Here is a 42759-nt window from a genome sequence, read left to right on the forward strand (position 1 = left end):
TGAGCGCCTTAGGACCCGGCCGCGGCGTCATGGTTCCTGTGCCTGCCGGAGCCCGGCCCCGCGCACCAGGTGTGTGTCGTCCCGGCTGAAAAAACCCAGCCCTGGACGGCAGGGGAGACGGCAACGCCACGGCTTGGACCATGGGAAACTCACCCGTTGCGCTGTCCCCACTGTGGGCCGGTGGAGACCGGAGGATGAATCTCAAAGCGGTCCACATTGGGGCGGCTTGTGAAAAAGTAAAATATCCAACGCTAGGGTTTTGCCGGGCGGCCAGGATTCGTTCCCGCGGCTTGGCCACTGGCGCGACTACGCCGAAGCGATCGAGGACTCGGAGATCTGCCGGCTCGGTGCCGAGGAGCAGGTCGTACGGCTCGAGGAACGGCTGGCCGATCTGGCGCTGCTCCCCTTGGCCGCCCGCGTGGCCTCCACCCTGCTCGGCCTCGCCGGGACCGCACAGACCGGCAGGTTCGGGCAGAACCGGCCGGTCCGGCGAACAAATCGTCGGGCTTCTGGACGCCACCGCGAAGCGACCAGCAAGACCCTCACCGACTTCTCATCTCAAGGCATCGTCCGCCAAGGCCGGGGCAGGATCACGATCCAGGACGTTGCCGCGCTGCGGTTGATGGCCCGGCGCGCAGCTGCGCGCCGAAGCCTGGGCCGAACCGGGACGTGAAGCCGACGACACTGGCGCCCTTGCCGCGGGGCCAGCTTGATGAGGTCGGCGCCCTGCGCCAGGATCTTGATGGCGGCCGCTGGTGCTTGATCCTGACGATCGCAGGGACGTTTGACAGCAACAAAGCACAGCCACGCTTCCACGGTGCGGCGCTGCGGTCGGTTGATCAGTGGCCGGGTTCCGTCGTGCCAGGCTACGAGATGTTCCCGGGCCGACTGGCCCTGTCCGTGTCTGCCGTGGCCTCGTCTGGGGTTGGTGGGCAGCAGTCGGTTTCCTTGACCGGTTCGGGGATTGCTTTCGTTGGCGGGTCTCCCTGCTTGATTCGGAGTCGCCGGTTTAGGGCTGCCAGTGCTGATGCGAGCACGGCGGCTGCCGCGAGAGCTGCGATCAAGGTGGTGTTGTCGCTGATCCAGGCGCTGGCGGCGGCTGACCATGCGGCGAGGCCGTTGGCCGGTGCGGTCCCGCCGGTGGCGGCGGGGTACCAGTACCAGGTGAGGTAGGCGCCGGTCATGACAAGGACGGCAGCGGCGATCCTGTTGCTGTGCTTGGCCAGGCCGGTGATCCTACGCCCGATGGCTGCCCCGGCGATGGCTGTTCCTGCCGAAACAAGCATCAGGATCGTGGCCGAGCCTGCTGCGTAGGCGGCGAAGACTGCTAGCAGGCCGGCGTAGCTGGCGGCGGCCTGGGCTTGGGCGATCACGGCCAGGAGCACCCCGAGGGTGCAGGCGAGGGATGCCGCGGCGTATCCGGCTCCGAAGGCCACCATGCGGGCCATCCCTGTGGTGTGGTGCATGCGTGGTTTCGCGGCCCAGGCCGGCAGATTCAGCCGTGGTGTGCGCCCGGTGAGCATGGCCAGGCCGACCAGGAGTAGCAGCGCCCCGGTAGCCATTCCCAGCCATGGCGCGGCGGTGATCAGTGCCCTGGCGCCCGCGCTGACGATCAGCCCGACGGCTGCCAAGGTTCCGGCGAAGCCGAGACTGAGGGCGAGCCCGGCCCGCAGCCCGTGGGCCAGGCGCAGCGGGAGCGGGCGGTCCTTGGCGTCGCCAAGGCTCTGGGCGATCCATGCGGGCAGGAGCGCGAACCCGCAGGGGTTTACCGGGGCGAGCATCCCCGCAGCGAATGCCAATGCGAGCAGGGCTGTCATCGGGTGCCGGCCTTTGTGAGCTCGGCCTGGATCTGTTCCGCTGACGGGTCGGTCGCCCGGAACGTGACGTTCCCGTTCGCGTCCACTACGACGAGGGTGCTCAGGGAGGTGACGCGGTACCGTGTGGTCAGTGCGGCCCCGGTGTCGATGGCGGACGGGAGGCCGGGTGCTTTGATGTAGTCGCGGAACCCGTCGACGGTCGTTTTGGGTTCCTTGGGGTCCATGTCCACCAGGAGGTAGTCTGCCGAGCTTCCCAGGGCCTCGGCGGCCTTGCTCAGTGACTTGGCCCCTCCGACGCACTCGCCGCACCCGACGGAGAAGAAGAACAGGGCCGCCGGCTTGCCTGCCGGGATCGTGCGGGTATTGCCGTCAATGTCCGTGACCGTGACAGCAGTGGACGCCTCTGTCGCTGAAGTGCCGGGGCTCTGTTGGTTGCCGCAGGCTGTGGTCAGCGCCAGTGCCGCCGCCAGGAGCAGGGCTGAGAAGACGTGCCTGGGCCGGGAAGTGGGCAGGAGCCGGCGGGGGCGGGTCATGGTGTCTGGGGGTCCTTTCCAGGCAAGGGGGCAGGAGCCGCGGGCGGTGCCGTGCCGCTGTCGGCCTGGGGGTGGTCGGGGAAGGCCGGGGGGCAGCAGTCTTCGGTTCGCTGGCGCCGTCGCTGCCTGATGACGGCGGCGATCCCGGTCAGCAGCAGCGCGGCGGCCGCGAGCAGCACGAGGGGGTTGGAGAAGAATCCGGCGATGGCGCCCAGGGCGCCGGTGGCGATGAGGACGGGTCCTGCGCAGCACAGGATCATGGCCGCTGCGACGCCGATTCCGGCGGCCAGCGTGTGTTCTCTCCCCGGGCGCCCGGTCTGCCGGGCGGGGTCTCGATCAGGTGCGTTCATGTGCGGGTCTCCGGTGTTCAGGTGTCAGAGTGCGCAGCAGTCGTGCCGTGCATCCGGGGCCGGGGCAGTCGTGTTCGAGAGCATGGAGGCTGCGATGGCCGCGCCGGCCCGGTGTGCTGCTTCGATGTCCAGGACTTCGCCGCCGGGGTGGGTTTCCAGCCAGGTCCGGGCGTCCTCGCGGGAGGCGAAGTAGTGGACCTGGTTGCAGAACGAGGACCGGACCGGTCCCGCCCCTGCGGGGTTGACGAGGGACACGACGGCGGTGGGCGGCTGCACGGACGTGACCGCGCCGTCCGGGGCCGTCGTGACACGGATAAGGGTCCCGCTGCCCGGGGAGGTCGACTCTATCGTCACGGCCTTCCCGATGAGGGCCGGGAAGATGAGGGTGTCCAGGGCGCACCAGGTGTAGAGCTGCTCGCCGGCCACGGTGTAGCGGTGTGGTGTGGGGCGGAGTGTGAGGCCCAGGCCGAGGATGCGGCCGTCCTCGTCGTATTCGGTGTCCGGGACGGCGGCCAGTCCCTGCCTCACCGTGTCTTCGCTCCGTCCGCTGGCCGTGGCCAGCTCGGCCACCGTGACGGGCTCACCTTCGGCCAGGAGCCTCAGCAAAGGCACGAACAGTCCAGGGTCGATCCCGGACCTGGACGGGGAGAGCAGATAGGTGGGGTCCTGGCGGGCTGTGGTGGTCATGGTGTTTCCTTTCTTCAGGTGGAGGATGCCCCGTTTTAAGCGCAGCAGGAGAGTTTGGAGACATCCGTGGTGAAGGCTTTACAGGCGATCCTGATGCCCTCGGCCATGGTCAGGTAGGGGCTCCACATGCCGGCGACCTGCGCGGTGGTCATGCCCGCCTGGAGCAGGTAGACGCCGGCGGCGGCGAGTTCCCCTGCGTCCTTGGCCACGGCGGTGAGGCCCAGGATCCTGCCGGTGTCACGGTCCGCGACGACCTTGATGAAGCCGCGGGTGTCGCGGTTGACCAGCGCCCTCGGGACATAGTGCAGGGGCAGGACCCGGCAGTCGCAGCGTATCCCGGCAGCGACCGCATCCTGCTCTGTCATCCCGACGGCACCCACGGCCGGGCTAGTGAAGGTCACCCGGGGCAGGTGCCGGTAGTCGACCTCGGCCACGGCGTCGGTGAAGGCGTTCTCCACGGCCAGGGCGCCGTGGGCCGCGGCCACGTAGACGAACTCGCGGTGGCCGGTCACGTCCCCGGCGGCCCAGACGCGCGGGTTGGAGCTGGCCAGACGCGAGTCGACCACGATTTCGCCGGACGTGCCGGTCTTCACCCCGACGGCGTCAAGGTTCAGCCCTTCGGTGACGGGCCGGCGGCCCGTGGCCACGAGCAGCCGGGAGGCCCGGAACACTTCTTTGCCCCCGGCCACGGATGCGGTGGCGATGACTCCGCCGGTGGCCTCATCGAGGTTCACCGAGTCCACGGTGGCCCGCCGGATCACCCGGATCCCCTCATCCGCGAAGACTCCGGCCAACGCCTTGGATACTTCCGGTTCCTCTTGGGAGGTCAACCGGGAGCGGACCAGCATGGTGACCCGGGAGCCAAGGCGGGAGAAAAGCTGTGCCTGCTCCAAGGCAACATAGCCCCCACCCAGGATGAGCATGGTTTCGGGCACCTCGTCCAGTTCCATCGCCGTCGTCGAGGTCAGGTACCCGGTCTCGGCCAGTCCAGGAACGGGCGGCGCCCATGGTGTGGAGCCCGTGGCCACGAGGTAGTGTCCGGCCTCGATCGTCTCAACGGCACCGCCCGGTGTCGTGATCCGAAGCAGAGGCGTGTCCTGGCTTCCCATGAACTCTGCGTCCCCCTGGAGCATGGCCCAGCCATAGTCCGCGGCCAGATCGACGTACTTCTCCGTCCGCATGCTTTCAACAAGCGCAGCCTTGCCCTCGATGAGGGCCGGCATGTCCACGGCTTCGGCCGAGGCCCTGACGCCGGGGAAGCGGGCCGCGTCCAACGCGACGTGGCGGGCGTCCGCGGCAGCCAGGAGCGCCTTCGACGGCACACACCCGGTGTTCACACAGGTCCCTCCCACGGTGCCGCGCTCAACCATCACCACCCGCTTGCCAAGCCCCGTCGCCCGGATCGCGGCCGCAAACGCCGCACCACCGGAACCGATGATCGCCAGATCGAACCGGTCGTTGCCCATCCCGTCGTCCTTCCCCGTGACTTGAAAGTTCCTATGGAACCATCATGAACCTTCCAGTACAGTGGAAGGTCAAGTCGATGTATTGCAGGTGGGAGAGCGGCGAAGATGAAGATCGGGCAGGTCGCAGAAACAACCGGGACCACGACCAAGACCCTGCGGTTCTACGAAGCAGAGGGGCTGCTCCCGCCGGCCGGACGCACCGCCTCGGGTTACCGTGACTACTCAGAAGACATCGTGGGCCGGATCGCGTTCATCCACCGCGGCCAGGCCGCGGGACTCACCCTCGCCCAGATCAGGCAGATCCTGAAAATCCGCGAACTCGGCCAGACGCCGTGCTCACACGTCCGGGATTTGCTCGGGCAGCGGTTGACAGAGCTTGATGCCCAGATCACCGAGCTCCTGGCCCTCAGGGAAACGATCTCCCAGCTTTCCGCACAGGCAGCCGAACCTGAACCTGAGGCCTGCCCCGCAGACGAGGTCTGCCGCTACCTCTAAGCCGCCTGATGGGGTGGAATTCGTCGAATATCCGCCAACCTGCGCGATGCCCGGTAACGATCGTTCGCGAGACACTTAAAGGCATGTTTGAAGAGTCGCGGAAACCCGGGACCCATTCTGTAATGCTTTCCGTGTACGCGCCTGTGTAACGTCCAACAGGGTTGGTGATACGTTTTGGTGATGCGAATCGGATACGGACGGGTCTCCACGCGCGATCAGCACCCCGAGGCCCAGCACGATGCCCTCACCGCTGCCGGCTGCGAGCAGATTTTTCTCGACACGGCCTCGGGGAAGTTGGCACGCAGGCCCGAACTCGACAAGGCCCTGCTCTCTGCTAACAGGGAAGGAGACCAGCTGGTCGTCACCAAGCTCGACCGGCTCGGCCGGTCGCTGGAACACCTCATCGACCTGTCCAAGACGCTGCAGGAGCGCGGTGTGGACCTGGTCGTCCTGGACCAGAGCATCGATACCTCGACCCCCCTGGGCCGGATGTTCTTCCAGATCCTCGGCTCGATCGCCGAGTTCGAACACGCCCTGATGTCCGAACGAACCCGTGACGGTCTGGCCGCGGCCCGTGCGCGGGGCCGGACTGGGGGGCAGAAACCAAAACTCGGTCCCCGCCAGGTCAGGCTGGCCCGCGAAATGTATGAAGAAAAGGGCCCCGACGGGAAACGGGCGCATACCGTCGAGCACATCGCCCGGGAATTCGGGGTCACCCGGCCCACCATCTACCGGCACCTGGCGAAACCATGAGCGGTGGCCGTCCGCTGCGGCAGCTAATGATGGCGTCTCGGTGGGGCGGCAACGTAGCGGCAAAGGAGATCTAAGGTGGCCTTGCGTTCCCTGCTCACGGCGGCCGAGCGCGGCCAGATTCTGGCAATGCCCACCGAAACGGACGACCTTGAAGCCCACTACACGCCCAGCGATGCCGACATGTCGCTGATCCGGCAACGCCGCGGGGACGCGAACAGGTTGGGCTTTGTTATCCAGCTGTCTTTGCTGCGTCACCCGGGAATCGCGCTGGCCGACGATACCGAGGTGCCCCCGGAGCTGGTTTCCTGGCTGGCCTCCCGTCTGGCCGTCCCCGCCGAGGCGTGGGCAGACTACGGGAAACGTGAGGAAACGCGGCAGGAGCACGGAAGGGAGATCCGCGCGTATCTGGGCATGACCGCGTTCGGGATCGCAGACTTCCGCCGGCTCGTGGAGCACGTCAGTGATGTGGCTGCGCAAACGGACAAGGGCCTGCTCCTGGCCGAAAGCGCGAGGGACTTCCTGCAGGCACAGAAGGTCGCGTTGCCCGGGATCGGGACTATTGAAAAGGCCTGTGCGCAGGCGCTGACTCGGGCGAATCGGCGAATCTACGCCACCTTGGGTGAGCAGCTATCCGTAGGCCACCGGCAGCGCCTCGACGGGCTGCTGCGCCGCCGCCCGGACAGTCCCCTGACGGAAATCGGCTGGCTGCGGCAGGCACCGCTGCGCCCCAACGCACGGGCGATGAATGAGCACATCGACCGGCTCACCACCTGGCGTGCGCTTGACCTGCCCTGGGCTGCGGGCCGGCTGGTTCACCGGAACAGGCTGTTGAAGCTGGCACGCGAGGGCGCATCCATGACCGCGGCGGATCTGGCCAGGTTCGAGCCCGCACGCAGGTACGCGACCCTCTTTGCCATGGCCACCGAAAGCATGGCAACCGTCACCGACGAGATCATCGATCTGCACGACCGGATCATCGGCCGGCTCATCCGGACCGCACAGAACAAGCAAAACCAGACCACCCTGGCATCCCGTTCCACCGTCGCGGACATGATGCGTCTTCACTCCAGGCTCGGTGAAGCCCTGATCGAGGCCAAGGAAAACGGTGAAGATCCCTTCGCAGCGATCGAAACGGCCATCGGCTGGGAATCCCTGGCCGAAAGCATCGCCCAGGCCAAGGAACTGACCCGACCGGCCCTCGAGGACCACCTCACCCTCGTCAGCGCCCACTTCACCACGCTGCGCCGCTACACCCCGGCGTTCCTTGCCGTCCTTGATCTCCATGCAGCCCCCGCGGCACAGGACCTGCTGTCCGCCATCAATGTCATCCGCACCCTGAACGCCACTGGCGCCCGGAAGGTCCCCGACGACGCGCCCATCTCCTTCATCCGGCCCCGGTGGAAGCCGCTGGTCTTCACCGAGACCGGCCTGGACCGGGGCTTCTACGAGTTCTGTGCCCTCGCGGAACTCAAGAACGCGCTGCGGTCCGGAGACATGTGGGTCACCGGTTCCCGCCAATTCCGCGACTTCGATGACTACCTTCTCGCAGGCGCCGACTACGTCGGCAAAAAGAACGCCGGGAAGCTACCGCTGATCACGGCCGACGGAAGCGCAGGGTACCTCGAAGACAGGCTTCGCCTCCTCCAGGAACGGCTGAAGGAAGTCAACGCGCTGGCATCCCGCGATGAGCTGCCCGGGGTGCTGGTCACCGACAAGGGCGTGAAAATCACCCCACTGGAGACGATCGTCCCCGCTCACGCGCAACCACTGATCGACCAGGCCAGCGCCATGTTTCCGCGGATCCGGATCACCGACCTGCTGATGGAAGTCGACACCTGGACCGGGTTCACCCGCCATTTCACCAGCCTCAAATCCGGCCAGCCCTCCAAGGACAAGCAACTGCTTCTGACTGCAATCTTGGCTGACGGGATCAATCTGGGCCTGACGAAAATGGCCGAGTCTTGCACCGGCGTCAGCTACGCCCAGCTGGACCGCCACCAAGCCTCCTACATCCGAGACGAAACCTACAGTGCCGCCCTGGCGGAACTGGTGAACACCCAGCACGGCCACCCCTTCGCCGCGCAATGGGGAGACGGCACCGCTTCCTCCTCGGATGGGCAGCGGTTCCGCGCCGGCAGCAAAGCCGAATCCACCGGTCACGTGAACCCGAAATACGGTGCCGAGCCCGGCCGGCTCGTTTACACACATGTCTCGGATCAGTACTCGCCCTTCCACAGCAAACTCGTCAACGTAGGTGACCGAGATGCGACCTACGTCCTGGACGGGCTGCTCTACCACGAGTCCGAACTGCAAATTCAGGAGCACTACACCGACACGGCCGGATTCACCGACCACCTCTTCGCTCTCATGCACCTGCTCGGGTACCGGTTCGCGCCACGGATCCGCAACATTGGTGACACCCGTCTATACACACCCAGCAGCGATCCGGGACTTTCCACGTTGGCGCCGCTGATCGGCGGGACCATCAACACGAAAATGATTGCCCTGCATTGGGACGAGGTCCTCCGCCTCGCCGCGTCCATTAAGACCGGCACCGTGACCGCATCCCTGATGATGCGAAAACTCGGCGCCTACCCCCGCCAGAACGGGCTCGCCCTCGCGCTGCGGGAGCTGGGAAGACTGGAACGGACCCTTTTCCTTCTGGACTGGCTCCAGGACCCCGGCCTGCGCCGCAAGGTCACGGCCGGCCTGAACAAGGGCGAGGCCCGGAACACCCTCGCCAGGGCCGTCTTCTTCAACCGCCTCGGCGAAATCCGCGACCGTTCCTTTGAACAACAGCGCTACCGCGCCAGCGGGCTGAACCTTCTTACCTCGGCCATTATTCTCTGGAACACGGTCTACCTCGACCGCACCATCACCACCCTCAACAAGGACGGGAACGCCACAGACCCTGACCTGCTGCGGTTCCTCTCACCCCTGGGCTGGGAACACATCAACCTCACCGGCGACTACACCTGGCCCCGCGCCAACCAGATCAAACCCGGCAAATACAGACCCCTACGACGCCCGGCGAAACCTTAGCGTCGGATATTTCACTTTTTCACAAGGCACCCCCACATTGGGTGTCAGCGCGTGGTGCCGCGTGCGGCAGCTTCTTGGACTCCTCGTTGGTAGTCGTCCGCGAACCTGGTTCGCCAGGACTGGCGCGAGGGTGCCGGACGGTGTTCGGCCGCTTCCTTTTGGATCCGCTGGATCGCGGCCTCAGCTTGGGCTTTGGCGACCCGGGAGCGCTGGGCAGCTCGTTGGCTGCGGCTGTGGACGGGCTGGCCGTTGACGCGCCAATGGTTGAGTCTGCCTTGGAGAAGTGCGGGGAGGTTGAGAGCACCGTCAAAACCGTCGTGGCGGTGCTCGGTGCCGTCCGGTTTGGTGTCGAGGGCGTGCAGGATATCGCTGGGGGTGTAGTCGGCGCGGAAAAATGGTGCCAGGATCCGCGCGAGGTGGCGGGAGCGGAGCTTACGCAGTGGCGGTGAGTGCCATTGGACGGTTCGGGCCGCTTGCAACTCATTGAAGGATCGGGTTGCCTCGTCCTGGGCGCCTGTCGTCCGGTCAAGTGGCCATTGCAGATCTGTACGAGCGGCCGCCATCTCAGCTACCCACTTAGTTGTCGCCTCAAAATAGGCTTTCAGTGTGGGCGAAGCCCACGCCTTTATGCTCTTGGGGGCGGTTTTTCCTTTGGAGAGGTTAGGGTTGCCATTTATGTCCACAGCCAACCCGAACATCGTCAGGATCGGGTCCAGCTTGCACTTGAAATCCATGCGCTGGACTTCCTCTTCACCGAACCTGGCCAGCTCCTCTTCGGTGGCGGGACGGCAGAGGACGTAGACGGCGCGGTCTGCCATGCGTTCTTCCCGTTCGCCGTCCTTGTGCAGGTTGGATGCGCCCATGCAGTTCTTGGGTGTGTAGATCGCTGAGCGGCCGCCAGCGACGACGGCGAGGAAGCCGTAGCGGATCAGCCAGCGTTTGATGCGGCCCAGGGTGCCTTTGCCGATGCCGGCCACGGCCAACAGATAGGCGTTGCCCGGGGTCACGGTGTGGCTGTTGAAGTCAAAGCCCTGGAGAAGAAGCTCCGCTACGGCGAGGAGGTTTCGGCGGAAGTCAGTTCTGCGCCAAGCGAGTTTGGGATGATGGCGGATGGCTTCGAGCCAGTCAAAGTCGGTGGTCAGAGCGCAGCTGCCCTCGGGGACGGCGCGCAGGACGTTTTCCTCGTCCCGTTCCACCAGCCGGTTCAGGCGCCGGGGGGCCTCCGTGCGTTTGGAGTGCTCGCCCAGCTGGGCCGGATCGCGCTGCTTCCACACGCCGGGCAACCCCTGTACAGCCACGTAGCCGGGGATATGCGGGGTGCCCGTATTTGTGGGGTTGCAGGTGGAAACTCGGGCCTGGACGTGCGTTGACGCCGGTGCAAGGTCCGGTACCATAAGGGGGACAAGATCCTTTCAGTTTGAAGGGGACACAAAGGGACCGTCCCTCGCGGGAAGGTTCTGGTATCCATCGCCGGTCCGTTCGCCAAAACTCGCGGTGATGGAAGGATTCGGAAGACCCGCCTAGTGCGGGTCTTCTTCCTTTAAGCGGCCTGAATAGGCAGCTCCTCAGCTTGGGGCTTGGGCTTGGAGAGCAGGGGGAGGCCTCCATGCTCTTCGAGGTACTGAATCAGTGAATCCATGTAGAGGTTCACAGAGAGCTTGGAAGCCCTCGCCGCGGCGTTGAACGCTTCGCGGTGTTCAGGCAGTACCCGGCCCTGCAAGGGCACGGTAGCAACCCCGTCGGGGTGTCGGTCATGTCCTTTTAGCGTGCTCATGAGCTTTAACCTGCCACAGCACGCATGCATGGGCGCGGTTTGGAGCGGGCGTGTCGGACTTAATTTCCTTTGACGTACTTCTCCACGCCAGCCAAGGCGTCATCAAAGGCGGATTCCTTGAGTTGGTACACAACACGCTGGCCCTGGCGGCTCTCGCCTGCGTCCGACTCAACGGCTCCGAGCTCTTCCAATTGGCGCAAATGCCAAGCGACGGTCTTGTATCCGGCGCCAATAGCCCTGCCGATGTCTCCCGAGGTTCCGCCCTCGGGGTTGTGCGCGAGGTGGCGAAGTATCTCAATCCGTAGCGGATTGATTCCAAGGACGTTGATCACGTCCGAAGCCCAGTCGGGAATGGGCTTGGAAGGTTGGACATAGCGGGGCATCCCTTCATTCTGTCGTATTCGGCATTCTTAGCTTTCCACTGACTAACTTAATAGGATAGTCTGCTGCAAGAGGGAAAATAAATCGGACAGTGGGAAGCGCGCGTATGGCCGTTGATGAGTCATTCGTCTCAATGAGTCCGTGTGACAAGCGTTTCCGCGGAAATACAGGGACAATGGCGCGGTCCATCGAATGGATAATCCGTCATCTTTGTCGGTGTCCGCTGGTTAGGTATTGAAACGATGTTCCAGGGGGAGGACAGGTTGAAGAATTTGCTGCCGTTCGGCACGTCGTGGCCGATGGACGCAACCCTGCGGGAGCGTGCGGCTCGTGAGCGTGAGGCTTTCCGCTCGTGGGTTGACGGCCTTGCTGTCCCTGCAAGTCAGCGAACCCTGCTTGCAGAACTCTTGGAGCTGATGGACGAACGCGAGTTCGTGGAAGGGCGCGCGGCCTGCGTGACGTATGACGCCGAGCTTGCCCGTCGAACCGGGCTGGGCGAGTCCCTGGGGGAAGTCCTCGATGCCCTTGTGCGTGCGGGACTGGTGACGAGCGACCCAGCGGCTGCAGTTTTCCCGGACGCCCGTCCGGGGATCGTGTTGCGTGTCCGCCGTCCTGACGTGGTTCTGACCGTGGAAGCGGCTGGCACTTTGTGGCTGGCCGATTCCTGGGTCCGGAAAGCGAAGGTATTGGCGTGAGCGACAGAGGAGTTGTGTCAGTGGTTGAGGTAGCGCACATGGTGGGGCCGATGTGGTCTGTGAACGGCCGCCCGGTGGTGGTCCCTGCCGGATCTTCCGTGCCCTCATTTGTGATGGCATATGTCGCGTCCGTGGTCTCCGCTCCCGGTCCGTGGCCGGTACAGGTCACCGATGGTGACCTCACGCTGGACCTGGTGCTTGGCGTTGATGGTTCCGTCACGGAACCACCCGCAGACGTTCCGGCAGCTGCCCGGTGGTGGCGTCGATGAAGGGCGGGGCAGGAGCCGGGGCCGCCGTTTTCGCGGCCATCATGGTTCCGCTGCTTGTCCTGGTGATGATGCTCGGCTCAGGCGGCAAGGAAGGCGCTCTTGCCGCATGCGGTCCTTCGGGGACCGTGACCGTTAGCGTGCCGGGCGGCAATGTTGCCGGGTACGCGGGGGAGCAGCTGGCTAACGCTGCCGCTGTAGTCAAGGCCGGACAACAGCTGAACGTCTCGGCTGATGGCCTGTTGGTCGGCGTCATGACCGCCATGGGCGAGTCCAGCCTGAAGAACCTGAACTACGGCGACGACATTCACGGGGTCACCAACCCTGACGGTTCCCTTACGTGCAGCCTGGGCCTGTTCCAGCAGCAATGGTGCCTTCCCGGGAACCCGTGGGGCACCAAAGCGGACGTTACGGACCCGACAAAGGCCGCAGCGACGTTCTTCAAGGCCCTGATGAAGCTTCCGGGCTGGGAGAGTCTGTCTCCGGACGTGGCCGCCCACCGGGTGCAGGGCAATTACAGCCCGGCTGGTTACACCAAGTTCATCCCCGCAGCGAGGGAGGTTCTTGAAGCTGTCACGGCCGGGAAGATCAAGGCCGGGACCGGCGGTTGCACTACGGGCGGTTTCGCGGCCGGCTCTTCCGGGTCCGGTGATGACTACCCATGGAAGGGTGCTGAGCACAACGCCAATAACCCTGTGACTCGCTTGGCCTACCGGAACTGCACGGACTTCGCCTGGTGGCGGCTCAGCCAGCAGCTCGGCCTCCAACCGGTCAGCTCCTCCCAGCTCGGCCCGGGCAATGCGAACACCTGGGGCAACGCCTGGTCCCGGGCGGGCTGGACGATCAGCAAGACCCCCAAAGTGGGAGCCATTGTCTGGTACAACACGGGCCAGTACGGGCATGTGGCCGTGGTCAAGGAAATCACAGCGGACGGAAAAGTGATCGAAGAGGGCTACAACTTCGGCATCCCGCCAAACGGCGCTTACTACACGATGACGATCAATCCGAGCACTCCTGCCGGATACCTGTATCTCCCGACTCGGGAACAGTTCGAGAGAGCGGCAATGTGATGGAAAACCTGATGAACAAGAAGAAGGCTGCCACGGCAATTGCTGCCGGGGCGGTCGTCCTCATGCTTTCCGGGTGCTGGGGCGGATCCCCGGTCGCCGATCAGCAGAGCACGGCACCTGCGCCGGATCCCTCCGTGTCGTGCATCGTGTCGTGCCAGGACGTACCCCAAGCCGAGCACACCGGCCCTCCGTCTCTGGCCGCCGATGCCACGGCCAAGGAAGAGGCCATCGAAGCAGCGGTGAAAGTGATGACCGCCTACACGGACACGAGCAAGTCCAAAGAGGAGTGGTTCCGGGCATTGGCACCACTGATCACCACGGCGTATGCCCAGGACGCTCAGTACATTCAACCGCCTCGTTTGAAGGCCCGCACGGTCACCTCCGCAGGGTCCGAGCTGCCGTCAGACGTTCCTGACGGCCACCAAGTGCGGGTCAAGTTCACCACCAACGCGGGGGAGTGGGTGGTCATCATGACCCGTGCCTCCGCTGGTGCGCCGTGGCTGGCCTCAAACGTGCTGCCTTTGGAGGCCATCTGATGAACGCAACTGAGTGGCTGTTCCCGGCCGGGACGTTCAAGGTGCCCGGCGACGTGTTCGTGGGCGTGCATCCCGGTGCAGGAACGTCCACGTGGGCGGCACTCCTCGACGGTGCCGATCACGGACTCGTGATGCCCGAGGAGGAATCCGTGGTTGCAGTGTGCCGGGCAACGCCCGCGGCGCTGAATGCCACCAAGACACTCATCGGGACACACGGTGTTGGCCGTATCCGGGCGGTCCTGGTCGTTGCAGACGCCCCAGGCCACGCCCTTCCCGCGGCTACCCGCGGGATCAAAGTTCTTTCATCCGTGGTGCCGGTGGTCGAGGTGCCGTGGATGGTCAAGCTTCGGGGCCTGGAAGATCCAAGGTCCGTGGCGGCTTCGATTGCCAAACCCGTCCAAAGGGTCAGGGATCGACTGGCTGACGCCCGTGTGAGGGTGCCCCGAGGAATCGTAGAAACCGAGAAAGGAAACGATAAATGAGCACGTTCGAAAGTTTGAAGGCAGAGGTCATCATCAGGGTTCCGGCCGCACCGTTGTGCATGCCGACTCAGGTAACCACCGCTCTGGACACGGCCAAGTTCTGGTGCACCCTGATTGGTGCAGGACTGGCCGTGGTGGCCCTGATCATGATCGGCATCGGCATGTTCTTCCAGCACAAACGCGGTGACGGCGGCGAAATGCTCAAAGGCCTTGGGTGGTGGATCGGCGGCGTCGTCCTGGTTGCCGCTGCTGCCGGTATCGCGGCCGTGTTCATCCCGTCCGGCAACACTGCCTGCGTGAACACGCTCAACGGATAAGGGACGCCCATGGCAAACATGATCAAACGGGCCTGGAACTCCAAGGGAGCAGGTGTCACGGCAGCGGTCGTCCTCGCGCTGGTGCTGCTCGTTGTCATCGTGGCTATCGTGCTGTCCTTCGTGGCCCCGGCAAAGCCGGGAGCCCAAGCACCACAGGAAAGCCCTGCCGTGCAGTCTCCCTCGGCAGAGCCCACCCAGGGAAACGGGAAGTGCAACGTTCCCGCGGGAGACACGTCACTGCGGCCGAAGGTCCCCGCGGATCTTCGCTGGGAAGCCGCCCAAGGTCTCACCTGGCCGGTCTCTGCCAGTGTCGGACCCACGAAAACGCGAGATGGGTTCCCGGTCTGCTTCGCCCGGTCCCCCCTTGGGGCCGCCCTCTTTGGGGTAACCGTTATGAACGAACAGTACAAAGGCCACAGCCCAGTAGATCTCCTCAAGTTTTACGTGGCTGATTCTCCTGGGAAAGAGGTCGGTCTTAAGCAGGGTGGGAGCGGTGGCTCAGCCGCAGATACAGCTGCGGCCGGCATCACTCCGGCGGGATTCATCACTGACTCGTTCACCCCTGATGAAGCTCAGGTGACATTGGTTCTCGCTAGCCCTGGGACGGAATCCGGATACACGGGGATGCCCTTCACCTTTGTCTGGGTGGATGGCGATTGGCGGCTGAAAGTCCTTGACTCCGGAAAGCCCTTCGCAGGCACGGTTTCTGCGCCTGTGAAAGGGCAATTCGTGGAGTGGAGGAAGTAATGGCGGATTGCTCTGGACTGAACCCGGTTTTCAACGCCGTTGGGTGCACTGTGCAAAAGGTGACTGACGACGGTGCAAACAACCTTGGCCAGCAGATGATGGCTGGCTACGACAAGATCCTGAAGGATTTCGCCACGTCGTGGTTGGGCAAGGGCATCATGGTTGATTTGAACGGTCCATCTGCGGAGTGGTTCAAGACGTCAACGTCCACCATGGCGTTGTTCCTGGTGACCATGGGTTTGATGGTTGCCGGTATTCAGACGTTCAAGGACCGCAACGGCCGCCCGGCGCGGGAGGTTTTTGAAGCACTGGGCAAGGTCGTGTTCGTTACGGTCGCGGGTTCCTTGGCTATCCAGGTGTTCGTGGTCGGTTTCGATGCTTACGGAAAGTGGATTCTGGATGCCGCGGGCCTCGACACGGGCACATTCACGGTCGGAGCCGCGGCAGTCGCGTCGGCACCGGGACTGGCGATCATCATTGGTTTGTTCGGCATCCTGACCGTGTTGTGCCAGTGGGCTTTGATGTTCATTCGTGGAGCCATCCTCCCTCTCCTTTCCGCCTTCTGGCCGGTAGTAGCTGCCGGTGCCATGTTGGAAGGCGGGAAGAAGGGCTTCGAAGGCATCACCCGGTGGATCATCGCATTCATCCTGTACAGCCCCGTCGCGGCAAGCATCTACGCTCTGGCGTGGCGCATGAAGAACGGTGACGAGGGTATCGGCGGCGTCATCAACGGCTGGATCCTTGTCGTCCTGGCTGTTTTGGCCCTTCCCGCTTTGCTGCGTCTGCTGGCCCCAGTCACATCCGCCATGGGCAAGATGGCTGGCGCGGTGATGGCTATGGGCATGACGGCCGCCGTCGTGGGCGCTGGCGTGGCAGTTGGTGCCGCGGTGGCCACGGGCGGCGCTTCCGCGGGAGCCTCCGGGGCGGGTGCTGGTGCAGGTGCCGGCGCTGGGACGACGGGCGGCGGCGCGGCGACGGGCGGCAGCTCAGCATCCGGTGGGGCCGCTACAGGCGGCGACGGGGCAACCGGCGGTACCGGGCAGTCCGGCAAAGACGGCAGCTCCGGAAGCATGGCTGGCGGTGCGGAAGGTAGTTCGTCCTCCACTGGTGGCTCGTCCTCCGGTGGTGGAGGTTCCACTGCCGGTGGATCCTCGGAGTCCTCAGCTGGGGGAAGCCAAAGCAGCGGCTCAACGGCCAGCGGGGCATCGGAAGCCCCGGCTGGTGGTGGAGGCCGGGAGGGGTCCGGTCTGGCTTTCCAGGCAGCTCAGGGGGCTCTTGAAAACAGTGGCGGGAATGAAGGCGCGGCAGAAGGGATGGTCTCGGAATGAGCGAAAAGAGAGCACGGGTCAAGTTCGGGAACTGGCTTTCAACGGCTCCGGCCACGGTCGGGGGCTTGTCCCTGATCGGATGGCTCTGCGTTGTCATCTCGGTGATGATGATGGTGTTCAGCTTCGTGCTGGGCAACTTCGGCGGCGGCTTCCTGGCCCTGCTGCTGGGTCTGCTGTTCACGTTCATCTTCATTTGGCGGATCGGTGACATGGACGCCGGGCGCACGATTGCCGCGCGGGTCCTGGAGCGTATGAGCCACGCACGCCGGACGGCCATGGGCGAAGCCCAGTACCGCACCGGGATCTTCTCCGCCCTTCCCGCGGGCCAGCTGTCGGCGCTGCCGGGCGCATTGGCCAACATTGAAGAGCTGGATGGGTTGGACGGCACCGGACAGCCCTACACGCTTCTGCATCACAAGAGCGTCAAGCAGATCGCGGCCACGCTCACTTGCGTCCCTGACGGGATCGAGCTGCTGCCTCAAGACATGGTTGATTCCCAAGTGTCCACGTTCGGGTCCTGGATCTCTGAGTTGTCCACGGACACTGCTATCGCTGGTGCGTCAATCACCGTTGACAGCGCTTACAGCTCCAAGGAGCCCTTGGTAGCGAAGCTGCACAGTGAGGTCGCCCCGTGGGCGCCGGACGTGGCCAAGCAGGCATTCACGCAGGCCACGGATCTGCTTCCCAACCGTTACACGCACACTTCCGTGCACGGCACGGTGGTATGGAGTGTGAAGAACCTGGGCGAGAGCGTGGAAGAGGCAGAAGCCGAGATAGCGGCCAAGCTCCCGCACCACCGCACCAAGCTTTACGGTGCAGGGGCCGGGATCCCCGTTACCGCTACGTCTGAGGATCTTGCGAAGGTCGTCCAGGTTGCCTACAACCCGCACCGGGCCATCGAGCACGGCACCGACGAGCTGCTGGGCCACGAAAACCCAGTGCGCGTGGTTGACGCCGGCCCGGAATACTTCGATGACTTCCAGAGGCGCGTGGCCTTCCATGATGGAGTCGCCTCCATGACGGCCATGATGACGATCCCTCCGCGGATCCACATCACGGAGCGGACCTTCAAGGGCTTGTTCGCGCCGCAGGAGAAATTCCTGCGTAAGCGGGTAACGGTGTTCTACCGTCCGCTTTCCACCGGCGAGGCCATCAGGAAGGCTGAGCAGCTGCGTAAGGCTGCCAGCGTCTCGGCGACGGCTAAAGGCATGGCGTCCAGCTTCGATAAGCAGAAGATCAAGCTGGCGGAAAAGACCGAAAACGACCTGGTGGAGGGTGCGTCAATGACGGCCTTTACGCTCATGGTCACGGTCACGTTCGAGCCGACAGACCGGGCTTACCGGGAGGCTACGCAAAAGCTGAAGAACCTTCTAGACGCCACCAATCTGGGGTACCGGTTCGTGGACGTGGGAGTGTCGGCCGCGTTCCATTCCACCCTGCCGCTGGGAATCCTGCCCTGGTCTTACCAGGGCGTCGTTGACGTTGTTTCGGAGGGACTGTGATGGCAGTAAAGGAAAAGGTCCGGGCACCCAACAGGCCCCGGACGCTGGCCAAGACCATGAAGGGTTTCGCCGGCAACTACGGCGGCCGCTGGTCCAAGGTTCCGAACCCGCCACAGTGGTACTCAACCAGTGTTCAGGCGTGCGGGATCTACCCGTTCGTGGCTGGCTCGGCCCGCCCCACCGATGGTGCACCGCTGGGCCGGGACATGCTTTCCGGCGCGGCCGTGTGCATGGACCACGAATCGCTGTACCGGGCATCAGTGATCACTTCCCCGTCGATGTTCCTGTACGGAATCAACGGCGTGGGCAAGTCCTCGACGGCACAGACGATCTTGCTGGGACAGGCGGCCCGCGGGATCACTCCCGGTTTGTTCAATCCGATCAAGGTCAACGAACACACCGCCCTGACCGAAGCACTGGGCGGGAAGGTTGCCCGGTTCGGGCCCGGACAACCGGACCGTTTCAACCTGTTGTCCTCCGGGCCTCTGGGGGAGGCTGCCCGGAAGATCGGCGGCACCGTGGGCCGGGAACTGGAATTGCTGGCCCGGGACAAGTCGATCCAGCTGGTGCAGCTGCTCACACGTACCTCCCGCGGCATTCCCTTGGAGGATATCGAGGACACCGTTTTGGAGCTTTTGGTGGACGATGCCCGGGAGCGGAACCGCCGCCCGTACACCGTCCATCTCCTCGAGGCATTCCAGGCACCTTCTGACCGGACGCTGGGCAAGCTCGGGCTGCCGGACCACGAGGCCTTCCACCGCCGTTTCGTGCGGCTGGGCGAAACGATCCGTTCCATGCTTTCCGGCGAGATGGGTAAGTTGCTCGGCGGTGAGGAGTCCGTGGAGTTCGACGTGGGAAACCCGGGCGGTTTCTGCTTCGACACGGCCGCGATCCCTGAGTCCAACACCCGTCTGCTGAGCGCGGCCATGCTCGCGTCCTGGTCTGTGGGAATGGACATCATTGATGCCCACTGGGAACTGGCCGAACACGAGCTGCGCCTGGTTGATGAAGCAGCGGAGAGCGGTGAACTGTACGAACCGGCCGTGCGCTGGCGCGGTTACAGCACCTTCATGGATGAGTTCTGGTACCCCCTGCGGGCCTGTGAAGGGATCGTGGACAGGGTTGACCGGCTCGGCCGGACCAACCGGTCCATCGGCGTTGCCGAGATGAAAGCCACGCACTCCCCAAAGGACCAAATGAGCCTGCGGAACCCTGAGGACCGGGAAAAAGCCCGCGGCCTGACCGAACGGTGCGGACTGATCGCCATGATGGCACTGACCGGAAAAGACCTGGAAACCCTGAGCGATATCCGGCCGATGACCACACAGGAAATCGAGCTGGTGAAGGGCTTCAACGCGGCTCCGTCCTGGCACAAGCCCAAGGTCCGGGTGCAGCGCGGCGGCAAGCCCACACCGCCCCCGGGCGCTGGGAAGGTCCTGTTCAAGGTAGAGGGCCGCGTCGGGATCCCGGTCCAGATGGTCCAGACGGACGTGCAGGCTGGCCTGCACGTGACCGATACCCGGTTCCGCAAGACAAGCTAAGGAGACATTCGATGGGTGCACCAACAAGGGCACGGTGGCAGCGACGCCGCGACCTTCCCGGATTCGTGGCCATGGCTGTGCTGGCCGGGATCCTGCTGTCCGCAGTGCTCGGCCTGTCCCTGGGCGCATGGCTGACCACGGGCAGGAGCATGACGCCGGTGGAGGTCATCCAGGCCTTCATGAACCACGAACTGGAGTTCACGGGCAGCTACTTCGCGGCCATGGGTGCCGTCGTGGTGGCCCTCGGAATCGTCGTCGTGGCATTCACAATCTGGTGGCGCAAGACAGCTATACGGGCGTCCTGGGTGGATGTGGCCGCACAGCACATGGCATCCCCGAAAGAAGCGGCTTCACTGTCGCGGAAAGCAGTTATGGCCAAGGCACGCGAGCTGGGAGTGAAGGGAGTGGGCAAGTGAATCTGGCGTTGATATCGAAGCCGAAGAAAAAGGTGGTCCCGGTCGGGCCGATGTTCATTGGTCTGCCGCTGGGTCGGTCCGTCTACGGGGCCAAGGAACTGTGGGCTTCCTTGGAAGACGTAGGCGTGATCTTTGCCGGCCCCCGTACCGGCAAGAGCACGGCCTATGCAATCCCGTTCATCCTGGCCTCCCACGGCCCCTGCCTGATCACCTCAAATAAGAACGATCTGCACCACCACACCCGCGGCATCCGCGAGCTGATAGGCAAGGTGTTTGCGTTTGATCCTGAGGGGATCGCCACGACCGGTGATCAGGGTTGGTGGTTGAATCCGCTGCGCGGCACCACGAGCCCGAAGAAGGCCAAGGCGTTGGCCGATGTGTTCGAGGCGGCCGAAGGTGCCGGTGCTGCCGACGCGGCGGCGTCCAAGGGCATCGATTTCTTCCCTGAGCGTGGCAAGACCTTGCTGCGGGCGTTGTTCCTGGCGGCGTCCGTCAGTGAGGGCTGGACCGAAGACCCGCACAGCTACACCGGCCCGGCGTACTTCCTGCGCGATGTGCAGAAGTGGTTGGCGGCACCGGAGGCCGAAAACCCGGTGCCGTTGCAGGTCCTGGATGCCACCGGCTACCGCGAGGTAGTGAACGAGCTCGTGGGAATCTACAGCTCCGCCCCTCAGGAACGGTCCGGTGTGTTCTCCACCGCCCAGCTGCTCGTCTCGTGCCTCACGGACGCTCAAATCATGGACTGGGTGAACCCCCGGCCCGGCGAGGAGGACGGTGTGGGCGGCCGCCTGCTCTTTGATCCCGTCAAGTTCATGGACGGCACCAACACCCTGTACAGCCTCAGCACGGACGGTTACGGCTCAGCCAAGGCTTTGGTGACCGCCCTGACTCAATCGGTGCTCGACGCCGCCACGGACAAGGCCAAGGCCGAGCCGGGCGGGCGTCTTTCTACGCCCATGGTCTGCGTGCTGGACGAAGCGGCCAACGTCTGCCCATGGCCGGATCTGCCCAAGCTTTACAGCCACTTCGGATCCCGCGGCATCCTTGTCTGGACCATTCTGCAGTCCTACGCCCAGGGCGTCCGTGTCTGGGGACAGCATGGCATGGAGGCCCTGATGACCGCGGCGAACCACCGTATCTACGGCGGCGGCAACCTGCCCGGGCATCTGCTTGACCTGTTCTCCTCGGCCTGCGGTGACTACCACTACACAACCCCGGGATCCCCTCCCAGCAAGGGCTCTCCTGCCGGACCGCGGCAGGAGCACAAGGACCGGATCTTCGACACGTCCGAGCTGACAGCACTTCCCCGCGGCCGCGCGATTCTTCTGGCGTCCGGTAACCGGGCAATGCTGGTCCGCACCGTGCCCTGGATGGCAGGACCGCACAAGGAAGCCGTCAAGGCCTCCGTGGCCAAGTACGACCCCAAGGCCGAGCAAACACTCAGTGAGGAACTGGCCGCCTACCAAGCATCCTTGGCGGATCCGAACATGACAGCTGGCGCGGGCGTATGAGGTTCGACCCTGAGAGCGGTGAGCTGATCCCGGAACCGGGCAGCGGTACCGAGCCGGACGATGACTACCAGCCGTTGCCTCCTGCTGAGCTGGAAGGCGGCACCGCCGACCGCCCGCCCGTTGAGGTTGACTTCAAGCTCTGGGCGAGGGACGCCGCCGACCTGACCGGTGAATTGCTGGGCCGCAAGGTCACTACCGCCGGGTTTCTGCGCATGGTCCGGACCGGGGACGCGCCGCTGCCGATGGCGGGCACGGAACAGTGGTCCCAGGCCGAACTAGAAGACGCGTTGGCGGGGCAGGCACGGGCGAAGAGTTCCGGCGTGGACTTCGAACTGTTCGCCCGTGACGCTGCCGATCTTGCTGGCGAAGAGCTGGGCATCCGGCTCTCAGCTGGCGGGTTCCGGCAGCTGGTCATCAACGGCCAGGCACCCGCCCCGATTCCCGGGACTGATCGTTGGTCCCAGAAGTCCGTAATGGACTGGGTGGCCCGGGAAATCGCCACTGCTGAAGCGGCCGCCGAGGACGGCGAGCAGAAGGAGGACAGCGAGAAGGACGAAACCCCGGTCCATGCCGACGTGTTCGACTTTTACGAGCGGACGTTCCGGATCTACTACGAGCTGCACGACACCACGCCGAACGCTCTTCAACGCGAGCGGCCGGTTATGACGTGGTGCGAGAAGTGGTGGCTGCACCGCAGTGTCGTCGGCCGGCTCACGGCCGCTTGGTACGCCTGGGAAGCAGCTCACGCGGAAGGGGGATCCGCCATATCAGGGTGGATCCTCGAACACGCGGACCGTCACTTTGACCGGATCATGGCCGACACCGGCCCTCTACGCATGTGCAAGAGCGAACACACAGACGCACTTGATGTTTACCCAGCCCAGCCCGTTCCTGAGTCACTACGGCTCGCGGACACCAATGAAGAAGGAGAAGCGTGATGACCGACCAGAAAGAAACCGCTCCCGGGTGGCGCGAACTGTCCGTGGCCACGGACGGAACCGTCAGCATTGACCGCCAAGCCGTGGAGGATCCCGGCGCGGATCCCTTCACAGCCGCACTGGGCATCCTTGCCGCGGCCGCGAAAGAATCCGGCGAAGAAACCCTTGTGCACAGCACCGACGAGACCACCCGTACCAGCTCATGGTTCACCGTGGATGAAGAAGGCATGATGACAGTGGCCGGGGCACCCACCCAAGACACCGGATCCCATGCCGCCGTTGTCCCGCCCACAAAGGATGAACCAGCCGCGCCCGTCGTTGAAACCATCGCCAGTGCGCCCCTCGCTCCTGCCCCTGCAACGACGGAGAAGCCGACGGCCGTCGCGCCGTCCGCGGCTCCAACGCCCCCGGAAACACCGTCCGGCCCTACCGCCCCTGGCTCGCGGCGTGAGGCCCGGCGCTCGTTCCTGACACAGGAACAGATTGAGGAACCGGCCAAGCAGGGCTGGCGTGGGTTCCTGACCAGCATGGGAATCCGGATGACGCCCGGCGCAGCGGAGCGGGCCGAACGCACCGACATTCAGCTGGTCTCCCAGCACTGGCCAGGCCCTCGGACCATCGCCGTTGTCAACGGCCGCGGCGGCGTCGGCAAGTCCATGACCACCATTGGACTCTCAGCGACGTTCGCCCGCTACGGCGGTTCCGGGGTCCTGGCAGAAGACAACAACCAGACCCGCGGCACCTTGGGTTGGCGTACCGAGAAGGGGCCGCACGATGCGTCCCTGCTTGATCTGCTGCCCCAGATCGACCGGTTGTTGGCGCCCAGCGCACAGGCCGCGGACCTCGCCCACTACGTGCACCACCAGACCCGGGACAAGTACGACGTCCTGCGGTCCCGGCCCGAACTGCTGGCCTCAGACCAGCGCTTCGACGCCGATACGGTGGACGCTGTGCACGCCGTGGCCACGAAGTACTACCGGCTGATTCTGATCGACAGCGGCAACGATGAATCAGACGCCATGTGGCTGCGGATGATCCACCATGCCGATCAAATCGTCGTTCCCACGACAACGCGGCGCGACTCGGCCGAGTCGGCCGCGCTGCTGCTCGATGCCCTGCACGAGCGCGGCGGCGACTACGCCAAGCTCGCAGAGAACGCGGTAGTGGTCGTCTCCCAGGAAAACCCTGCGGTGAAACCATCCGTCGTGGCCGAAATCGCGGAAGGCTTCAAAGACCTCGCCCGTGAAGTCGTCACTGTGCCCTTCGATCCCGCCATGAAAGACGGACTCCTGACTTACGGTTCCCTCCGGCCCATCACACAACGTGCATGGCTCGCCGCTGGGGCGGCCGTTGCCAAGGGACTCTGAGGATGGGGAAGGCATCCCGACTTAAGGCTGCTAAAAGGGCATCCTCAGCGTCCGTGCCTGGCATCAGGATTCGGCCGGCCATTGCCGCGGATCAGGCCGTGATTGATGAACTGTTGGCGGCCGCGCATACCCGTTTGAATGGGTACATAGTCAAAGGCCTGACCGACCCGAACCGTGGCACCGGGTTCGGGTGGGCCATCCACAACAAAAACGAGTTTGCTCGCGCTCTCCAGACTGGGCCGGAAGAAGCCTCTTACAGTCTGACCACACTGCTGGTAGCGGAGAACGACGCCAACGAAATTGTGGGGTGCGTCCATGCTGGCCCGGCCGAGCATGTCATGGATACGGCCTTGGCCAAGGTCCCACAACAGGATCAAATGAGCACGGCGATAGCCGCGTTTCTGGGCTTGGTAAAACTCCACGGGATCTCCGTCCGCCCTGACCACCGTGGACGGGGGATCGCCGCGGCGCTCCTGCGGCAGGTCATAGGAAGCTACACCCGTGCAAAGCGGCTGCTGATGTATGGACAATTCAAGACCACAGAAGACCTTAGCGACTTCTACCGCGGTCAAGGGTTCCACGTCCCTACGGTCGGCACGTCGCTAAGCACGCGGGCCATCTTCCAGCCGAACGACGTCGTGTTGACCCACGAGCCCGGCTACAGGCTCTTCTACCGCGACCTAGCCCTGCCACGTGACACGTCGTGGGAACGTTCGGCGGGCGTCAGACGATGATGCAGCTGCTCGCCCAAGGCTGGGGACCGGAAAAGGTCATGGACCGGTACCTGCGATATGCCCGTGAGTTGGTGGACGCAGGAGTGACATTCCGTGCCATGAAACCAGCTGACAAACCAGAAGCCTGGTCCCTCATCAGCCGACACGTCACGATGCCGTCTGAGTGGAAGATCGCGAAACACGAAGGCGGGATCCTCGCCCACGATCCTGGGGGAAAACTGATCGGAGCCCTGCTGATGAACGGCATGAGCTTTGATGGGCCGCAAGGGCCTCAGTTGATGGCGTCTATCCGGAGCGTGGTCGTGGACCCTGGCTGGCGAGGAAGAGGAGTTGGAGTAGTGACGCTGGGCATGGCTGATCGGCCGTTCCACCCTCAGCGGCCGTCTTTCTACCTAGGCAACTGCGCCGAAGCCGATGCCCGGTTCTACCAAAGACTCGGATACACGGTGCTCCAACCCGGGGCAGAGTTTCCGCTCCCGCTTGGAGCCGAAACCATCAAAGTGAACATCACCAATCCGGACTACCCGTGCTTTTTCTTCCAAGAGCAAGACCACTAGGGAACGCAAGCAGAAGGCCCGGCACCATGTGGTGCCGGGCCTTCTGCTCTTCTGAGCGGGGTGCGTTGGTCAGCGTCCCAGGTGTTGGCTCTTAGACTGGGCCCGCTGTGCCGAGTTTGCCTTGACCTTGCGGGTGGGCTTGCCCGCCCCGGCTGCGGCGTGGGCGACAGGATACTTTTGCTGGGCCTGTCCGAACTGCTTGGCGGCAATCCCCCGTTCCGGCGCTCCTGCCGCGCGCATCCGTGCCGCCTCAGCTTCCAGTCGGCTCGCGTTGTCGTAGGCCGACCCCGCCGTCACAGCGGCCTTCTCCCCGGCCTTCTCGCGTCGCTCGGCGTCCTTGCGGACAGTGCCGGCTTCCTGGGCCTTCTCGGGATCCCCAACACCCTTCCAACGTTCCACCAGTTCACGGTCCAAACGGTCCTTCTCGGACTCCGACTTTTCGGCGTACTCCGGATCGTGGGCCATGGACCACGCCCGCGCCTCATCAAGATCTGTCCGGGAGGGCTCCTGAGCGTCCCTGTCCAACGCGTCGGCTTGGTCGTGGCCCCGGCCAGCTTCGCCGGACAGGTCCTTCGACTCGTCGTTCTTCGCCTCAGCCTGTCGGCGGGCTTCCGCGGCCAATGCCTCAGTCCGCTCGGCCCCGAGAACCGCCCGGTCGTAATCGCTCAAAAGATTGTGAAGCTTCTGAGCCTCCGGATAGAACTCCGGAATGTCGTTCTTCCACCCTTCCAGACGTGCCCAGCGCTGCGCCTGGGCGAGACGTTCCGGTGGTGTGTTCATGATGGTCTCCGTCTGCCGGTGACCTTCGCTCAGCAGACGCTCGGGGTCGATGCCGTACTGTTCGGCCGCGGCCAGGCGGATAGTCTCCTCGGCCTGCGCGGCCCGGGGGTCATGTTCTGCCCAAGCGTTGGCCACCTGATAGGCATCGCAGATATCCCGTACTGACGCCTCATCCCACCACTTCGGTTCCCGGGCAGGAGCCAGTGTAGCTACAGCGGTTTCACGCTCGGTGTTGAAAGCTTTCTGAACCAGCGCGGCCGTCCGGTCATCGGTACGGGCCTTATCTTCCAGATGTGCACGCCACGCACGGGCAAGCTCGCGCCCGACCTGTGCGCTGATGGCCATGCCATGTTGGAGGACTTCCTCCAACGGTGCATCAATGTCCACGTCTTCGCTCATCACAATCCCTTTCCTTCCTGGTGTCCGCGCTGCTGCTGCTGCGCCTTGTCCTGCCCAACATGTTTGGAAATACCGGGGATCCGGCCCCGTCGTTCAACCGGCGCTCCGGCCTGCTGACGCTCGGCAAACATACGCGCCTCGATGGCCTTCTCCGGCACACCCTCCTCCCGCATCCGAGTCTCAATCCTTTGCAGCCGTGCCTCCCGGACCTGCGCGGCCGAGAGCCGAACCGGCTTCTCAATGGTCGCGACGGCACCTTCTGAAGGTGCCTGCGACGGCAACGGATTCACGCTCCTGTATCGGTCGTGAACCGAGTCCAAGTGAGTCCGCAGTTCCGTGCTCAATGACTCGGACCGCACCGCCCAGCCGTGGGCCTTGAAAGCACCCCCAAGATGCTCGCCCATGCTCGACCAAGCCCGGACCACTGCCACAGCTCCCGCACGGCGGGACTTGCTGATGGCAACGTGTGTGCAGAGATCCCCGTACACCAAGGACGGCTCCTGCACGGCCCGGGCCGGCTGTTCTGTCAGCTGGGAGTGCTTGGCGAAAATGGTTGCCGCCTCACGCAGATCCTTCGCCGCTTCGTCGCCGTCTTTACCTGCCGCAACTGCCCACGCCGAGAACAATCCGGCTCCCTCTCGGGCGATCCTGGCGTACGCCACCGGATCGTCTACCGAGACCTCCGAAACTGTGCGCAGGTAATGGCTCAGTTCCTCGAAGTACTGGGCCAGCTCGACGCCGGAAACCTCGCCCGGTTCTGGTGAAACGACGGGGCGGTTGCGGCGTGCTGCTTCCCATTCCGGAAGGGCCGCGGCCGGGGATTGTTCCGGCCAGCCCGCCCGCAAGGACGGCAAGGACAAATCTCCGCCGAGACGGCCGCCCCCGTACCAGATGGGTTTCTCACCGTGGACTGGTTTCAGGGCCACCGAGTAGCCGACGACTGCGCTCTTGCCGCCCTCGGCGTAACGCGGCCTGACCAACATTGAGTTGCCTCGTGCGCGCCGGACAAACTCACCCTCACTGCGTGCACCTGCCGTAGCGGCACGCAACTTCATGGCCAGCTCGTAGCGCGGCTGAACCTCGGGCATTTGCGCGTTGATCAGCTGCTCGCGGGCGGTGCGGTCCAGGAACTTCCACGGCACCATCAGCTCATCATTGGAACGCTGCTTCTCGTGGAGCGCGTAAGCGCGACGCCGTGCCAAGGCGTGCAGCTCGCCCTCGGCATAACCTGGGGTCTTCACGCCCTGGTTCAACAGCCGCAGTCCGTGACGCTTCTCAATCTCGCGGCACGCGGCCGAAGCACGCGGCCAGTCTTTGTCCGTTGCCCAACGCTTGCCGGACTCGGACACCATGGACACTGCAATGTGAACGTGATCGTTGCCGTTACTGCTCAACCCATGGCGGACGGCAACCCAGCGGTAATCCTCACCGTCAACGCCTTCAAACTTCATCTCGGTCAGGAACTCACGGACAGCACCTTCCCAGAAAACGTCATCCCGAACACCTTCTTTGGCATCCAAGGAAAGGGACGCATGCCAGATGTGCTGGCGCTTCGAACCGCGGCCATAAACACGGTTCGGATGGTCCAGCTCGTAGCCCAGTGCGACGGCTTTGTGGTGGTCCAGCTCGGTACCCATATCGACAGTGGCCATCATTTCCGATGCACACACAACGTGCTGGTTGGTGTGTTCGTTGGAACGCCCAGGGCCAGCCAGATAGACGGCGATCTTGACCGCGCCGGTTCCCTTGGTGATCTTGGCAAACATCGCTTAGAGCATCCCGCGCACGAGTGCGTCGATCTGGATCATCAGATCCTTTGCGTACCGGACGGCCGCGGCCGCATCGTCGGGAAACTCGCCCGTCGCATTCGCGTGCCTGGCGATCTGATTGATGTTCGACGCGCTGCGTCCCAGGAGCACGCGGATCCGCATCAGTTCATCAATGCTCTGCCGCTGCTCGGCAAGCCCGGAACCTCGGCCCATGGCCAACCCGGCTTCTACAAGGTAGCGGCTCAACTTCATGCCATGAAGGAGCGCGGCAGCGTCTAGCTTCTCCCGCTCTTCGGCGTTCATCCGAAGCGGGTACTGCTTGTCCCGCTTGACCTCGGAGTGTGCACGGCTGACTTGGACCTCTTGTCCAAAACCATCAGTCACAGCACACCCCCCCATGCCAGCGCAGCGACCCACACCATGTGGGACCCAGACACCAGTCTGGCATCATTCCGGCAGGAATCAAGTCAAATGCGTATGCATTTGGATAACTTGCACCGCCGACGGCGGCAGCATTGGTTTTCGAAACCTTCGTTCCCGGCGTGTAAAACCGACAGGCACATGTGCTGCCAAACTACGATGGGGCCATGGACATTGAGAGCATCGAACAGGCAGCCGCGGCCAAGCTGGACGCTGACCGCAACGCACGCATCAGCTTCATTCGCGAGATCGCGCAAGCCTCGGTTAAGTATCGCGCAGCACGCGAGAACCTGACGGCCGCTGAAGCGGAACTGGGACAGCTGCACCGCGCAGCTCGGACTCACGGCTGGAGTGACAAGGACCTCAAAGACTTCGGCATCGAACCGAACCCAAAGAACCTGGGCGGCCGTCCCCGACAGAAGCCCGAGCGCCGCGCACCCAATCGGGACACGAACGGCAACAGCGTCGCCGGTATAGAAATTCCTGGGCGCGACGAACAGTAAACCCCTCGCCCACAGGTGCACGGCAAAAGCTATTTCCTTCGGGCTTTTCCCGCACACAAGTGGACGACGGGACCCACTAACCGCCTGCACACAACCACCACGTCACTGCCCGCTCATTCGTCACCCAAATCGGGCGGTGGTCGTGCACAGCCTCCATCCGAACGACTCAGGGAAAGCCGGGCAGGTTCCCCATGGTCCAAGCCTGGCGCCGCCGACTCCCCCGCCGCCGTGGCCAGGTTTCTTTCAGCCGGGACAACACACACCTGGTGCGCGGGGCCGGGCTCCGGCAGGCACAGGAACCATGACGCCGCGGCCGGGTCCTAAGGCGCTCAGGGGGCTACCGCTGGGGTCACGGGCGGCGATTACCACAGCTGGCTACGGCGACCATCACCACCCCGTAACGAGACCCGCGTGAGCCAAGCAATGGCAAGACAAGGTCTTCACCAGAAACGACAGGAAGTTTGGGGACTCAACCATGACGTTCAACGCAGCAACAGCCCAGATTCGCAACGGCCACCTCATGGTCCGTGATGCACGCGAATGGGATGCCCTAGCACTGGCCTTGAGCAACGCCTACCACGGCAAAGATGACGAGCTCATCGAGCAGCTGCGGCCCTCGTTCGTACAGTCCTGGCGGACGGTAACCACCTATGTCCTCCGGGACACCTTCGACGCTGCCGACATCACCGTGACAGCTCCGGAACACTCGTGGGGAATCGCAACCCTATCCGCGCACGGAAGAAGATGTGAACCGCTACTGTGCGAGGTGGAGGACACTGACGATGGACGGGCCGAGGCCGCCGTGTACGGCGGCCTACGACTACTCACCTTCGAAGAAACCATGACCGCATACACGACGTGCCTACGCCGACTAATGCAGCCCTAAGAGAGGTAGCAGGCATGGTGAGCATGTTCGAGTCACGGAGGACCTTCGAGATGAACGGAACCGTGTACGAGCACGCCGATAGGCGGGCCGACTTCACTGGCCAGACCGTCCGCAGATTCACCTACGGCGAAGAACCCCAGGTGATCGCCCAGGTTCCCCTGGTCAACGGCGACACCCTCGAAATCCACGGGTACGCAACACACTGGACCCAGGACGAGGTTGATGTCGCCTGGACCGACGACGGCGGCAGCCAATACACCTGCTGGGTACCAGCCAAGGATGTCCGTCGGCCCGCGGCCGGCGAATGGCACGGCCACTATCTCCCTCACTGAGTCATCCCGAACAGGAGAGGGCAACGTCGCGTAGCCTTAGGCCGTAAACCTCCGCTTGGTCGCCAGCCGTCCTAAAGCGGATTGCGGCCGACAAGAGACAGGTGCCTAGATGATCCCGACAAAGCCTTCCAGCAAAGACGCGGTTGCCTGCGTGGGGGAACTCGTGGCTGGAATGTTCGTCGGATGCTCCCGCACTCCGCAGCGGTTTGTTGTGGGCATCGCTGACAAAGGCTTAGGCCTCGGTCAGGTGGAGGATGCCGATAAACCATCAGTGAAAGTATGCGGCGTGTGCTCACGCCATCTTGAAAGTCTGATTGCTTCCATGCGCAGCTCAGCCCCGGAATCACATCGCACTGAGCCCATGGTTTTCACCGTCAAGGAACTTCTGACCGTATGGGAGGACTTCTTTGAGGATTTGTACAACACTTTGGGCGGCGGCGAGTGGGATGAGGATATCCAGCGACGCTGATCCAGTAGAGGTGACTGTCAGGTCTCCCCACGTTCAAGGGCCCGCGCTACGGCCATGCGGCTCACGCCCAGGGCCTTTCCGATCTGTGTCTTGTTCTTCCCTTGCTGGTGGAGCAGGAGAGCGGCTTGTAGCCGTTCCGGTGTCATGACTGTAGGGCGTCCGCCAACGCGGCCCTGGGACCGGGCATGCGCGAGGCCGGCCATGGTGTTCTCCCTGATGGTGTCGATGCGCAACTGCGCGAACACGGCCACGATGCCGTAGAACGCCTTGCCCATCGGAGTGGTGGTATCGACCTCAGGTTCTGTCAGGGATCGGATGTTGATGCCGCGCTCTGCCAGCTCGCTAATGAGCTGGAACAGGTGCCACTCCCCCGACACCCTGTCGAGTCGGTGGACCAGAAGTGTGTCGCCGTCCCGCATGTAGTCCAGACATGCAACCCATCGGGGCCTGTCTCGGATTCTGCTGGAGTCCCCGTGGTCAGTGAATACCCTCGATGCTCCTGCAGCTTTGAGGGCGTGCTCCTGGTATTGCGGGTCCTGGTCTCGGGTGGACACTCTGGCGTAGCCGATGACGTTCAATGTGCGGCTCCTCTCTGCCCACAAACCTAGCGGCCACGGAAACGGGCAAAACCGTTTCGTGCAACGGTTTCGTGCGCTCTGTGGTGGGCGTGTCGCGGCCCGGGCGCGCAGCGCACGGAATCCGCCGTTACTTTGCACACCAAGAGACGACTTTGGGCTGTGGCCGCGCAGTACGCTTGGCTCTAGAGGCCCGGGCGGCAAAGCACTAGGGGGTTGAAGGGTATGCAGCTCACTGCGCGTATCAAAGAGGCAACGGACGGCCGGATCACATTGCGGGTTGAAGAGCTTCCAGAGTTGATCGTTCATGTCCGGACCATCCTGGAAATTCCCGACGCCATAGGCGACGCAGCCGCGCAGCTCACGGACCGGGACAAGAAGGACTTCGAAGTCGAACTCCACTTCTAGACGGCAATTCGCCCCCGCGCTGTATCGGCCCCTTATCGGTCACGAGCCTGCTCCTTCATTTCCGCGGTCCCGGCTGCACAGGCCTAGGGCTATGACACGCATCTGGCACGGCGCGTGGGCCGGGGTATCAAGCCCGGGCTAGTAGTCTTGTCTCGGACTCAAAGCGTGCATTTGATGCATCTCGTTTTGGGTCCTCGGTGTTGATCTAGACGGAATCAGGGTTCAGGTGTCTCTTCAAGTCGTAGCAGAACAGCCGGCTTCGGCCGGCTCTGTTGCGCTGCCTGGGACCCAAGCGGTTCTTGCGTCCGTGGCTGAGTGGTGGGCGATCCGAGCCGCAAGGGCCGGCCTGAGCGGAGCGTGGGCGGATGTAACGCAAGCGTTGGAGGCACAGCCCCCGTTTCCGTTGCCTGCCGTGCCCCGAATGGACGAAGTCGGCTCTTTCACGTCGTCGGAGCAGCTTGGACAGCTCTATGTTGAGTCACTCGCAGGAGCCGAGAGAGCAAAAGAAGGCAAGCACTACACCCCTACGATTTTGGCAGAGCGCCTTTGGGACATGACACGATCTGCCCTGGGTCTGCCGCGAGGTAAAGACCGGAGACTTCCCGGGCTTGTTCGTGACCCTGCCTGCGGCGCGGGCGCACTGCTTCTCCCGCCGCTGAGGGAACACCTGCGGGCGGCCTACAGGGACGATCCAGCCATCACGATGCGTAGTCTCGGCTCCCTTATCGCGGGGGTGGATATGGACCCGTGGTCAGCGTGGCTCACCAATGTAATCCTGGGGGCTGAAACACTTGCGACCCTCGCCCGCGTTCCAGAGGCGCGTCGTTCACCCGTGCCCGTTTTGGCCACGGCCGGGGATGGGTTGGAGGAAGGGCGCGAAAAAGCGGCAGCCACAATCATGAATCCTCCTTACGGCAGGCTTCGTCTGGCGGACGATGTGCGTGCTGGCTTTGCCCATGTCCTCTATGGGCACGCGAATATCTATGGGATGTTCATGGCTTCTGGAGCAGACAACACTGCCCAGGATGGTGTGTTGTCATGCCTGGTGCCCACCAGCTTCACGGCCGGCCGGTACTTCCACAAACTGCGCGGACACCTTGGCGAGACGATGCCAATGCACACGATGAACTTCGTCGACGGCCGCAACGGAGTCTTCAACGGCGTCCTCCAGGAAACATGCCTGGTGACGTTCAAGCGCAAGCCAGCACGACGAGTAAGAATCACCCGCTCGAACGGGCACGTAGAGAACGTTGGGGAGGTGCCCGTGCCCAAGGGCGACGGCTTATGGCTACTCCCCCGTGAATCGCGGGACGCCGCAATCGCAGCGGCTGCTGCCCGGATGACTCTCACGCTGGAGACAGCAGGCTGGCACGCCTCGACTGGCCCCCTTGTTTGGAACCGCCGTAAAGCGGATCTTCACAGCAGGCCCGGACGAAACAGGGCCATGATCCTTTGGGGCGCCGACATTGACGGCGGAGAAGTACACCGGGACGCTGCCCGTGACAAGGCACGGTTCCTCGCCCTCAATGTTAAATCGGACCTGAATGTCATGGTCCTGGAAGAGCCAGCTGTCCTTGTCCAGCGAACAACTGCCCCGGAGCAGTGCAGACGGATAGTGGCAGCAGATCTGAGCCAGGAGAAACTGGATTCCCTTGGCGGCAGGGTTGTCGTTGAGAACCACGTCAACGTCTTACGACCCACCGCTGCGGTTCCCCTTATCCAGCGCGCTACGCTGGCTCGAGTCCTACAGACAAAAACCATGGACCGGCTCATGCGCTGCATTTCAGGGTCGGTGGCCGTCAGCTCGTATGAAATCGACTCGCTGCCACTTCCCGATGCTAAAGTTTTGGCTTCATGGGAAGGTCTCGATGACCTTGAATTAGAGCGGGCCGTCGCGTTGGCCTATACACCGGGAGCCAAAATTTGAGCGACAGCAGGGATCTTATGCCCGTCATCACACGGGATCTTTGCCTTAGCCGACTCGAAATGGTGTTTCCCGTTGATGCCTTTCCTGGTGCACTACGAGGACAAATGGCTGCATCGGCAGTGGCTGCCCTGATCTGGGCCGGCTGTGTAGCCCCCACTGAGGACGGCGAACTTACACCCGATCTCCCCTATGCACGGCCTTCCACCGTCTTATGGATGAACGAAGAGCTCTTTGCCATCACCGATGAAGAGCGCCGCCGCCGCTGGTATAGCGTCTCCAAGAGCACAAAGAACAAAACCCATGAGCTGATGGCGTCCTGGGACATTGGCCTGACCCAATGGTATGCAGACAACTCACGCGAGCCGCTGAGAGATGATGTCTTCCACCCCTGGTCTGAGTTGGGAGCCATCCTGGGTGCGCCTCACCTGGATACAACCTCTCCAGCGCCGCGTTGGATCCTTCGCCGGAGTTTCGCACAACTCTTCGACCCGAGCCTCCACGGGGAAGAACTTCAGGAAGCCGTTGACACCTGGATTCAAACCCACATGTCCGCATCCGCCAGATTGCGGGCCAGTTTGGCAAATGCAAGGGCCAGGGCAACGCTAAGCGTTCCCGTGCGCATGCCGGACGGCACGACAAGGGATCTGGCCCCGGGAAAATCGTCGGAAATCATCCAGGGCGTTATTCAAGGCTGGGCCATCGTCAGGCTCAAAGAGCCTGCCGTCCTGGCAATTAGTGAACCCGGCGATAAGTTTCATAAGGCTGATGCCGCCATCTTTGCGGCGGCCGGAATCAGCATCGATGTCAGCGACCTGCTACCCGACATCCTGATCGTTGATCTTGGCACCACACCCATGGATGTCTGGGTCGTGGAGGTTGTTGCCACGGACGGGCCGATCCACGAGCGCCGAAAGCGGAAGCTCATGGAGTGGGCCGCCCAGCAAGGACTGCCACCCGAAAACCTGCGGTACCTGACGGCGTTCCTTTCCAGGAACCACTCAGCGGCTAAGAGACTCATGCCGTCATTGGCCGCGGGCACCCACGCCTGGTTCCTGGACGAACCGGAGATGGAACTGTCATGGGCGGAAATAGCCTCGACCATCCCGGATAACGTCGTCCAGCTCCCCAAAAAGGTTGAGACTTCGAGTGAAGGCGTTCGGGGCATCCGCACTGAACTACGGCATTCCTCAACGGACGGCCACCGCACCGGCTTGGGGCCAGGTACGACGGATACAGAGCTGTACGAGTATGACTGCCCCTGCGGGAAAGGCGCGGTCATCGAAGAGCACGAGAACGTCCCTGGCAATCAAGGGCACTACCGGCGTATCGCCTGCGAGTCTTGCAGAGCTGAGTGGGATTTCGTCCCCGGTCTCTCCGTTCGACAATGGCGGCTGGAGCGGAAAACTCCCTAAGCTGCCCCGCGAAAGCAGCGGTCCCCTGACATGGATATGTGCCACTGCGAACCGGATGCCATGACGACCGGCACTGTAGTTACCCCTCGTCTGTGTTTGGACGTGTGGAGGCCACCGTTACTTGGCAGCCGCCGGCCGCAGCTCATGGTGGTCCCGCCATGCCTGCTCGCCGTCTTCGTACTCCACTGTCCATTCGTCCACACCGACCCGTTCAACGATGACGGCCTGCTCCCAGGTGGGCCCCTCTCCCCTGAGGACTTCAACGGCGCTCTCGTCAGGGAACGGGTTGTGGCTAGCCAGGTACTCGCGGATTGTCTCGTCAAGCGGTGTCCGCCCGCCCTCGGGGGCCGCGTTGACCCACTGCTCCAAGGGATCGGTTCTGGCCCACCGCATTGCAAGGCCGGCTACATAGTTCGCCTCGCCGCTCATGGCTTGTCGTTGCTCCATGGCTCTTCAAAGGCGGGAGTACCGAACAAGCTCATGTACTCGCTGATTCCAATCTGGTCCTCGCGCCGTCGTCGTTCGTTCCGGACAACCGCAAGTCGCGCCACCCACTTCTCAAAGCCGTCTGCGCGGCGTTCCTCTGGTGTCCGCACCCGCCACGCCGGACTATCGAGCACCCCATAGAGAACCGTCAGGTTGGCGATGCAGGCCGTTAGACCGTTGTCGTGCTTTTCCAGCCCTGCCGGACTCAAGGTGGTCAGATCACCATCCCATGCTGGCGCCCCGGGGTGCCTTCCAGCACTGTCACGTTCCTCGTTCGTAATCATGTCCCCTCCTTGTGGATTCAGTGCTTCCGAGATCCGTTGCTTCGTCTTTTAAGCCACAGCCTCAGGAACCGGCTCAGCATATCTTCCGCCTCTGACAGGAATTGTCGACCGTCCGCTAGGTGGCCTACTGCTGGCGGTACTCTGCCCAGTGGGCAAGGACTGCCTGTTCCACAATGGCCCGTTTGGTGAGTTTCGTCTTGAACTTAGCGAAGTCGATCGTTTCGAAAACTTCATCGCTGACCTGGAGATTGAGGTCCCGTGGCGCAGCAGGCTTGGCCTTGTTGGCTGCCCTGGCGCCGGGGGCCGGCTGCACTGTCTGCGGCGGCTCGATAGGGTCCACGTGCTCGTCCGGGGCGGGCTTGATCTGTGCCCTGGTGCGGCGGTTACTCAAGTCCGGCTTGTTACTCATCGGATTACTCTCTTCGATAGTTCGGTGTAGGCATCAAGTACCTTCTGCCCGCTCGGGTAGTCGCCGTACCAGTCCCCCGTAAGGCGAACCTGCTCAACGATGGTCCGTTTCGGCACCGTCGGTGTGAGCAGGAGTCCTGTTTCTTCCAGGTCCTCGAAGGAAACACGCTCGACCGAGGGTGTTCCCACCACGCGATCGTCAACGGCGGCCGCGATGATCCCCAGCTCGTCCAGCGTGTGGGTAGCTCCGATGCGGGCAAGGTTTTTCTTGAACTGGGTCACGGTCTGCCGCGCGCCGTTCACGCCGTCCACACCATCTCCTGAGAGTTTTGAGGCGTAGACGATGGAATCGGCGGCCGTCAGCGCTCCCTTGATGAGCGGCCCGCCTTGCCTGTTGGGGCAGTCAATAATCACCAGATCGGATTCAAGGCCCACCAGCGACGTTTTTAGCCGGTACTCGGCACCGTCTGCATACTCTGCTTCGCGGTTGCTAACGCTGCGCGCTGCCGGGACGACACGAATGTTCTCTGACCAGGCAGGAACGACGATGCCCAGTTCCTCGGCATAGCCTTCGCAGTCGTCGTAGGCGAGGATGGCGCCGACGTGAAGATGGTCCTCCTCCGGCTTGATGCCCGCCCACTTCGTGGTGGCGGCCCGAGGGTCAAGGTCTACCAGCGTCACCCGGCGCCCGCTTCTGGCCGCGATGACGGCCAGCGATACTGCGGTGGTGGTCTTGGTGACTCCACCGCTCTCTGAGTAAATCGCTAGTACCTGCATAAGACGAATCTACATTCCTTCCAATCTACAATTCGGGAAATACACGCCTCGTGGTTTGTAGATTTCTATTTTTCTGGTTTTCGGCATTCCGTGATTGCTGGCTACTTCGGATCAACGGTGACGGGCACACTGGCCCAATAGAGGGCACCCCTCTGATCCATCAGCCGTTCCAGGTTTGGTCCGGCGTCGGTGCTGTGCAGATCGACGCTGCCTGACTCGGACAGCAGAGCAAAGCAGCGGCCCCCGCCAGCCTCGACGGCTGCCCACCACCCCGGAGGACTTGCCGGATTCGTGTCGTCCAGCATGATTTCCCCGCCGATCAGCAGCTGGAGTCGCTGCGACGTCGTGATGCGCAATTCGCCGTTTCCCTGCTGCGTCATGCCGCCGGCAGCGTCCCGCCATCCATGGGCGGTCAAATACCCGACCATCAGGGGCAGTTCGCGGACCCCTGCAATGAGCAGAGGCATTGCTGGAATGCCGCGCCCTGCCTGGATGAGTGCTTTCGCGTACATGGGCTATCTGCTTTCCGTGTCGAGCTGGGCGTGCACGCTGTCCATGAGTTGCGACAGGCCAGCGGCTTCCCAGGATCCGGGGCGGTTGTCCAGAAGGCTGTAGCCCTCTGCCACTTCCCGCTGCGCCTCCAGCATCCCCGCGTAGACGAGCTCGCCTATGTCGGTTCCGGCTCCGAGCTGGCGCAGGATCGCGTCTTTGATGGCTTCGACGTCCTCGTGATACTCCTGGCTTCGCGTCTCCAGTTCCTCGGGCGACTTGCCTGCGATGGCGCGGGCCTCAAATCCTCCGGGGATGATCTTCTGTGCCATGGGGTTCCGTTCTCCTTGATCGTTCGGGTTCCAGGGGCGAGCTGCCGGGCTGGCCGGGTCTGCATTGTGTCTGGATTTGCAGAAATCTTGTTTTGTAGATTTCTGGTTATGCTTCCGTGGGCTTCTTTGCTTTGAGTTGGGAGACTCGCTGGGTGGAAATGCCGAGCATGCGGGCGACTTCGGTAATGGTGAAGTGCTCGCTGAGTTCCGCGACGACGGCGCGTGATTCCGCAGCTCCCCGGGCGGAAAGCTCCTGGGCCTTCTCCATGTCCTCCCGCGCCTGCGTCCAGCGCTTCATGGCCTCATCAGGAGCCCGGAGCGTGACATTGATCTTGACCTCGTCGGGGTCGAGGTTGAGCACAGCGGCCGCAAGGTCCGTGGCCATGTCCTGGATATCCTTTGCCCTGCTGGCCTGGGTCACCTGGTCAAGCTCGTGGATGTGGATTTCCCACCACTTGCCCTCCTTGTGGGCAACGGCTTCGAACTCGCGCTTGATGGTCATCTTTTCCTCTCGTACTGCCGGGCGGTGGGCCGGTAGGGGCCTTGCGGCCCCTACCGGGAAGGCTACTGCCAGCCGCTCGGCGTGGTCGGCAGTCCCTTGGCAATCTGCCGGACGACTCCGGGGCTGAGGGTCCGGTGCCGGGGAACAGCAACGGTGGCTGTCCCGTCCGGCGAGGCCCATACGTCGTGCTTGCCCGTCTGCCGAATAATGCTCCATCCGGCCTTGGTCAGTTCCGCCTCGGCTTCTTTCCTTTTGATTTCCTTCATAACTCTATTCTAGCCCCCCTTGCATGTCAATTGCAAGGGGGGCTAGGAAAAACTAGTAGCTTTTAGGGGTTGCCGTCAGCGTTTCGGCTGCGGCCGCGACTTCCTGAGCCAGTGCGAGCGTCGCATACGCCTGCGCCATGCTGGCCTTGATGGCGGCGGCCACCGTGACGTCCGCGGGGAGGTTCTGGGATGCTTCGGTCAGAAGTGCGTTGGCCTCTGCAACGTACTGGTTGGGCATTGGTTTCTCCTATGGTGGGCTTGCGGGGCTTAGGACGAGCGGAGTTGGTAGAGGCCGCCGTATCCTTTCGGTCTTGGGTAGGGCATTGGCCATCCTCCGGCGCGGACGAGTCGGATCTCTTCGATGGTGTAGAACGGTTCAGTGACTCCGAGTTTGTGCATGTAGGCGCAGCGGCCGCCAGTCATCATCTCGTGTTCCTGGTCGAGGCGGGCCTGAACGCTGGGTTTGGCCCGGGCGTTCTCCGCGCCCCAGTTTGAATGGCAGGCGGGGCAGTAGGCGACTTCGTACGATTCTGCATCGAGGACGGTGGGGAAGCTCTGTGTGTCGAAGAGGGCGAGCTGTCCGGCCAATTCACTCATGGTCTTGGTTTCCTTTCGCGAGGAGAAAATTAGAAAAGGGTTTGCTGGGTCCATGCCGGCGGGTGTTCCTGGTCCAGGTGTTCGATCAGTAGCGCGGCGGCGCCCTCCGGAGTCGGTCCCCAGAACCTGGGGTTTTCTGTCCAGTGGCAGACCGTGCAATCCGCGTGCCAGTGGGTCAGCCAATCGGGACATCCCACCAGCGGAAACGGGCCGGAGCAGCACCACGATGTTGAGTCGACCCGTCCCCGTCCCTGGATCTTCTCGGCCTGTTCCTTGGTCAGTGCCATCAGGATTCCTTTCCGGTGAGGGCCAGAATTTTGTCGGGGCGGAACCCTGCCCATGTGTCGGTGTCGGTGATGACGACGGGGGCTGTCATGTGGCCGGCCTTTTTGAAGGTTTCGCGGTCTGCCTCAGTCATTTCCCGGACGCGGTACGGGATCCCCTGGCGGTCCATGGCCTTCTTCGTGGCGGTGCATTTGCTGCACTCGCGGCCTGCTTCGTCGGTGATCGTGTAGACGGTGATGCTCATGGTTCCGACTCCTTGGGGATCGGTGGTGGCCGGGGACCCCGGCCACCTTGGGCGGTTAGACGAGTTCGGCCGCTGCTAGGCGGGTGTCGAACAACTTCTCTGCGAGGCGGATCAGATGGGCGGGAGCGTCGGTGTCCCAGCCGTGTTCTGCGCGTCCTAGGTAGATCGCGTTTCCTGTGACCTCTGGCAGATAGAGTCCCGTTTCGCGGAGCAGTTGCGTGGCCCGGACATTGGGGCGGAGGTTGCTGCTGTCGGCCCTGAGGTAGACCTGCCAATCACCGCTGACGATGCATTCAAGTGGGCCATAGAGGGCTTCAAGCGTTCCGTGGCGAACGTCTTGGGCGGTGGCCGTGACTGCCTCGCTGAGACGGGCGGGGATGACCAGGGCAATGCATTTGCGGATCATGACATGCTCCTTCACTCGAAACTGATGGCGTTGGGGACGTAGGCCCTGAGGGTTTCCTTGTCGATCCAGAAGTGCTGGCGTCCGGTTCCCCCAGTGGCGGCGTAATCGCCGCTAAGAATGTTGTTCGTGGGGCTCTCGAAGGTTTGGAACCACTTGTCGCTGTGGTCAAAGGTGATCGCCGTGCCGTTGTCGGTGGTGGCCTTGGTGAGCATTTTCAGATTCCTTCCGGTGGGCTTCTTGATACTTCTATTCTAGCCCCCCTAGGAATTCTTTTGCAAGCCCCACTAGGAGATTTTTGGAAGTTTTCCGGATTTCTTTATGGGTAGATTTCTGGTTTTCTGCCTTTGTGGAAATCGGGACGTGCCGTGCATCGGCTCACGCGGCCGCGCGTTTGGTGGGGGTGATGGTCGCCGTACCCAGCTGTGGTAATCGCCGCCCGTGACCCCAGCGGTAGCCCCTGAGCGCCTTAGAAGCTGCTCACCGTGCAAGGCTCCGTCGCTCCCGAAACCGAACCCCGCGCGGCCGATGTGTGTTGTCCCGGCTGAAAGAAACCTGGCCACGGCGGCGGGGGAGTCGGCGGCGCCAGGCTTGGACCATGGGGAACTGTGCCGCTGTCAGCGATACTTGCTAGACCGAATCTCAAGAAGGAGTCCCATGGGGAAAGCAAGCCGTTTAAAGGCTGAACGTCAGCAGGTGAAAGTGATACGCGAGCCGATCACTGAGACTCACGAGCCGGAAGAGCCCCGCAACTGGCCGGACGGCCATGTTGGGGTTGCGCTGACCGGCGACGATCAGGGGGAATGCATTGAGGTCACGATTCACGGCGTCCGCCACTACCTCCACTCGACCACCGCGCAAGAGCTGAGCAAGATGCTCAGCTCTCGGATTGACGAGTGGAACGGGATCGCGGTGGCCGGGGGAGCCCCGGGCGTCTAGGGCCGGCCAGGAGAGTCGGCAGCGGCCGGCCAGGAGAGACGGGAGTCTGCCGCGAACCGCCGGCCGAGCTTGCGAGGCCGGCGGCGGCCTTTGGGCCGCCGCTTCCTGGTCTATTCGCTCTCTGCGGCCTTGCGGGCTGCCTTGACGGCTTCGTGTAGTTTCCGGGTGAACTCGGGGTCGGGTGTCCGGGAACACTTTTGGCATTTCTCCCAGCGGTAGCCTCTGCCTCCCGCGCCTTCGTAGGCCATGGTGAGTTTTTCGCGGCATTTCACGCAGTGGGTGGGGTGTTCTCCGTTGGTGTAGATCAGTGGTTCCGGTGCGATGGCGAAGAGTTCGCCCTGGCCTTCGAGCTGCAACATGGTTGCTCCTTTCGGTAAGGGGGCGGCCCGGGCGGGCCGCCCCGGGCCGCTCTAGGCGGCTTCGTCCTCTTCGTTGTCGAGGGCTTCCGCGAGTTCGTGGACGGCGCGGAGGACGTTCGCGGCGGTGGCCTTGACGGTCTCAATGTCGGCTTTGGCCCATCCGGCGACGTAGCCGACGCTGTAGGCGCTGGTGTCGAGTCCGAGCATTCCGGCCATCACGTAGGCCACGCTCTCGGCCTCGGTTTCCTTGACGCCACGGTGGGCCACGTATTCGGTGTGGTCCTCGTCGGCGTGCAAGATCACGTGTGCGGCCTCGTGGATGGCGGTCTTGGCTGCCTGCGCGGGGGAGAGGCCCGCGTCGATCACTACGCGGCGGGTGCCGTCCGTGGTGGTGTAGCCGTTGACTTCGCCGGGGATCTCTTCGTGGGTGACGGTCCAGCCGCGGGCGGTGAGAAATTCGGTGACCTTGGCGACGATGCCCAGATCATCGGAGCCGGTGAGTCGCTGCGCGGGGCTGCTGTAGTCCTCGGCCCCTTCCATGAGGTCGGTCTGTGAGATGTCGAAAACCGAGAGGATGGGGAAGCGGACTACGGTCTTTTCTTCGTCCTCGCCGGTGGCTTCGTTGGTTTCGGTGACCTTCTTGGTGCTGTAGCCAAAAATCTTGATGGCCTTCTCACCTTTGCGGACCTGACGGCCGAGGTCCTGCCATTTGCGGAACCCTGCAACGCGGCTGGCTACATTGCACTGGGAAAGGATGAGAATGACGTTGTTGAGGCTGTAGGCGTGGAATGCCTGGGCGAAAGCCAAGAACTTCATCCACTCATCCGAGCTGGTGAAGGACTCGATTTTGGCGGTGAGCTGAGCTTGCAGCGCTTCGGCCTGAGCCTTGCGCTCTTCGGCGGTCTTGCGGGTCTTGGTGGCAGTGGCCATGGTTTCTGCTCCTTCGGGATGGGCTGTTTTCTTATCTCTATTCTAGCCCCCCTAGGAACTTATTTGCAAGCCCCACTAGGAGATTTTTGGAAGTTTTCCGGATTTCTTGAAATGTAGATTTGTAGTCATCTGGATTTCTGCCTTTGTGGAAATCGGGACGTGCCGTGCATCGGCTCGCGCTGGCCGCGCGTTTGGTGGTGGTGATGGTCGCCGTAGCCAGCTGTGGTAATCGCCGCCCGTGACCCCAGCGGTAGCCCCCTGAGCGCCTTAGGA

The 42759-nt window shown here is 63.3% G+C and carries 56 protein-coding genes; 28 read left to right on the forward strand and 28 right to left on the reverse strand.

Annotated features, from left to right (window positions below; translation table 11 throughout):
* The first annotated feature begins 259 nt into the window (after window positions 1-259).
* Entirely contained in the window at window positions 260-673 is a 414-nt protein-coding gene (locus tag LD110_RS21880) for a helix-turn-helix domain-containing protein (RefSeq protein ID WP_225502049.1), read from the forward strand.
* A gap of 193 nt (window positions 674-866) precedes the next feature.
* Here LD110_RS21880 and LD110_RS21885 read toward each other — a convergent pair whose 3' ends face one another.
* The 5 genes from LD110_RS21885 to merA are packed head-to-tail and all read right to left on the reverse strand — an operon-like array spanning window position 867 to window position 4853.
* The gene (locus LD110_RS21885) at window positions 867-1817 is read right to left on the reverse strand and encodes a cytochrome c biogenesis CcdA family protein (protein ID WP_225502050.1); all 951 of its coding nucleotides are present in this window, start codon (window positions 1815-1817) and stop codon (window positions 867-869) included.
* Window positions 1814-2350, reverse strand: coding sequence for a TlpA family protein disulfide reductase (locus tag LD110_RS21890; RefSeq protein ID WP_225502051.1), 537 nt, complete (start codon window positions 2348-2350; stop codon window positions 1814-1816). Before LD110_RS21890 ends, LD110_RS21885 begins: the two co-directional genes overlap by 4 nt.
* On the reverse strand, window positions 2347-2700 hold the full coding sequence (locus LD110_RS21895) for a hypothetical protein (protein ID WP_225502052.1): 354 nt from the start codon (window positions 2698-2700) through the stop codon (window positions 2347-2349). Before LD110_RS21895 ends, LD110_RS21890 begins: the two co-directional genes overlap by 4 nt.
* Window positions 2701-2724: 24 nt before the next feature.
* Window positions 2725-3387, reverse strand: a complete 663-nt coding sequence (gene merB, locus LD110_RS21900) for an organomercurial lyase MerB (protein WP_225502053.1) — start codon at window positions 3385-3387, stop codon at window positions 2725-2727.
* 35 nt (window positions 3388-3422) lie between these two features.
* Complete coding sequence (gene merA, locus LD110_RS21905; RefSeq protein ID WP_225502054.1) at window positions 3423-4853, reverse strand: mercury(II) reductase; 1431 nt, start codon at window positions 4851-4853, stop codon at window positions 3423-3425.
* Window positions 4854-4958: 105 nt separating this feature from the next.
* On the opposite strand from merA, the gene LD110_RS21910 reads away from it, so the two are divergent.
* The 3 genes from LD110_RS21910 to LD110_RS21920 all read left to right on the forward strand — a co-directional run bounded on the left by LD110_RS21910 (window position 4959) and on the right by LD110_RS21920 (window position 9143).
* Window positions 4959-5348 carry a heavy metal-responsive transcriptional regulator gene (locus LD110_RS21910; protein ID WP_225502055.1) on the forward strand — a complete coding sequence of 130 codons (390 nt, stop codon included), beginning with the start codon at window positions 4959-4961 and terminating at the stop codon, window positions 5346-5348.
* Window positions 5349-5528: 180 nt separating this feature from the next.
* A complete protein-coding gene (locus LD110_RS21915; protein WP_225502056.1) occupies window positions 5529-6101 on the forward strand; it encodes a recombinase family protein in 573 nt (190 codons plus the stop codon).
* Window positions 6102-6176: 75 nt separating this feature from the next.
* Window positions 6177-9143 carry a Tn3 family transposase gene (locus LD110_RS21920; RefSeq protein ID WP_225502057.1) on the forward strand — a complete coding sequence of 989 codons (2967 nt, stop codon included), beginning with the start codon at window positions 6177-6179 and terminating at the stop codon, window positions 9141-9143.
* Window positions 9144-9187: 44 nt separating this feature from the next.
* On the opposite strand, the gene LD110_RS21925 is transcribed toward LD110_RS21920, so the two are convergent.
* The 3 genes from LD110_RS21925 to LD110_RS21935 form a co-directional block, all read right to left on the reverse strand.
* Entirely contained in the window at window positions 9188-10537 is a 1350-nt protein-coding gene (locus tag LD110_RS21925) for a hypothetical protein (RefSeq protein ID WP_225502058.1), read from the reverse strand.
* A 146-nt stretch (window positions 10538-10683) separates the two neighbouring features.
* Window positions 10684-10917, reverse strand: coding sequence for a hypothetical protein (locus tag LD110_RS21930; RefSeq protein WP_225502059.1), 234 nt, complete (start codon window positions 10915-10917; stop codon window positions 10684-10686).
* 59 nt (window positions 10918-10976) lie between these two features.
* On the reverse strand, window positions 10977-11300 hold the full coding sequence (locus LD110_RS21935; RefSeq protein ID WP_225502060.1) for a helix-turn-helix transcriptional regulator: 324 nt from the start codon (window positions 11298-11300) through the stop codon (window positions 10977-10979).
* A gap of 261 nt (window positions 11301-11561) precedes the next feature.
* Between LD110_RS21935 and LD110_RS21940 the strand changes: the two genes are divergently transcribed.
* The 16 genes from LD110_RS21940 (at window position 11562) to LD110_RS22015 (ending at window position 25305) form a co-directional block, all read left to right on the forward strand.
* On the forward strand, window positions 11562-11993 hold the full coding sequence (locus tag LD110_RS21940) for a hypothetical protein (protein WP_225502061.1): 432 nt from the start codon (window positions 11562-11564) through the stop codon (window positions 11991-11993).
* Window positions 11990-12262 (forward strand): hypothetical protein, encoded by a 273-nt coding sequence (locus LD110_RS21945; protein ID WP_225502062.1) that lies wholly within the window; start codon window positions 11990-11992, stop codon window positions 12260-12262. Before LD110_RS21940 ends, LD110_RS21945 begins: the two co-directional genes overlap by 4 nt.
* Window positions 12259-13329, forward strand: a complete 1071-nt coding sequence (locus tag LD110_RS21950) for a CHAP domain-containing protein (protein WP_225502063.1) — start codon at window positions 12259-12261, stop codon at window positions 13327-13329. The genes LD110_RS21945 and LD110_RS21950 overlap by 4 nt, the downstream gene beginning before the upstream one ends.
* Window positions 13330-13340: 11 nt before the next feature.
* The gene (locus LD110_RS21955) at window positions 13341-13865 is read left to right on the forward strand and encodes a hypothetical protein (RefSeq protein WP_225502064.1); all 525 of its coding nucleotides are present in this window, start codon (window positions 13341-13343) and stop codon (window positions 13863-13865) included.
* Window positions 13865-14347 carry a hypothetical protein gene (locus tag LD110_RS21960; RefSeq protein WP_225502065.1) on the forward strand — a complete coding sequence of 161 codons (483 nt, stop codon included), beginning with the start codon at window positions 13865-13867 and terminating at the stop codon, window positions 14345-14347. Before LD110_RS21955 ends, LD110_RS21960 begins: the two co-directional genes overlap by 1 nt.
* The gene (locus tag LD110_RS21965) at window positions 14344-14664 is read left to right on the forward strand and encodes a TrbC/VirB2 family protein (RefSeq protein ID WP_021474428.1); all 321 of its coding nucleotides are present in this window, start codon (window positions 14344-14346) and stop codon (window positions 14662-14664) included. The genes LD110_RS21960 and LD110_RS21965 overlap by 4 nt, the downstream gene beginning before the upstream one ends.
* Before the next feature lie 9 nt (window positions 14665-14673).
* Complete coding sequence (locus LD110_RS21970; protein ID WP_225502066.1) at window positions 14674-15411, forward strand: hypothetical protein; 738 nt, start codon at window positions 14674-14676, stop codon at window positions 15409-15411.
* On the forward strand, window positions 15411-16739 hold the full coding sequence (locus LD110_RS21975) for a hypothetical protein (RefSeq protein ID WP_225502067.1): 1329 nt from the start codon (window positions 15411-15413) through the stop codon (window positions 16737-16739). The genes LD110_RS21970 and LD110_RS21975 overlap by 1 nt, the downstream gene beginning before the upstream one ends.
* Window positions 16736-18241: an SCO6880 family protein gene (locus LD110_RS21980; RefSeq protein WP_225502068.1), complete on the forward strand. Its 1506-nt coding sequence runs from the start codon at window positions 16736-16738 to the stop codon at window positions 18239-18241. The genes LD110_RS21975 and LD110_RS21980 overlap by 4 nt, the downstream gene beginning before the upstream one ends.
* Window positions 18241-19782, forward strand: coding sequence for an ATP-binding protein (locus tag LD110_RS21985; protein ID WP_225502069.1), 1542 nt, complete (start codon window positions 18241-18243; stop codon window positions 19780-19782). Before LD110_RS21980 ends, LD110_RS21985 begins: the two co-directional genes overlap by 1 nt.
* Window positions 19783-19793: 11 nt before the next feature.
* The gene (locus LD110_RS21990; protein WP_225502070.1) at window positions 19794-20198 is read left to right on the forward strand and encodes a hypothetical protein; all 405 of its coding nucleotides are present in this window, start codon (window positions 19794-19796) and stop codon (window positions 20196-20198) included.
* A complete protein-coding gene (locus tag LD110_RS21995) occupies window positions 20195-21709 on the forward strand; it encodes a type IV secretory system conjugative DNA transfer family protein (RefSeq protein WP_225502071.1) in 1515 nt (504 codons plus the stop codon). Before LD110_RS21990 ends, LD110_RS21995 begins: the two co-directional genes overlap by 4 nt.
* A complete protein-coding gene (locus tag LD110_RS22000; RefSeq protein ID WP_225502072.1) occupies window positions 21706-22647 on the forward strand; it encodes a DUF4913 domain-containing protein in 942 nt (313 codons plus the stop codon). The genes LD110_RS21995 and LD110_RS22000 overlap by 4 nt, the downstream gene beginning before the upstream one ends.
* Complete coding sequence (locus LD110_RS22005; RefSeq protein ID WP_225502073.1) at window positions 22647-24014, forward strand: AAA family ATPase; 1368 nt, start codon at window positions 22647-22649, stop codon at window positions 24012-24014. Before LD110_RS22000 ends, LD110_RS22005 begins: the two co-directional genes overlap by 1 nt.
* Before the next feature lie 98 nt (window positions 24015-24112).
* Window positions 24113-24748 (forward strand): GNAT family N-acetyltransferase, encoded by a 636-nt coding sequence (locus tag LD110_RS22010; RefSeq protein WP_225502074.1) that lies wholly within the window; start codon window positions 24113-24115, stop codon window positions 24746-24748.
* Window positions 24745-25305 (forward strand): GNAT family N-acetyltransferase, encoded by a 561-nt coding sequence (locus LD110_RS22015; RefSeq protein WP_225502075.1) that lies wholly within the window; start codon window positions 24745-24747, stop codon window positions 25303-25305. The genes LD110_RS22010 and LD110_RS22015 overlap by 4 nt, the downstream gene beginning before the upstream one ends.
* Before the next feature lie 69 nt (window positions 25306-25374).
* Here LD110_RS22015 and LD110_RS22020 read toward each other — a convergent pair whose 3' ends face one another.
* From LD110_RS22020 to mobC, 3 genes are read right to left on the reverse strand one after another with little or no spacing between them, the layout of a single operon-like run.
* Window positions 25375-26484, reverse strand: a complete 1110-nt coding sequence (locus tag LD110_RS22020; protein ID WP_225502076.1) for a hypothetical protein — start codon at window positions 26482-26484, stop codon at window positions 25375-25377.
* Window positions 26484-28250: a relaxase/mobilization nuclease domain-containing protein gene (locus tag LD110_RS22025; protein ID WP_225502077.1), complete on the reverse strand. Its 1767-nt coding sequence runs from the start codon at window positions 28248-28250 to the stop codon at window positions 26484-26486. Before LD110_RS22025 ends, LD110_RS22020 begins: the two co-directional genes overlap by 1 nt.
* Before the next feature lie 3 nt (window positions 28251-28253).
* Complete coding sequence (mobC, locus tag LD110_RS23990) at window positions 28254-28637, reverse strand: plasmid mobilization relaxosome protein MobC (protein WP_225502078.1); 384 nt, start codon at window positions 28635-28637, stop codon at window positions 28254-28256.
* 203 nt (window positions 28638-28840) lie between these two features.
* On the opposite strand from mobC, the gene LD110_RS22035 reads away from it, so the two are divergent.
* The 4 genes from LD110_RS22035 to LD110_RS22050 all read left to right on the forward strand — a co-directional run bounded on the left by LD110_RS22035 (window position 28841) and on the right by LD110_RS22050 (window position 30863).
* Window positions 28841-29176 carry a hypothetical protein gene (locus LD110_RS22035; RefSeq protein WP_225502079.1) on the forward strand — a complete coding sequence of 112 codons (336 nt, stop codon included), beginning with the start codon at window positions 28841-28843 and terminating at the stop codon, window positions 29174-29176.
* Window positions 29177-29651: 475 nt separating this feature from the next.
* Entirely contained in the window at window positions 29652-30062 is a 411-nt protein-coding gene (locus LD110_RS22040) for a hypothetical protein (RefSeq protein ID WP_225502080.1), read from the forward strand.
* Window positions 30063-30076: 14 nt separating this feature from the next.
* Window positions 30077-30394 carry a hypothetical protein gene (locus tag LD110_RS22045; RefSeq protein WP_225502081.1) on the forward strand — a complete coding sequence of 106 codons (318 nt, stop codon included), beginning with the start codon at window positions 30077-30079 and terminating at the stop codon, window positions 30392-30394.
* A 109-nt stretch (window positions 30395-30503) separates the two neighbouring features.
* A complete protein-coding gene (locus tag LD110_RS22050) occupies window positions 30504-30863 on the forward strand; it encodes a hypothetical protein (protein WP_225502082.1) in 360 nt (119 codons plus the stop codon).
* 17 nt (window positions 30864-30880) lie between these two features.
* Here the strand turns inward: LD110_RS22050 and LD110_RS22055 are convergent, their stop codons facing one another.
* Window positions 30881-31441: a recombinase family protein gene (locus LD110_RS22055; RefSeq protein ID WP_225502083.1), complete on the reverse strand. Its 561-nt coding sequence runs from the start codon at window positions 31439-31441 to the stop codon at window positions 30881-30883.
* 222 nt (window positions 31442-31663) lie between these two features.
* Here LD110_RS22055 and LD110_RS22060 point away from each other — a divergent pair, with 222 nt between their 5' ends.
* The 3 genes from LD110_RS22060 (at window position 31664) to LD110_RS22070 (ending at window position 35185) form a co-directional block, all read left to right on the forward strand.
* Window positions 31664-31846, forward strand: a complete 183-nt coding sequence (locus LD110_RS22060) for a hypothetical protein (RefSeq protein WP_225502084.1) — start codon at window positions 31664-31666, stop codon at window positions 31844-31846.
* A 421-nt stretch (window positions 31847-32267) separates the two neighbouring features.
* Window positions 32268-33773 (forward strand): Eco57I restriction-modification methylase domain-containing protein, encoded by a 1506-nt coding sequence (locus LD110_RS22065; RefSeq protein ID WP_225502085.1) that lies wholly within the window; start codon window positions 32268-32270, stop codon window positions 33771-33773.
* Between the two features lie 104 nt (window positions 33774-33877).
* A complete protein-coding gene (locus LD110_RS22070) occupies window positions 33878-35185 on the forward strand; it encodes a BsuBI/PstI family type II restriction endonuclease (RefSeq protein WP_225502086.1) in 1308 nt (435 codons plus the stop codon).
* Window positions 35186-35302: 117 nt separating this feature from the next.
* On the opposite strand, the gene LD110_RS22075 is transcribed toward LD110_RS22070, so the two are convergent.
* From LD110_RS22075 to LD110_RS22140, 14 genes are all read right to left on the reverse strand, one after another.
* A complete protein-coding gene (locus LD110_RS22075) occupies window positions 35303-35614 on the reverse strand; it encodes a tudor domain-containing protein (protein WP_225502087.1) in 312 nt (103 codons plus the stop codon).
* A complete protein-coding gene (locus tag LD110_RS22080; protein ID WP_225502088.1) occupies window positions 35611-35955 on the reverse strand; it encodes a hypothetical protein in 345 nt (114 codons plus the stop codon). Before LD110_RS22080 ends, LD110_RS22075 begins: the two co-directional genes overlap by 4 nt.
* Before the next feature lie 124 nt (window positions 35956-36079).
* On the reverse strand, window positions 36080-36364 hold the full coding sequence (locus tag LD110_RS22085; RefSeq protein ID WP_225502089.1) for a hypothetical protein: 285 nt from the start codon (window positions 36362-36364) through the stop codon (window positions 36080-36082).
* Complete coding sequence (locus LD110_RS22090; RefSeq protein WP_225502090.1) at window positions 36361-37140, reverse strand: ParA family protein; 780 nt, start codon at window positions 37138-37140, stop codon at window positions 36361-36363. The genes LD110_RS22085 and LD110_RS22090 overlap by 4 nt, the downstream gene beginning before the upstream one ends.
* A gap of 101 nt (window positions 37141-37241) precedes the next feature.
* On the reverse strand, window positions 37242-37652 hold the full coding sequence (locus LD110_RS22095; RefSeq protein WP_225502091.1) for a hypothetical protein: 411 nt from the start codon (window positions 37650-37652) through the stop codon (window positions 37242-37244).
* 3 nt (window positions 37653-37655) lie between these two features.
* The gene (locus LD110_RS22100) at window positions 37656-37961 is read right to left on the reverse strand and encodes a hypothetical protein (protein WP_225502092.1); all 306 of its coding nucleotides are present in this window, start codon (window positions 37959-37961) and stop codon (window positions 37656-37658) included.
* Between the two features lie 106 nt (window positions 37962-38067).
* A complete protein-coding gene (locus LD110_RS22105; protein WP_225502093.1) occupies window positions 38068-38463 on the reverse strand; it encodes a hypothetical protein in 396 nt (131 codons plus the stop codon).
* 62 nt (window positions 38464-38525) lie between these two features.
* The gene (locus tag LD110_RS22110) at window positions 38526-38729 is read right to left on the reverse strand and encodes a type II toxin-antitoxin system HicA family toxin (protein ID WP_225502094.1); all 204 of its coding nucleotides are present in this window, start codon (window positions 38727-38729) and stop codon (window positions 38526-38528) included.
* Window positions 38730-38781: 52 nt separating this feature from the next.
* Complete coding sequence (locus LD110_RS22115; RefSeq protein ID WP_225502095.1) at window positions 38782-38967, reverse strand: hypothetical protein; 186 nt, start codon at window positions 38965-38967, stop codon at window positions 38782-38784.
* Between the two features lie 29 nt (window positions 38968-38996).
* The gene (locus LD110_RS22120) at window positions 38997-39326 is read right to left on the reverse strand and encodes a hypothetical protein (RefSeq protein ID WP_225502096.1); all 330 of its coding nucleotides are present in this window, start codon (window positions 39324-39326) and stop codon (window positions 38997-38999) included.
* A 29-nt stretch (window positions 39327-39355) separates the two neighbouring features.
* On the reverse strand, window positions 39356-39613 hold the full coding sequence (locus tag LD110_RS22125; RefSeq protein WP_225502097.1) for a hypothetical protein: 258 nt from the start codon (window positions 39611-39613) through the stop codon (window positions 39356-39358).
* Window positions 39613-39855 carry a glutaredoxin domain-containing protein gene (locus LD110_RS22130; protein ID WP_225502098.1) on the reverse strand — a complete coding sequence of 81 codons (243 nt, stop codon included), beginning with the start codon at window positions 39853-39855 and terminating at the stop codon, window positions 39613-39615. Before LD110_RS22130 ends, LD110_RS22125 begins: the two co-directional genes overlap by 1 nt.
* Before the next feature lie 55 nt (window positions 39856-39910).
* The gene (locus tag LD110_RS22135; protein ID WP_225502099.1) at window positions 39911-40261 is read right to left on the reverse strand and encodes a hypothetical protein; all 351 of its coding nucleotides are present in this window, start codon (window positions 40259-40261) and stop codon (window positions 39911-39913) included.
* A gap of 11 nt (window positions 40262-40272) precedes the next feature.
* Window positions 40273-40473 (reverse strand): hypothetical protein, encoded by a 201-nt coding sequence (locus LD110_RS22140; RefSeq protein WP_225502100.1) that lies wholly within the window; start codon window positions 40471-40473, stop codon window positions 40273-40275.
* 442 nt (window positions 40474-40915) lie between these two features.
* Between LD110_RS22140 and LD110_RS22145 the strand changes: the two genes are divergently transcribed.
* Entirely contained in the window at window positions 40916-41197 is a 282-nt protein-coding gene (locus tag LD110_RS22145; RefSeq protein WP_225502101.1) for a hypothetical protein, read from the forward strand.
* Window positions 41198-41307: 110 nt separating this feature from the next.
* On the opposite strand, the gene LD110_RS22150 is transcribed toward LD110_RS22145, so the two are convergent.
* The gene (locus tag LD110_RS22150; RefSeq protein WP_225502102.1) at window positions 41308-41556 is read right to left on the reverse strand and encodes a hypothetical protein; all 249 of its coding nucleotides are present in this window, start codon (window positions 41554-41556) and stop codon (window positions 41308-41310) included.
* 51 nt (window positions 41557-41607) lie between these two features.
* A complete protein-coding gene (locus LD110_RS22155; RefSeq protein WP_225502103.1) occupies window positions 41608-42486 on the reverse strand; it encodes an ArdC-like ssDNA-binding domain-containing protein in 879 nt (292 codons plus the stop codon).
* Window positions 42487-42759: the final 273 nt, after the last annotated feature.

It is taken from the genome of Arthrobacter sp. M4 (genome assembly GCF_020251205.1).
In the GTDB taxonomy this organism is placed as follows: Bacteria; Actinomycetota; Actinomycetes; order Actinomycetales; family Micrococcaceae; genus Arthrobacter.

Coding starts and splice junctions, on each gene's coding strand:
- LD110_RS21885 (WP_225502050.1), bottom strand. CDS start 1,817: ATGACAGCCCTGCTCGCATTGGCATTCGCTGCGGGGATGCTCGCCCCG.
- LD110_RS21890 (WP_225502051.1), bottom strand. CDS start 2,350: ATGACCCGCCCCCGCCGGCTCCTGCCCACTTCCCGGCCCAGGCACGTC.
- LD110_RS21895 (WP_225502052.1), bottom strand. CDS start 2,700: ATGAACGCACCTGATCGAGACCCCGCCCGGCAGACCGGGCGCCCGGGG.
- merB (WP_225502053.1), bottom strand. CDS start 3,387: ATGACCACCACAGCCCGCCAGGACCCCACCTATCTGCTCTCCCCGTCC.
- merA (WP_225502054.1), bottom strand. CDS start 4,853: ATGGGCAACGACCGGTTCGATCTGGCGATCATCGGTTCCGGTGGTGCG.
- LD110_RS21910 (WP_225502055.1), top strand. CDS start 4,959: ATGAAGATCGGGCAGGTCGCAGAAACAACCGGGACCACGACCAAGACC.
- LD110_RS21915 (WP_225502056.1), top strand. CDS start 5,529: ATGCGAATCGGATACGGACGGGTCTCCACGCGCGATCAGCACCCCGAG.
- LD110_RS21925 (WP_225502058.1), bottom strand. CDS start 10,537: ATGGTACCGGACCTTGCACCGGCGTCAACGCACGTCCAGGCCCGAGTT.
- LD110_RS21930 (WP_225502059.1), bottom strand. CDS start 10,917: ATGAGCACGCTAAAAGGACATGACCGACACCCCGACGGGGTTGCTACC.
- LD110_RS21935 (WP_225502060.1), bottom strand. CDS start 11,300: ATGCCCCGCTATGTCCAACCTTCCAAGCCCATTCCCGACTGGGCTTCG.
- LD110_RS21950 (WP_225502063.1), top strand. CDS start 12,259: ATGAAGGGCGGGGCAGGAGCCGGGGCCGCCGTTTTCGCGGCCATCATG.
- LD110_RS21955 (WP_225502064.1), top strand. CDS start 13,341: ATGAACAAGAAGAAGGCTGCCACGGCAATTGCTGCCGGGGCGGTCGTC.
- LD110_RS21960 (WP_225502065.1), top strand. CDS start 13,865: ATGAACGCAACTGAGTGGCTGTTCCCGGCCGGGACGTTCAAGGTGCCC.
- LD110_RS21965 (WP_021474428.1), top strand. CDS start 14,344: ATGAGCACGTTCGAAAGTTTGAAGGCAGAGGTCATCATCAGGGTTCCG.
- LD110_RS21970 (WP_225502066.1), top strand. CDS start 14,674: ATGGCAAACATGATCAAACGGGCCTGGAACTCCAAGGGAGCAGGTGTC.
- LD110_RS21975 (WP_225502067.1), top strand. CDS start 15,411: ATGGCGGATTGCTCTGGACTGAACCCGGTTTTCAACGCCGTTGGGTGC.
- LD110_RS21980 (WP_225502068.1), top strand. CDS start 16,736: ATGAGCGAAAAGAGAGCACGGGTCAAGTTCGGGAACTGGCTTTCAACG.
- LD110_RS21985 (WP_225502069.1), top strand. CDS start 18,241: ATGGCAGTAAAGGAAAAGGTCCGGGCACCCAACAGGCCCCGGACGCTG.
- LD110_RS21990 (WP_225502070.1), top strand. CDS start 19,794: ATGGGTGCACCAACAAGGGCACGGTGGCAGCGACGCCGCGACCTTCCC.
- LD110_RS22000 (WP_225502072.1), top strand. CDS start 21,706: ATGAGGTTCGACCCTGAGAGCGGTGAGCTGATCCCGGAACCGGGCAGC.
- LD110_RS22005 (WP_225502073.1), top strand. CDS start 22,647: ATGACCGACCAGAAAGAAACCGCTCCCGGGTGGCGCGAACTGTCCGTG.
- LD110_RS22015 (WP_225502075.1), top strand. CDS start 24,745: ATGATGCAGCTGCTCGCCCAAGGCTGGGGACCGGAAAAGGTCATGGAC.
- LD110_RS22020 (WP_225502076.1), bottom strand. CDS start 26,484: ATGAGCGAAGACGTGGACATTGATGCACCGTTGGAGGAAGTCCTCCAA.
- LD110_RS22025 (WP_225502077.1), bottom strand. CDS start 28,250: ATGTTTGCCAAGATCACCAAGGGAACCGGCGCGGTCAAGATCGCCGTC.
- LD110_RS22035 (WP_225502079.1), top strand. CDS start 28,841: ATGGACATTGAGAGCATCGAACAGGCAGCCGCGGCCAAGCTGGACGCT.
- LD110_RS22040 (WP_225502080.1), top strand. CDS start 29,652: ATGACGTTCAACGCAGCAACAGCCCAGATTCGCAACGGCCACCTCATG.
- LD110_RS22045 (WP_225502081.1), top strand. CDS start 30,077: ATGGTGAGCATGTTCGAGTCACGGAGGACCTTCGAGATGAACGGAACC.
- LD110_RS22050 (WP_225502082.1), top strand. CDS start 30,504: ATGATCCCGACAAAGCCTTCCAGCAAAGACGCGGTTGCCTGCGTGGGG.
- LD110_RS22060 (WP_225502084.1), top strand. CDS start 31,664: ATGCAGCTCACTGCGCGTATCAAAGAGGCAACGGACGGCCGGATCACA.
- LD110_RS22065 (WP_225502085.1), top strand. CDS start 32,268: ATGGACGAAGTCGGCTCTTTCACGTCGTCGGAGCAGCTTGGACAGCTC.
- LD110_RS22070 (WP_225502086.1), top strand. CDS start 33,878: ATGGCTGCATCGGCAGTGGCTGCCCTGATCTGGGCCGGCTGTGTAGCC.
- LD110_RS22075 (WP_225502087.1), bottom strand. CDS start 35,614: ATGAGCGGCGAGGCGAACTATGTAGCCGGCCTTGCAATGCGGTGGGCC.
- LD110_RS22080 (WP_225502088.1), bottom strand. CDS start 35,955: ATGATTACGAACGAGGAACGTGACAGTGCTGGAAGGCACCCCGGGGCG.
- LD110_RS22085 (WP_225502089.1), bottom strand. CDS start 36,364: ATGAGTAACAAGCCGGACTTGAGTAACCGCCGCACCAGGGCACAGATC.
- LD110_RS22090 (WP_225502090.1), bottom strand. CDS start 37,140: ATGCAGGTACTAGCGATTTACTCAGAGAGCGGTGGAGTCACCAAGACC.
- LD110_RS22095 (WP_225502091.1), bottom strand. CDS start 37,652: ATGTACGCGAAAGCACTCATCCAGGCAGGGCGCGGCATTCCAGCAATG.
- LD110_RS22100 (WP_225502092.1), bottom strand. CDS start 37,961: ATGGCACAGAAGATCATCCCCGGAGGATTTGAGGCCCGCGCCATCGCA.
- LD110_RS22105 (WP_225502093.1), bottom strand. CDS start 38,463: ATGACCATCAAGCGCGAGTTCGAAGCCGTTGCCCACAAGGAGGGCAAG.
- LD110_RS22110 (WP_225502094.1), bottom strand. CDS start 38,729: ATGAAGGAAATCAAAAGGAAAGAAGCCGAGGCGGAACTGACCAAGGCC.
- LD110_RS22115 (WP_225502095.1), bottom strand. CDS start 38,967: ATGCCCAACCAGTACGTTGCAGAGGCCAACGCACTTCTGACCGAAGCA.
- LD110_RS22120 (WP_225502096.1), bottom strand. CDS start 39,326: ATGAGTGAATTGGCCGGACAGCTCGCCCTCTTCGACACACAGAGCTTC.
- LD110_RS22125 (WP_225502097.1), bottom strand. CDS start 39,613: ATGGCACTGACCAAGGAACAGGCCGAGAAGATCCAGGGACGGGGACGG.
- LD110_RS22130 (WP_225502098.1), bottom strand. CDS start 39,855: ATGAGCATCACCGTCTACACGATCACCGACGAAGCAGGCCGCGAGTGC.
- LD110_RS22135 (WP_225502099.1), bottom strand. CDS start 40,261: ATGATCCGCAAATGCATTGCCCTGGTCATCCCCGCCCGTCTCAGCGAG.
- LD110_RS22140 (WP_225502100.1), bottom strand. CDS start 40,473: ATGCTCACCAAGGCCACCACCGACAACGGCACGGCGATCACCTTTGAC.
- LD110_RS22145 (WP_225502101.1), top strand. CDS start 40,916: ATGGGGAAAGCAAGCCGTTTAAAGGCTGAACGTCAGCAGGTGAAAGTG.
- LD110_RS22150 (WP_225502102.1), bottom strand. CDS start 41,556: ATGTTGCAGCTCGAAGGCCAGGGCGAACTCTTCGCCATCGCACCGGAA.
- LD110_RS22155 (WP_225502103.1), bottom strand. CDS start 42,486: ATGGCCACTGCCACCAAGACCCGCAAGACCGCCGAAGAGCGCAAGGCT.